Here is a 46012-nt window from a genome sequence, read left to right as displayed (position 1 = left end):
GCAGCGGGCCGGCCCCGCCGCGCCGGTCCCGGCGGGCGGCGCGGCGGGACGGGCGCCGGTCGCGGCGGCTCGGCGGGCGGGCGCGCTCGCGCGCGGACGGCTCGGTGAACGCGGCGCTCCTGACGAATTCCTCATCGAACACGGGCTCGTCGAAATCTGCGGCCATGGGGGCTCTCCGGCGCGGGGGCTGTCGGGCACCCAGGCTAGTCGACGCCCCCGACACGTCCGACGGCCGCGCACGCCCCTTTCTAGAACACGTTCTAGCTAAACCTGCCCGGTTGCGTGAGGTAGCCCACTAGACGGCCCCTTGATGTCGACGACCGCATGTGGCAGCGGAGATCAGTGCTCGCATTTTGCCAGATGGGCACGATGATGACTGGCGGGTCATCACTCAACCGATTGATGGAGACGAAAGATTAGACTTGAGTCTCATTTGCTCTTGAAGTTGCCCTGGAACCGGTTCTACGGTGACGGCAAGCGCTGTGACATCGGGAGGTACCGCGCATGACCACCACCGCTTCGGAGACCGCCGCCGTCCCCGCCGGCTTCGACTTCGCCAGCCCGGACCTCATGGCCGAGCGCATCCCGCTCGCCGAGTTCGCGCTGCTGCGCCGGACCGGCGCGCCCTGGTGGAACGAGCAGCCGCGCGGCCGCACCGGGTTCGCCGACGACGGCTTCTGGGTGATCAGCAAGCACGCCGACATCAAGGAGATCTCCCGCGACCACGAGCAGTGGTCGTCCAACGCCAACGGCGCCGTGATCAGGTTCAACGAGACGTTCAGCGCGGAGGAGCTGGATGTCCAGCGGGAGAACCTGCTGCTGCACATGGACCCGCCGCAGCACGCCAAGCTCCGCAAGATCGTCTCCCGCGGCTTCACCCCGCGCGTCATCAACGGCCTGCACGACGCGCTGCAGGACCGCGCCGAGCGGATCGTCGCCGAGGCGCGCCGGCGCGGCGGCGAGGGCGACTTCGTCACCGAGGTCGCGGCCGAGCTGCCGCTGCAGGCGATCGCCGAGCTGATGGGCGTCCCGCAGGAGGACCGGCGCCGGCTGTTCGACTGGTCCAACAAGATGCTCGGCTACGACGACCCCGAGTACAACGACGACCCGGCCTGCGCCGCCGCCGAGATCATCGGCTACTCGATGGGGCTGGCCGAGCAGCGCCGCGGCTGCCCCGCGCACGACATCGTGACCAAGCTCGTCCAGGCGGACGTGGACGGGCGCGGCCTGTCCGACGACGAGTTCGGCTACTTCATGATCCTGCTCGCCGTCGCCGGCAACGAGACGACCCGGAACGCGATCACCCACGGGATGATCGCGTTCATGGACAGCCCGGACCAGTGGGAGCTGTTCAAGGCCGAGCGCCCCGAGACCATGGCGGACGAGGTCGTCCGGTGGTCGACGCCCGTCACCGCGTTCCAGCGGACCGCCGTCCGCGACGCCGAGCTGGGCGGCGTGCGGATCAAGGCGGGCGACCGCGTGGCGATGTACTACAGCTCCGCCAACTTCGACGAGGACGTCTTCACCGACCCGATGGCGTTCGACGTCACGCGCGACCCCAACCCGCACCTCGGGTTCGGCGGCACCGGCGCGCACTACTGCATCGGCGCGAACCTGGCCCGCCTGGAGATCGGGCTGATGTTCAGCGCGATCGCCGACCAGATGCCGCACATCACCCGGCTGGGCGAGCCGCGCCGGCTCCGCTCCGCCTGGCTGAACGGCATCAAGGAGCTGCGCGTCCGGTACTGAGCCCGGGCACCGAGCCGGTGCCGACCCGGCACCGATCCCTCTCAGCGGGACCCGCCCCTCCCCGGCAAAGTTAGAACACGTTACATTCAAAGGTGAATCGTGTTCTAGAAGGAGACCGCATGGGTACCCCGGTGATCGTCGAGGCGGTGCGCACGCCGCTCGGTAAGCGCAACGGATGGCTCGCGGGCATGAAGCCGATGGCCGTCCTCGCGCACGCGCTGAACGCGCTGGTCGAGCGGTCCGGCATCGACGCCGCCGAGGTGGAGCAGGTCTTCGCCGGCTGCGTCACGCAGGCCGGCGAGCAGGGCGGGCACATCGGCCGCTACTCCTGGCTGTACGCGGGGCTGCCCTGGCAGACCGGCGTCACCACGCTCGACGCGCAGTGCGGGTCCTCGCAGCAGGGCGTCCACCTCGCCGCGTCCCAGATCGCGGCCGGCGTGGTGGACGTCGCGATCGGCTGCGGCGTCGAGGTGATGAGCCGCGCGCCGCTCGGCACCAACGTGATGCCCGCGAACCCGCGCCCGGACGACTGGTCGCTCGACATGCCGAACCAGTTCGAGGCCGCCGAGCGGATCGCCGCCCGGCGCGGCATCACCCGCGCCGACCTGGACGCGTTCGGCGCCCGCTCGCAGCAGCTCGCCGCCAAGGCGTGGGCGGACGGCCGCTTCGAGCGCGAGGTCGCGCCCGTCACCGCGCCCGTCCTGGACGCCGACGGCAACCCGACCGGCGACACCCGCGAGGTGACCCGCGACCAGGGCCTGCGGGAGACGACCACGGACGGCCTCGCGAACCTCCGGCCCGTCATGCCGGACGCGCTGCACACCGCGGGCACCTCGTCCCAGATCTCCGACGGCGCCGCCGCCGTCCTGCTGATGTCGGAGGAGAAGGCCAAGGCCCTCGGCCTGCGCCCGCGCGCGCGCATCCGCACCCAGGCCCTCGTCGGCGGCGAGCCGTACTACCACCTGGACGGCCCCGTGCAGGCGACCGAGCGCGTCCTCCAGCGGTCCGGGCTGACGATGAACGACATCGACATCACCGAGATCAACGAGGCGTTCGCGTCGGTCGTGCTCTCCTGGGCGTCGGTCCACAAGCCGGACATGGACACCGTCAACGTCAACGGCGGCGCCATCGCGATCGGCCACCCGGTCGGCGCCACCGGCGCCCGCCTGATCACGACCGCCCTGCACGAGCTGGAGCGCCGCGACGCCGGCACCGCCCTCATCACGATGTGCGCGGGCGGCGCCCTGTCCACGGCGTCCATCCTCGAGCGGATCTGACCCCGACCACCCGCCCCGGCTGCCGTGGCCGGGGCATTCCCATGCTTGACCAGGCGCGAAAGGCGGTCTCGGTGCAGCCGGAACCTGAGGACCTCGGCGGCGGGCTGTGGAGCGTTCCCGTCCCCATCCCGGACAACCCGCTCGCGTACACGCTCGTGTACGCCGTGGAGAGCCCGAAGGGGCCCGTCCTGATCGACGCGGGCTGGCAGCACGAGGACGCCTGGGCGGCCCTGCGCGACGGCCTCGGCACGTTCGGGATCCAGATGTCGGACGTCCGCGGCGTGGTCGTCACGCACTTCCACCCCGACCACTCGGGGCTCGCGGGCCGCGTCCGCGAGACGTCCGGCGCCTGGATCGCCATGCACCATGCGGACGCCGACATCGTCCGCATGTTCCACGCCGCCGGCATGGGCGGTCGCCGTGAGTTCGAACTGACCGCCCTGCGCCGCGCCGGCGCCGCCGAGTCGGACCTGGCCGGCCCGTCCCAGCGGATCCAGGTGTCCCCGCCCGCCGTCCCCGACCGGGAGCTGTCGGACGGCGACCTGGTCGACGTCCCGGGCCGCCGCCTGCGCGCCGTCTGGACGCCCGGCCACTCCCCCGGCCACATCTGCCTCCACCTGGAGGACGGCGACCGCATCTTCACCGGCGACCACGTCCTGCCGCGCATCACCCCGCACATCGGCCTCTACCCGTACGACACCCCCGGCATCGACCCGCTGAGCAACTTCCTCGGCTCGCTCGACAAGGTCTCGGCCATGACCGTGGGCGAGGTCCTCCCGGCGCACCAGTACCGCTTCAACGGCCTCTCCGAACGCGCCCAGGAGATCATCGCCCACCACGAGGAGCGCCTGGCCGAGGTGACCGCGCTGCTCTCCGCGACCGCGATCACCCTGTGGGACCTCACGGCGGGCCTCAAATGGCGCCACCCCTGGGCCGGCATGTCCCAGCAGGCCCGCCGCATGGCCGCAGCCGAGGCCGCCGCCCACCTCCGCACCCTCGAAACCCGCGGAGTGGCCCGCCGCGAGGGGACCGACGACCCCCTCCGCTACGTCCTCCGCTAGCGCGCGTAGGCATCCGGCGCGATCCGGCCCATCCACTCGGCGGCCTCGGCGGCGCCGAGCGGGCGGTCCACTCTGGCCAAGGGCGCCATGAGCGGATAGACCCGCCCCGCGTTCCAGCCGCGCGGGTACGGGGGCGGGTCGACGACGATCACGCGGCGCCCGCCGAGCAGCGGGATGTCGGCCGGCGCGCCCTCGTTCCAGATCCACTCGCCGAACGCGTCCACGAGGTTGAACTGCCCCTGGATCCCGCCGCGCGGCTCGGGGTCGCCGTCGGTCGCCGCGGCCACCCACCGCGGCTCCGGCGGGGTCCCGGGCAGCAGGCCGCCGCCGATGAGGGCGTGGGCCAGCAGCGTGTGCAACTGGAAGTTGTCGCCGATGCCGCCGATGGTCACCTCGAAGGCGCGGCCGTCCGCGCGGTGGAGCACGACCACGGTCTCGTCGTCCAGCACCCGCAGGAGACCGGGGAGGAACGACGCCCCCTCCACCACCTCGGCCGCGGCCTGGGCGGCGGCCAGCAGCCGCTCCCGGTGCGGCAGGGCGGCGCGCACCTCGCGGCGCTGCAGCGGGACGAGCAGCGCGCGGACCCACTCGTCCGCCGCGAACCACGCCTCGACGACGTGCCGGTTCTCGGGCCCGCAGCGCTCCAGCACCTCCGGAAGCCGCTGCGGGTCCGGCCGCCCCACGCCGCCCCGGCCCTTCCACAGGGGCGGGAGCAGCACCGCCGCCTCCAGAGCCTCGGCGCCGTGGAGGGCGAGGACGCCGATGACGGCGCCGGGGTCGGCGCCGACCTCCAGGAGGCCGCCGGCCAGCCGCGCCAGCTCGCCTCCGGAGCCGACGCCGAACTCCTCGATCGCCGGCCGCAGGACGGCGACGGCCCGCGTCATCTCCGCGCCGTCCGCCCGCCGCACGGCGCGCGGCAGCGCCGCCTCCGCGGCGTCGAACGCCGCCCCGTCGCGGCGGCCGACCGCCGCGACGAGGTCCGCGCAGATATCCGGCAAGGCTCGCCTTTTCGCTCCGAACACCGCGGCATCGTAGCGCCGGGTGATCACGTCGACCTGCGGTCCGCCCGGATTGAGGCGTTCACCGACCGGGGCCGACGAGGGGGAGGGTGGGCCAGGTCGCGGTGTCGCGGAGGAGCCGGCGGTCGTGGGTCGCCAGGACCACGGCCGCCTTCGTGGCCTGGAGCGCATCGGTCAGTTCGTCCACGAGGGCGATCGACAGGTGGTTCGTCGGCTCGTCCAGGAGGAGGACGTGCGGGCGCGCCGCCAGGGCCATCGCCAGGTCGAGCCTGCGCTGCTGCCCCATCGACAGTTCGCTCACCGGCCTGCCCGCGTCCGCGGACGACAGCAGGCCGAGGGCGGACAGGGGCACCGCCTCGGCCTCGGCGAGCGCGCCCGTGGTGGTCAAGCGTCCGATGTGGGCGGCGAAGACCTCGTGTGCACGCCGACCGTCCGCCTGCGGTGACTCCTGGGCGAGCAGGCGCACGCGCGTGTCCGGGGCTCGGCGCACCGTTCCCCGGGTGGGCGGCAGCAGTCCGGCCAGCACGGCCAGGAGGGTCGATTTCCCCGAGCCGTTGGGACCGGTGACGACGAGGCGCGCACCTGATTCGAGGGCGACCGACACCTCGTGCGGCAGCCGGGACGCCACCTGCACGCGGTCGGCCGCCAGCAGTGTCGCGCCGGGGCGGGACGGCAGGTCCGGCATGCTGAAACGCCGCGGCGGCTCCGGCGCGGTCACGGCGTGCCGCTCCAGGTCGTCCCGGCGCCGGTGGACGGCCCGGACGAGCGCCGGCGCGCGGGTGGCGCGCTGGTGCTTGCCCGTGCCCTTGTCCGGGCGCCACCCGGTGACCAGGCGGTTCCGCGCCTCCGACAGGTCGCGGGTGAGGCGGGCGTGCTCGCCGCGCCGGCGCTCGTACTCCTCCTCCCACCTGCGCAGCTCCGCCTCGCGGCCTTGGCGGTAGCCGGCGAACCCGTCCCCGTACACGGCGGGACGGCCATCGCGGCTCGGGTCGAGGTCGAGGATCGTCGTCGCCACGGCCGACAGCAGCGCGCGGTCGTGGCTGACGACCACGACCCCGCCCGGGTGGGCGCGCAGCCGTGCGGTGAGGAAGTCGAGACCGGCCGCGTCCAGGTGGTTGGTCGGCTCGTCCAGGAGCAGGAAGTCGTGCTCGGCGCCCAGGAGGCACGCGAGCCGCACCCGGTAGCGCTGCCCGACGGACAGCTCGGACAGCCGCCTTCCGCGGTCGGTGACCGCGCCGAGGGCCTCCAAGGCGAGGTCGACGCGCCGGTCGGCGTCCCAGGCATCGAGCGCCTCCGCCGCGTCCAGCGCGGAGGTGTAGGCGTCGTCGGCGCCGGGACGGCCCTCGGTCATCGCCTGCACGGCCTCGTCGAACGCCTGCAGCGCGGCACGGGCGTCCGCGAGTTCCAGGTCGACGGCCTCGCCGACCGTGGCGTCACCGCCGGCGGACATGGCCTGCTCGGCGATCCCGAACGTGCCGACGCACTTGACGGTGCCTTCATCGGGGACCAGTGCGCCGCTGAGCACGTGCAGCAGTGTCGTCTTGCCTCGCCCGTTCTCGCCGACGACGCCCCAGCGGGCCCCCGGTGAGACGGACATGTTCACGTCCCGCAGGACGGTCCGCCCGCCGCGCACGACGCGGATCCCCTCGGCGGCGAGCTGGGCGCGGGCGCGCGCGGGCAGGGTGATGGTGGTGTTCATGCTTCCTCCGGACGGAGGCACACGTGTCCCGAGAAAGGGAGAAGCGGGTGCGCCTTCGAACTGACGGCCCCGCGGAAGGGGGGCCGATGACGAACGTCAGACCGCCCGCGGCGCGCTCAACGCGAGCGGCGGGCCGTCCGGAGACCTGTCAGAGGTACAGGAGCTGCTGAAGCACGCCCTCACGCTATCAGCCGGGACGGGCCGGGAGCGGTGGGTGCGACCCAGGTCACCTTTGCCCCTCGGCCTCTTGATGAGACTCCAGTCTCATGTTAGAACCTGTTCTAGATCTGTTCCCAAGCAAGCGCTCAGTTCAGGGACCGGCCGCGTCCCGGCACGAAGGGTGTTCCATGGCTCTTGCGACGTCCACCATCGCCTCCGCCGAGCGGGCGTTCCGCGCACCCGAGATCGACGTCATCGATCCGGGCGTGTACGAGCGCGGGGGCATCCCGCACCGGCAGTTCCAGTGGCTGCGCGACAACGACCCGGTGCACTGGCACCAGGACCCCAACGAGGGCGTCCCGGGGTTCTGGGCGGTGACGCGGCACGAGGACGTGGTGTCGGTGTCGCGGCGCGCGAACCCCTACTCCTCGCACGAGCGGACGGCGATGTTCGAGGAGTTCTCCGCCGACGACATCGCCATGTACGGCCAGATGATGCTGTTCCAGGACCCGCCGGACCACACGCGGCTGCGCGCCATCGTGAACAAGGGGTTCACGCCGCGGATGATCGGCCGGCTGGAGGACCACATCCGCAAGATCTGCAACGAGCTGATCGACGAGGCGGCGCCGCTCGGCGAGTGCGACTTCGTGGAGAAGTTCGCCGCGCCGCTGCCGCTCTACACGATCTGCGAGCTGCTCGGCGCGCCGCTGGAGGACCGGGAGAAGATCTTCCACTGGTCGAACAAGCTGGTCGCCTTCAACGACCCCGAGTTCATCGGCGGGCGCGAGGAGTCGACGCTGTGCGCCGCCGAGTTCGCCGAGTGGGGCGGGCAGCTCGCGGCGGCGCGGGAGTCGACGCCGCGCGACGACATCGTGACCAAGCTGCTCACACCGGACGCCGACGGCTCGCGGATCAGCCTGGAGGAGTTCCAGCTGTTCGTGATCATGCTGTCGATCGCCGGGAACGAGACCACCCGGACGGCGACCGCGGGCGGCATGCTGGCCTTCTTCGAGCGGCCCGACCAGTGGGAGCGGCTGCGCGCCGACCGGAGCCTGCTGCCGAAGGCGGTCGAGGAGATCGTCCGCTGGGTGAGCCCGATCAACCAGTTCCGCCGGACGGCCCTCGTCGACACCGAGCTGGGCGGCGCGCAGATCAAGGCCGGCGACAAGGTCGTGCTGTTCTACGGCTCGGCCAACCGGGACGAGCGCGTGTTCGAGGACCCCTACACCTTCGACGTGGGGCGGGACCCGAACCCGCACATCGGCTTCGGCGGCGGCGGCCCGCACTACTGCCTCGGAACCCACCTCGCGCGGATGAACCTGCGGATCATCTTTGAGACGATCCTCGAGCGGATGCCCGACATCCGGCTCGCCGGCGAGCCCCGCCGGCTCCGGTCCAACTTCGTCAACGGCTACAAGGAGATCCCGGTGAGCTTCACACCGTCGGCCCCGCTGGGGGGCTGACGGCGTCTGCGGACGAGGAGGTTCGAGGCGATGACCACCACCCCCGCTCCCGACATCGAACTGGTCGACCCCGGCGCGTACGAGCGCGGCGGCATCCCGCACGAGCAGCTGACGTGGCTGCGCGAGCACGATCCGGTCCACCGGCACCACGGCGACCCCGAACGGGACTACCCGCCGTTCTGGGCGATCACCCGGCACGAGGACGTCGTGCACGTGTCGCGGCATCCGGAGGTGTTCTCGTCGTGGCAGCGGCTCGCGCTGTTCGACGAGCCGCCGGAGGAGCATCTCGTCCTGCAGCGGATGATGATGCTCAACCAGGATCCGCCGGAGCACTCGCACAAGCGCGGCATCGTCAACCGGGGGTTCACCCCGCGGGCGATCGGCGCGCTGGCGGAGCACATCCGCGACATCTGCCGCAGGCTCGTCGCGGAGACCGTGGAGCGGGGGGAGGACGCCGACTTCGTCCGCGACCTGGCGGCACCGCTGCCGCTGTACGTGATCTGCGAGCTGCTGGGCGCCCCGCCGGAGGACCGGGAGAAGATCTTCACCTGGTCCAACACGCTGATCGGCGGGGACGACCCGGAGTTCCAGCGGACGCCGGAGGAGGGCCAGGCGGCGGCGACGGAGCTGTACGCCTACGCCAACGTCCTGGCCGCCGACCGGCGGGAGAACCCGCGCGAGGACATCGTCACCAGGCTGCTCCAGCCCGACGCCGGCGGCGAGGTGCTGTCCGGGGACGAGTTCGAGCTGTTCGTCATGCTGCTGTCGGTCGCCGGGAACGAGACGACCCGGAACGCGGCGACCGGCGGCATGCTCGCGCTGCTGGAGCACCCGGACCAGTGGGCGCGGCTGCGCGCGGACCGGGCGCTGGTGCGGACGGCGGCGGACGAGATCGTCCGCTGGGTCACCCCGGTCAACCTGTTCCGGCGGACCGCCGTCCGGGACACCGAGCTCCGCGGCAAGAAGATCAGGGAGGGCGACAAGGTCGTCGTCTTCTACTCGTCCGCCAACCGCGACGAGGCCGTGTTCGCCGACCCGTGGACGTTCGACGTCGGCCGGGACCCGAACCCCCACCTGGGCTTCGGCGGCGGCGGCCCGCACTTCTGCCTGGGCTCCCATCTGGCCCGACTCGAGCTGAGTGTGCTTTTCGAAACACTTTTGGACACGGTGCCCAATATTGAACTCAGCGGTAACGTTCGCAGGCTAAGGTCTAGTTTCATCAACGGCATTAAGGAGATGCCGGTGCGCGTGCGTCCGGCGTCCCTCGACTGACGGGAGTGGTCCGTGGGCAGGGTCTGGCGTGGCTGAGGCAGGCGAGGCGGGCGGCTCATCGCCCTCGGGTCCGCTGCGGGTGGCCCTGCTCTCGTACCGGAGCAAGCCGCACTGCGGCGGCCAGGGGGTCTACCTCCGGCACCTGAGCCGGGAGCTGGTCGACCTCGGCCACCGGGTCGAGGTGATCTCCGGCCAGCCGTATCCCGAGCTGGACCGGGACGAGATCACCCTCACCAAGCTGCCGAGCCTGGACCTGTACCGGGACGAGGACCCGTTCCGCACCCCGGCCCTCGGCGAGTTCCGCGACTGGGTCGACGTCCTGGAGTTCGCGCACATGAAGACGGGCGGCTTCCCCGAGCCGCTGACGTTCTCGATGCGGGCGCTGCGGCTGCTCAGGCGGCGCCGCCGCGACTTCGACGTCGTGCACGACAACCAGGTCCTCGGGCTCGGCAACCTCGGCATCGGCCGGCTCGGGCTGCCGCTGGTCACGAGCATCCACCACCCGATCAGCGTCGACCGGCGCATCGAGATCGAGGCGGCGCGCGGCATCAAGCAGAAGCTCGGCAAGCGCCGCTGGTACGGGTTCGTCGCCATGCAGGCGCAGGTGTCGCGGCGCATCGGCCCGGTGCTGACGGTGTCGGAGTCGTCCAAGGTCGACATCGTCAAGGACTTCAAGGTCGACCCGCGCGACATCGAGATCCTGCCGCTCGGCGTCGACACCCGCATCTTCCACCCGCGCGGCGAGCGCGTCCCCGGCCGCATCGTGGCGATGGCCAGCGCGGACGCGCCGATCAAGGGCGTGGACGTGCTGCTGCGCGCGGTCGCCAAGGTCGCCACCGAGCGGGACGTCCACGTCATCGTCGTCAGCAAGCCGCAGAAGGACGGCCCGACCGAGAAGCTCGTGCGCGAACTGGCGCTCGGCGACCGGGTGAGGTTCGTCAGCGGCATCAGCGACGGCGAGCTGGGCGAGCTGCTGGCGTCGGCGGAGATCGCCGTCGTCCCGTCCCGCTACGAGGGGTTCTCGCTGCCCGCCGTGGAGCACATGGCGTCCGGGACGCCGCTGGTCGCGAGCCGCGCCGGCGCGCTGCCCGAGGTCGTCGGCGACGCCGGCGTGCTCGTGCAGCCCGGCGACGTGGAGGAGCTGGCCGCGACCCTGCACCGCCTGCACGACTCCCCCGAGGAGCGGGCGAAGGCCGGTGCGGCGGGGCTCGCGCGCGTCCAGGAGCGCTTCGCCTGGCCTGCCGTGGCGCAGGCCACCGTCGAGCACTACCGGGCCGCGATCACCCAGCAGAACTACCGGCGGCTGGCCGCCGGGGGCAACTGAGGGACCGTCCGCCGGACGTCCTCTGCATGGAAGGAGCACGACCCTGCTGACCGTGGATTTCCAGCGGTTCCGCGTCACCCCCGGAGACCGCGTCCTCGACATGGGATGCGGTGCCGGACGGCACGCCTTCGAGCTGTACCGCCGGGGTGCGCACGTCGTGGCCTTCGACATGGACGCCGACGAACTGGCCGGCGTCGAGAAGATGTTCGGGGCCATGCGCCTCGCCGACGAGGTGCCCGCGGACGCGACCGCCGAGACCGTGCAGGGTGACGCGCTCGACCTGCCGTTCCCCGACGACCACTTCGACGCGATCATCGCGTCGGAGGTGCTGGAGCACATCCCCGACGACATGCGGGCGATGCGGGAGCTGCTGCGCGTCCTGAAGCCGGGCGGGAGGCTCGCGGTGACGGTGCCGAGCTGGCTGCCCGAGCGGGTGTGCTGGGCGCTGTCGGAGGACTACCACACCGCCCCCGGCGGGCACGTGCGCATCTACACGCGCGCCGAGCTGGAGGCCAAGCTGAAGTCGGTCGGCTTCAAGGTCGGCGGCCACCACCACGCGCACGGGCTGCACGCCCCGTACTGGTGGATCAAGTGCGCGGTCGGCGTGAACAACGACGGCAACCCGCTCGCCAAGGCCTACCACCAGATCCTCGTCTGGGACATCATGAAGCGGCCGCTCGCGACCCGCGTCGCCGAGCGGGTGATGAACCCGCTGATCGGCAAGAGCGTCGTCGTGTACTTCGCCAAGCCCGCCGTGCCGGGCACGCCCGCGACCCCGGCCAAGGAGACGGCGGATGCGGTCTGAGACCGTTCCGCCCTCGGTCCCCGGGGTCCTGACGCCGGACGACGTCGTCGCGACGGCGCGGAGCATCGCGGCGCAGCAGGAGGCGTCCGGGGCCATCCCGTGGTTCTCGCCCGTCGGCGGCGTCCCCGGCCACGTGGACGCCTGGAACCACGTCGAGGCGGCGATGGCGCTGACCGTCGCCGGCTTCGGCGCGGAGGCGCGGCGCGCCTACGAGTGGCTGCGGGGCGTCCAGCGGCCGGACGGGTCCTGGCCCGCCAAGTGGGTGCTCGGCGAGGTGACCGAGCCGGGCGGCGAGTCCAACCACGCCGCCTACGTCGCGGTCGGCGTCTGGCACGAGCTGCTGGCGACCGGGGACGAGGGCTTCGCGCGGCACATGTGGCCGGCGGTGCGGCGGGCGATCGACTTCACGCTCGGGCTGCAGACCCGGCGCGGGGAGATCATCTGGATCCGGCTGGAGGACGGCGAGCCGTCCGACCACGCGCTGCTGACCGGCTGCTCGTCGATCTACCAGTCGCTGCGCTGCGCGGTCGCGCTGGCCGAGCACCTCGGCGAGCCGCAGCCGGAGTGGGAGCTCGCCGCCGACCAGCTCGGGCACGTGGTGGCCGCGCATCCGGAGGCGTTCGCCGACAAGTCCCGCTGGTCGATGGACTGGTACTACCCGGTGCTCGGCGGCCCGGTCCGCGGCGCGGCCGCGGCGCGCCGGTTCGACGCGCAGTGGGACACGTTCGTGGTGCCGGGCCTCGGCTGCCGCTGCGTGTCGGACCAGCCGTGGGTGACCGCGGCGGAGAGCTGCGAGCTGGTGCTGGCGCTGGACGCGTCCGGCGACCGCGAGCGGGCGCTGGAGCTGTTCACGACCATCCAGCACCTGCGGCACGAGGACGGCTCGTACTGGACGGGCTGGCAGTTCGAGAACGAGCGGCACTTCCCCGGGGACCGCTCCACCTACACGGCGGCCGCGGTGATCCTCGCGGCCGACGCGCTGGCGGACGCCTCCCCCGCGTCCCGGATCTTCAAGGAGATCGCGGGCCGGCCGCTCGGGCCGTCGGAGGCGTCCGATCCGCTGGCGTGCGGCTGCGCGCTGGTGGCGGCCGGCCGGAGCTAGCTAGCGGGCGGCGAGCGGGTCGGTGTCGCTGACGCGTTCCAGGACGCGCAGCGACCCCTCCACCCGCCGCTCCTCGAACGCGCCGCTCTCCAGGGCGCGCAGGTAGAGGTGGTAGGGCGCCTGCCCGCCGTCCTCCGGGTCGGGGAAGACGTCGTGGATGACGAGCGCCCCGCCCACGGCGACGTGCGGGGCCCAGCCCTCGTAGTCGCCCTGCGCGTGCTCCTCGGCGTGCCCGCCGTCGATGAACAGCAGCGCCAGGGGCGTCCGCCAGAAGGCCGACACGGTGCGCGACTGCCCGACGATGGCGACGACCTCGTCCTCCAATCCGGCGGCGCCGATCGTCTTGCGGAACGTGGGCAGCGTGTCCATCCGGCCGGTGCTCGGGTCGACCAGGGACGGGTCGTGGTACTCCCAGCCCGCCTGGTTCTCCTCCGAGCCGTGGTGGTGGTCGACGGTGACCAGGACCGTCCCCGCCGCCCTGGCCGCCGTGCCCAGGTAGACGGCGGACTTCCCGCAGTACGTGCCGACTTCGAGCATGGGCCCCGCCGCCGCGAGGCGGGCCCCGTACTCCACGGCCGTCTCGTACAGGGCGCGGCCCTCGCCCTCCGGCATGAAGCCCTTGGCCATGCGCGCGGCGCGCAGCAGGTCGGCGGGCATCCCGGGGGCGTTTCGGGCGGTCGTCCCCGGCTCGGTGGACGCCTTGGTGTGGGTCATCGATCTCCTCCGTCCGGGCACCCTACTATCCGGGCTCCGCGCGGTGAGACCCGAGTCTTGCCCAGCCAGACTGGAACGTGTTCTACTTTCGGGGGCGAGCGGCCCGTTCCGAACTCGGTTCGGTAAGTTGGCGGTGACGGTTGATCCTCGAAGGAGCAGACGATGAGAGTACGAGTCGACCCGCTGGTGTGCGAGGCGAACGCCGTGTGCGTCGGACTCGCGCCGGAGGTCTTCGACCTCAACGATGACGACGAGCTCCAGATCCTCCAGCCGGACGTCCCGCCGGAGGAGCAGGACCGCGTCCGGCACGCGGTGCGGTCGTGCCCGAAGGCCGCGCTGACCATCGAGGAGTAGGACTCCGCTTTTCCTCTCGTCCATGGCGCGGCCGGGTCCTCCCCGCCCGTATCATCCTTGGGTGATCAACGGTCTGGGGACGGTCCTGGCCGCCGCGGCGCTCGCCGCACCACTGCTCCCGGTGCCGGCCCAGGCGGCGGCGCGGCCCGTCCGCATCCACGACGTCCAGGGCGCCGCGCACGTCTCGCCGCTGAACGGACGCGCGGTCGCCCAGGTCCCCGGCGTCGTCACGGCGCTGACCGTCAACGGGTTCTGGATGCAGGACCCGGTCCCCGACCGGAAGGCCGCGACCTCCGAGGGCGTGTTCGTCTACACCGGGAAGCGGCCGGGCACCGCCGTCGGCGACGCGGTCCGGGTCAACGGCAGGGTCGCCGAGTTCCGGCCGGGCGGCGCGAAGTCCGGCGGGCTGAGCCGCACCGAGATCGACGCGACGGCCGTGTCCGTCACCGCGCACGGGCGGCCGCTGCCCCCGCCCGCCGTCATCGGCGGCCGGGGCGGGCTCCGGGCGCCCGGCAGCGTGGTCGACCGCGGCCACGGCGACGTCGAGCGGGGCGGCGCGTTCGATCCCCGCCGCGACGCCATCGACTTCTACGAGGCCCTCGAAGGGATGCGGGTCGAGATCCGCGACGCCGTCGCGGTCGGGCCGACCCGGTACGGCGAGCTGCCGGTGCTGCCCGCGAACGGCGCCGGTGCCGCGGTGCGGACCAAGCGCGGCGGCATCCTGCTCCGCGACCGCGACCCCAACCCCGAGCGCGTCATCCTCGACGACGCGCTCGCGCCGCTGCCCGGCCTGTCCGTCGGCGACCGGCTGCCCGGCGCGAACCAGGGCGTCCTCGACTACTCCTACGACGACTACAAGCTGCTGCTGACCGCGTCCCCGCGCCATGCCCCCGGCGGGCTGCGCCCGGAGGCGACGCGCGCGCAGCGGGCCGGGGAGATGGCCGTCGCCACCGCCGGGCTGAACGGGCTGAACCCCGACGCGCCGCCCGCCCGCTTCACCGCGCTCGCCGACGACATCGTGCACGGCCTGCGCTCCCCCGACCTCATCGCGGTCACCGGCATCGGCGACAACAGCGGCCCGGACGACGACGGCACCGTCGCCACCGACCAGACCGTCGCGCAGCTCGTCACCGCGATCAGCGCGGCGGGCGGCCCCGCCTACGACTGGCGCTCGGTCGACCCGCGCGACAACGCCGACGGCGGCGCGGACGGCGCCAACGAGCGGGCCGGGTTCCTCTTCCGCACCGACCGGGGCCTGGCGTTCGTCGACCGCCCCGCGCCGGGCGAGCCGGTCCCGGACGAGCCGCCCGACCGGCCCGACCCGGCCGTCACCGCGGTGAAGGCCGTCCGGCGCGGCGGCACCGCGGTGCTGACCCTGAGCCCCGGCCGGATCGCGCCCCGCGACGCCGCCTGGGCGAGCGCGCACAAGCCGCTCGCCGGGGAGCTGACCTGGAAGGGCCGCCGCATCATCGTCATCGCGAACCGGTGGTACCCGAGCACCGCCGACGACCAGCCGCTGTTCGGCCGGCGGCAGCCGCCGTCCCGGCCCACCGAGTGGCGCCGCGACGCGCAGTCCCGCGCGGTGGCGGGCTTCGTGAACTCGGTCCGGAAGGCGGACGCGAACGCGAACGTCATCGTCGCGGGCGAGCTCAACACGGGCGGGACGTCCATCCCCGTCCAGAACCTCACCGCGAGCACCGGGCTCACCGACCTCTCCGCCAGGCTTCCGGCGGGCGACCGCTACACGGCGGTGACCGCGGGCAACTCCGAGGACCTCGACCACATCCTGCTCAGCCGGCCGCTGAGCAGGCGCAAGCACGAGTTCGACATCGTGCACCGCAACGCGGAGTTCGCCGCGCGGGCCGGTGAGCGCGACCCGGCCGTGGTCCGCATCGACATGTCCGGGCGGTAGGCGGCTCCCCCATTTTGGGAGATGCCGAAAAGATCGTCACGGCATGTCCCGGATTGCCACCGGTGTTTTTCCCGCGTGCGGCGGGGCAGCGACGGATCGTCATACCCCCCATTCGGAGGAGACGCCTTCCATGGCGACCCGATATCGGCCGCACATCAGCCTGCTCGGCCTCATCTACATCATCATCGGCGTGTTCATCGCCTGGGACCGCGGCTACATCGACGAGGGCCTCGTCGAGCGCATCGTCAGCGCGCTGCTGGCCATATTCCTGTGGGTCCTCGTCCTGCTGGGCGTCGACTTCCACATCCACTTCTGACCGTCCCGGCCAGGCACGGGCCGTCCCGCGTCCCCGCCGCGGGACGGCCCGTGTCCTCCACGACAGATGCACATCGCGTTCCGGTCATAGACCGCACAGTGCCCCAGAGGTTACGTTCCGCTCATGACGAAAAAAGACTGCAGTTGCGGACATGGCGGCGGATGCTCGTGCCCGAAGGGCTGCTCCTGCGGCTGCAACGGCTGACGTCCGTCCGGCTCGCTAGGCCGCGCGGAGCCCGGCCCACAGGGCCCCGAGGTCGACGCCCAGCCGCTGGAGAACGCTCACCGCCTCGCTGGAACCGTCCGCGAGGAGCCCCCACAGCAGATCGTCGCGGTCGGCCCGCGCCCGGCGTGCGCGGCGGGCGCCCAGAGCGCGACCTCGACCGCCTTCAGGCCGCTCTCGTCCAGCACGACCGCGACGCCCGGCCCGGACAGCGTGACCCACAGCGGACGCAGCGGTGCGCGCCGCAGCGTCCACAGCCGCGGGTCGTCCGGCGCCATGGCCGCGGACTCCCGGACGCGGCGGCGCACCTCGTCGAGGTCGATGCCGAGGGCCGCGAGCAGCTCGCGGTCCCGGCCGGGCGCCGCGCCGATCTCCCTGCGGACGTCGGCGGGCCCGGCGCCGACCGGCCGGTGCTCGGCGAGCGCCAGGAGCAGGAACGCGTCGGTCAGCGCGCCATGGTCGGAGTCGGCCGCGAGGGCGCCCGCGCGGACGACCGTGCGGCGCGCCTCCGGGGTGAACCTGCCGAGCATCGTCATCGTTTGTCAGCCTAGGCTGACGTGTTCGTGGGGAGCCAGTAGCGGAGGCGCGGGCCGCGTTGGTCTTCCAGGACGCCGCCGTGCTTCTCGATGACCTTGCGGGAGGCCGTGTTGTCCTCCTCGCAGGTGAGCAGGGCCGGGTCGATGCCCAGGCCGTTCGCGACGGGAAGCGCGGCGCGCAGCATCGCCGAGGCGTGGCCCCTGCGGCGCGCCGACCTCCGGACGTCGTAGCCGATGTGGCCGCCGAATTCGCGCAGCGCCGGCGTGAGCCTGTGCCGGATCGCGATCCGGCCGAAGTACTCGGCGCCGTCCACGAGCCACAGGGTCGTGTGCGGGACGAAGCCGTCCGGGAGGGGCCCGTCCTCGTGGGCCTGCGCGCGGAGCAGCGCCGCGTACCCGGCGAAGACGTCCGGGTCGTCCCAGCGGCCGCCGTACTCGCGGAGTTCCCGTCCGATCATCGAGTGGTCGTCCGGGCCGCCGCGTCCTTCGGCGCGGAACTCCTCCATGGCCGCGACGAAGGAGCGGTGGACGGCCGTGGTCGGCGCGACGAGTTCCGGCATGGTCTCCCTACCTCGGGACGGGGGCGCGCCACAGGGTCGGTGCCTCGTCGTCGGTGCCCGTCCCGAGGACGTGCCCGCCCATCGCGGCCAGCGCGGTGAGCCGCTGGTCGCCGGGGCCGGTGAGGCCGCCGACGTCGAGGCGGCGCCAGGTCGTCCCGTCGGCGGACGCCAGGACGGCCGCGTCGCCCTTCGCGCCCGCGGTGAGGACGAAGCCCTGCGGGGTCGGTGTGACGGCTGCGGCGGAGAGGCCGGGGCCGATGTTGCGCTGCGTCCAGGTCGCTCCGCCGTCGGTGGACACCAGGGCGACGGCGCTCTCCGAGATCGCGACGAGGGTGCCCCCGCGTGCGGCGACCCGGGTGAGCGGCGCGGTGAAACCGGGCGGCAGCGTGACGGCCGTCCACTTGGCGGCGTCCGGTGACGTCCAGATGGCGGGCGCGTTGCCGCGGGCGCCGACCGCCACGTACGTCTTGTCCGCCGCGGTCACATCGGACGGGGTGCCGTCGAGGGCGGTGCGCGTCCAGGTGCGGAGGTCGGTGGAGCGCCAGGCCGAGCGGTCCCCGACCGCGACGTAGCCGGACGGTCCCGTGGCGGCGGCGACCGGCGGCGGCCCGGCGGGGAACGCCACCTTCTGCCAGGCGAGGCCGTCCTGCGAGGTCAGCGCCAGCGGTGCGGGCGAGGTGCCGGACGTCCGGCCCACGGCCAGCCAGCCGGCGGTGCCGTGCACGGCGTCCGACAGCCGTCCGGGCGCGGCGGGGATCTGGGCCCGCGTCCACTGGACGCCGTCGGGGGCCGTCCAGAGCGCGGCGCCGCCGTTGGTGCTGCCGGCCGCGACGGCGAGCCCCGGGCCGGCGGTGAGCGACCGGATCGAGCGTTCCGCGCGGACGGCGCCCGGCACGGTGCGCAGGTCGACGCCGTACAGGTAGGCGTCGTCGCCCTGCCGCCCGGCGACGGCGACCCCGCCGAGGCCGGCGGCCGCCAGGCCGCTGGTCCGCACGCCCGCCGGAATGCTCCCGCCGGACTGCCAGGTGCGTCCGTCGGCGCTGCGCAGGATGGCGCGGGCGCCCTTCGCGCCGCGCACGACGACGGCGACACCGGCGTCCATGGCGCCGAGGCGCTCGATCCCGGACCCGCCGAAGCGGCTCGCCGCCTGCCACTTCAGGCCGTCCGCCGAGGTGAACAGGACCCCGAACCGCTTGGTCCTGCGGTGCTTCTTCCGCCCGGTCGTCTGCTCGCCCTCGCGGACGGTCGCGAAGAAGCCGCCGCCGGCGAGCGTCAGGCCCTTCATGGGCCCGTAGGACCCCTGCGCCTGGGGCACGTGGACGGCGGTCCACGTCCGGCCGTCGTCCACGGAACGCCACAGGGCGTCGGCGCGGACCGTCCGGGTGACCTTCTTGCGGCCCTTCTTCCGCGTGACCTTCCTGGCGTACGTGCCGTGGGCCATGATGACGTCGCCGGCACTCGCCACCTGGTCGAGGCCGGTGATCCCCTTGAGGCCGTCGACGCGCTGCCACGTCCGGCCGTCCGCGGAACTCCAGGCGACGGCGCCGCCCTTCGAGGCGCCCACGGCGATGAAGCCGCGGTCGGTGAAGACCAGGTCGTTCACCTGGTCGGACGGGGTGAAGCCGGCGCCGACGGGACGCCGTGTCCAGGTCTTGGCGTTCTGGCTCGTCCACTCCACCGTGGCGCCGGCGGGGGTGCGGCCGAGGGCCACCCAGTGACCGGACCAGCCGGAGACGAGGTGCGGGGTCTCGCCGAGCGGGGGCGTCGAGCCGTCCTCGGTGCGGACGTCCGCGAGCTTCCAGGTGCGTCCCCGGTCGGTGGAGACGAGGAAGCGCGCCTGCTGCCGCCCCGGTGTGCCGTCGCCCTCGGTCCCCGCCGCGACGACCGTCGAGCCCGTGGAGGTGATGGCGGTGAGGTCCTGGACGAGGCCGTCGGTGGTGGCGGCCGGGTCGAGGGCGAACATCTCGTCCGCCGCGACGGGGCCCTGGATGTCCGGTTCGGCCGGTGCCTCGTCGCGCTGGGAGACCGCGACGATCGTCCCGGCGGCGACCAGGACGAGCCCGGCCCCGACCGCCGCCCGGGCGCGCAGCCGCCGCCACAACACAGGCTTCGCGGCCGGCCGGGGCGGCTTCGGGGGGCCCGCGACCCGCACGTCGCCGGGTTCGCCCTTCGCGGCCTTCTTCCCGGGAGCGGGCTTCTCGGACGCCGGCTCGGGCCCGGCCGGCTTCGCCTGCTCCGGCGGGCTCTCGACCCGGACCCGGCCGCGGCTCGCGCCGCGCGCCGCCGCCTGCTCGGCCGCGTCGCGGGGCGGGGCGCCGTGCCCCCAGCTCAGCCCGGCCGCCCGCCACGCCTCGTAGGCGCGCTGCCAGGGCGACAGGGTCGCGCGCAGGCCGGCGACGTCGCCCGCGACGCCGAAGGTCAGCCGCCGCCGGACCTCGCGGGAGCCCGCCGGTCCGTTCTCGGCCGTCCGCGGGGCCTCGTCCTGCTCCGGGGTCCTCGCCGTCACACGCGCTCCTTCACGGTCCTGTCGGACCACCATCAAATCGCGCCACGGGACATCGTGTACCGACATCCGCATGAACGGCGGCCAATGGGGCCGCTGGAGCGTTCTATCACTTCAGGGGCGACGTATCAGACCTTTCGCCCGGATGCCCCCCTTGTACGCATAACCCCGGACATGGACGACCGGCGCGCCCGCCGGCGGGTCCCCGTACACCTCGGCCGAGACCCCGACACCGTCCGCTTCCACCCGGATACCGGACGGCACGATGATCTCCACCGAGGACTTGTACGCGAGCACCCTCAGGACCGTAACGGGGCCGTCCAATTCCGCGGCGCGCAGATCGATCGTCCCGGACCCTTTGTAGACGATCGTCGTGAAGCGTTCGGGCAGGCGCCACCGTCCGGCGCGCGTCACCGAACTCTTGTAGGCGACCTGGAAGCGTCCCACGGGCCCGCCGCCCGGACGCACCGGCACGGCCCCGCCGACCGGAAGATCGGCCGCGACGGCGCCCAGCTCGTCATGAGTGCGCGCGGCCAGCACGAGGTCGATGCGCTCGTCCAGCTCGGGCTCGTCCAGCCGCCCCTCGGCGAACGCGGTGTGCAGCCGGACGAGCATCTCGTCCCGATCGCGGTCCGAGGCGCGCAGTGCGGGCGCGGGATGCTGCTCGACGCTCATCACTTCTCCCCTTTGCGGCCGGCCGGCCTCCGCAGCCTGCCCCCTCCACCCCGTGGAGGGTCAAGACGCGATACATCGTAACTCTCCCCCGCTCGGCTTTCGAGACATTCGGCCGCATCCCGACGCGCGATCATGCTTACCGGCCTTTCGGACGTCCGTCCGCTAGGTTCGAAGCAGCCCGTAGATCGAGGGTGAGGGGGGACGATCCATGGGCGGGACGGTCGGCCGCGCCCACGGCCCGTACACGCTGTACGACCTGGACGCGCTTCCGGAGGAGGGCCGCCGCTACGAACTCGCGGACGGCTGGCTGAACGAGCTGCCGGGCGACCTGTGGCACGACCACGCCGCCGAGCAGCTGAAGACGATCCTGAAGGACGCGGCCCGCCAGGCCGACGCCGACGTCCACATCGCCGGCGCCCCGCAGGACGTGACGACGCCGTCCGGCATCCGCAAGCCCGACGTCTTCGCCGTAGCCCGCGACGTGGCCCGCGCCGCCCTGGAACGCCAGACCCGCACCTACTACGGCCCCGACCTCATCCTGGTGGCCGAGGTGGTCACCCCGCGCACGGTCAACGAGCAGATAGACCGCGTCCGCAAGGTGGACGAGTACGCCGCAACGGGCATCCCCCACTACTGGCTGGTCGACCTGGAGCCCCGCCCCACCATCACCCTGCTCGAACTGAGAAACGACCACTACGAGCTAACCGGCAAGGCCCGCTCCGGCGAAACCCTCACCCTGGACCGCCCCTACCCCATCACCTTCGACCCAGCCCGCCTCTCCGAAATGGACTAACCCCGGCCCGTCCCCAGCCGGACGACCGGCTGGGGACGGGCCGGGGACGGCGCCTCCATCAGAGGTCGAGGTCTCCCGCCTTCACCTGGGCGAGCAAGTCCCCGAACGCGGCCTGCCCCATGGCGAGGTGGCCGCCTTCGGGGTTCTTGCTGTCCCGCACACCCACCCGGGTCTCCAGGTGCGCGACCTCCACGCACGCGTTCTGTTCGGTTCCGCTGCGGCTGGACTTCCGCCACACGGGGCTGGTCACTGTACTGCCTCCATCAGTGATCGAATGAGGTCCCTGGACGGTCCCTCCATCAGGGCCTTGGCGCTGATCTGGTCGAACCTTGCGGCAAAGCCCAGGACGTCAGAGGGCGTGGAGACGAGACGGCCTCCACCCGAAGACTCGGTGTAGCAGACCTCGCCGAAGTCTTCGCCCGCCATGAGCTGAAAGCTCCCGTTCAGCCCAGGATATGCCCCTACCTCGTACGTCCGGGGCACCACGCGAACGATGACATGCGGCAGCTCCGACAGATCCACGAGGTGCTGGAGTTGCCCGCGCATGATCTCGGGACTCCCGATGGGCCACTCGATCGCGTTCTGAGAGATGAGGCACGTCACCTGCGGTGGCGGCAGGCGCTCGAACACTTGTTGGCGCATGACTCGTTCACGAAGGATCTTCTCCGGTTCGGCAGAGCTGCCCGCCATGATCAGCGCACGAGCATAATCCTCGGTCTGGAGCAAGCCGTGGACGAGCTGCGACTCGAAGATCCGGATGATGCCGGCCCGGCCTTCCTTCTCGATGTACTGGGCGAACCACTGCGGATCGTGCCCCATCGAGGCATACCACACCAATAGCTCGAACATTCGCCCGGTATTCCATACCTTGTCCAGCTTTCTCGCCTCGTCACCTTGCAGCCGTCGTCTGCCTGACTCGATGCGTGAAAGTGTGGACTGGCTGATCTTGAGGATGTCGGTCACCAGCGGGCTGCCGTTACCCGCTCGCCGCCTCCAAACCCGCACCATAACCGCTATGAAGTCCCACATGCTGTTCTGGGGGTTGGGTGACACCTCGGTCGCCATGCGCGATGGCCTCCATATTCAGCCTTATTCAGATCACCTCTGAATACGTGCAACCTACCAGTCGACTCATCAGTCTGTGTCTCAGTTCACAGCGTCGACTCGAAGGATGTGGTCCGTCATGAGCATTCACACCATCGACCTCAACGGCATGCCCGGAGCGTGACGGGATGGGTGTGCACGAGCGGCGGCCCGGAGGGCGGGTTCTTCCATTGCCTCCTTCTGAGCCGAAGGCCGCGCGGCGGCCTGGGGCGCCGATGCCGCAGCGGGAGCGGATCACCTTCCTGGTCCGGCTCAACGAGAGGTTCGTCCGGGTCGCGGGGCTGTTGACGGCCTTCACCTCTATCGACGGCTACCCCGTCCTCAACGTCATTCCGCACAAGATCCCCGGTCGTGCGGCCACAATCGGATGCCGCTACCGCGATGGGGAGTGGTGGTTCTACGACGTCCGAACCGGCGCACCGATCCGTCCCGCGAACGAACTGGACGCGGCGGCCTCCCAGATCAGGGTGGCCATGTCGCAGGTGACACGGTGAGCGAGCCGACGGCCGCGCGGAAACCGCGCAAGATCTTCGTCTGGGACGTCCGAAGCCGCGACGCCGGGTGGTCCGGGGTGACCGACGACCGGGACGACGCGATGCAGCACGTCCACCGCGTTCTTCGTGAGAGTGGACCCGATGGTTGGGGGTCGGTTCGACGGGTCGCGCTCGACCCGCTCGGCCGCGTCCGCTACGTCCACCTCGAAACGGTCACTGAGGCGTGGCGGGACGAGGGGACCGGCGCCATCGTCTGGCGGGACGGGTGAACGCCGCGCAGTACCTCGACGCCCTCGCCGCCGAACTCGACGCGGCAGGCTGGTCGACACGGCCCCGGTACGAGCGCATCCCCGTCCTGCTGCACGTCTTCTCCCCCGACCTTCCGCAGATCGGCGAGAGCGTCCACGTCAAGGCGGGGGTGGGCGGCGTGCCCTGGTTCGTTTCCTCCACCGGCGACCCGCTGAGGCCCTGCCACGACCTGGCCGGTACCACCAAGGAGATCGCGGCACGGCTGGCACCGTTCTCACCCGCACCTCACATCGTCCGCCTGACGCGACGCCGTCGGCCGTCCAGACGCCGGATGGCGCGATTCTTGCGGATGTTGGCGATCTTGCCGCTCGTACGGGCCGCGCGCCCGGGGAAGGGTGGTCAGTGTTGGCGTTCATGATGAGGAGGTCGCCGTGGCGGAGATGATGCGGGCGGTCCGGCAGGACGTGCTGGGCGGGCCCGAGGTGCTCAAACTGGTCGAGGTCGAGCGGCCGGAGCCGGGGCCCACGGAGGTGCTCGTGCGGGTGCGGGCGGCCGGGCTCAACCCGACCGACTCGAAGCACCGGGCGGGCGGCGGGTTCCTGGGCCAGCCCCCGTTCACCCTCGGATGGGACGTGTCCGGTGTAGTGGAGAAGGTCGGGATCGGGGTGACGCTCCACAAGCCCGGCGACGAGGTCTTCGGGATGCTGCCGTACCCCTTCGGGGTCGGGTCGCATGCCGAGTACGTGACGGCGGCGTCCCGGACGTTCGCGGCGAAGCCGTCCGCGATCGACCACGTGCAGGCGGGTGCGCTGCCGCTGGCGGCGCTGACCGCGTGGCAGGCGCTCATCGACACGGCCGGCCTGAGCGAGGGGCAGCGGGTGCTGATCCACGCGGCGGCGGGCGGCGTCGGGCACCTGGCCGTGCAGATCGCCAAGGCGGGCGGCGCCTACGTGCTCGGGACGGCCAGCGCGGGCAAGCACGAGTTCCTGCGCGACATCGGCGTGGACGAGCCGATCGACTACCGCAGCGTCGACTTCGCCGAGGCCGTGAAGGACGTCGACATCGTGATCGACACGATCGGCGGCGACTACGGTCCGCGTTCCCTGCGCGTGCTGCGGCCCGGCGGCGTGCTCGTGTCGCTCGTGCTGAGCAAGCTCACCGACACTAACGCCGACGGCGTCCGGACGGAGACCATGCTGGTCGAGCCCGACCACCACGCGATGACCCAGATCGCCGCGCTCGCCGAGGCCGGGATACTGCGGGCCGAGATCGACTCCGTCTTCCCGCTGGAGGACGCCGCGAAGGCCCACGAGCGCGGCGACACCGGCCGGGTCACGGGCAAGATCGTCCTGACCGTTTAGGCTCGACGCATGCTGCTGCTGACGACGCTCGACGCCTGGCGGACCGCGGCCGGGCCGCGGTTCGTCCTCTCGGACGCCGGGGCGGTGTGGGCGCCGGAGGAGGGCGCGCTCGCCGTCGCCGACGACGTGTTCGAGGAGGGGCAGGTCATCGCAGTCACGCTGGATCCCGAGCCGGGCGCGGTGCCGGCCCGCGGGGTGATCGACAAAACGGCGGCGTCCCACGTCCGCTACCTGCGGCGCGGGCCGGACGGCCGGCACACCGCGCTCCTCGACCGGCCAGCAACAGCGGCGGCGCTCGACCTGCTGCCGCACCCCGAGGGCGGCTGGTACCGGGAGACGTGGCGGTCGGACGTGGCCTTCACACCGGACGGCTATCCGGGCGAGCGGGCGAGCGCGACCGGCATCTACTTCCTGCTGCCGCCGGGCGAGGAGTCGATGTGGCACGCCGTCCGGTCCGCCGAGGTGTGGCTGTGGCACAAGGGCGGACCGCTGGCGCTGCTGCTCGACGGCGACGGCGAACGTCCGTCCGGCGACCCGGAGACGGTCATGCTCGGCAACGACCTGGCGGACGGGCAGGTCCCCCAGGCCGTCGTCCCGCCCGGCGTCTGGCAGGCGGCGCGTCCCGCCGGAGACGAAGAGGTCCTGGTCAGCTGCGTCGTCTCCCCCGGCTTCGACTTCAGAGACTTCCGCACCCTCCCCTAGCGCTCACCGCGCGGCCGGACGATCCGCGCGGCCCAGAGCGGCATGCGGGACGCTGGCCGGGCCCGGCCGGGCGGTGGCGAGTCCTGGCGCGAGCCGACATCGTGATCTCGCGAAGCGGCGCGGTCACCGCTGCTCGCCGGCGCGGCCAGAGAGATCAGCGCCCGGCCGATGCCACAGAATGCCGGTCGGTCCCGGAGGCATCGGCCGGCCGTACGGCTTCTGGGGTCGGTGCGGCGGGACATTCTCCTGGCTCGGGCTGACACGACGGGCAACGGCGAGCTACACTGAATCACGTAGATCGATCGTGATTCAGGCTTGTGGGAGGCGGTTTCAGTGACGACGAAGGTCGGCATACTGGTCGAGCGTGCCCGCGCCAACGCAGGCTTGAGCCAGCGTGCCCTCGCGGATGCGACTGGTATCTCGCAATCCACCCTGTCGCGGATCATCTCGGGAGATCGGGTTGCGAAGATGCCGGAGGTGGTGGCGATCGCGTGGGCGACCGGGCACACGGTCGCCCAGCTGACCGGGGCGCGGACGGTGGCCGACCGGGTGCAATGTGCGGCGCGAGCCACCAACGATTCCGGCATGGACCGGATGCGGGAGGCCCTGCTGCACTTCCTCGAACTGGACGACTACCTGGACGACCAGGCCGTCCCCGCGACGATCTGACACACGGGCAGAAGACCTTGAACGCTGAAGCCGAGGGACGCAGCGCCGCCGAGCGGTTTCGTCGGGACCATCACCTGGGCGTACTTCCGCTGGGCGATCTTGTGGCGATCATCGAGCAGGCGTCCGGAATCGACGTGGCGGTACTCGACGTCGGCCCGGACGAGCATGGCCTGACGATGCGGGATCCGGCGCGCGGCGCGGTGTTCATCGGCGTCGCGCGCACTCGGCGCCCGATGCGGCAGCGCAGCACGCTCGCCCACGAGCTCGGTCACGTGCTGTTCGCGGACTGGGCGGACAACGGTGCCTGCGATTGGAGCAAGCGAACCCCCGCGGAGATTCGGGCCGATGCCTTCGCACGTCACTTGCTGGTACCGGTCGAGGGCCTGCGCGCGTTCCTCGGCGACCAAGAATCCGTGCCCCAATCCGTCCTCTCCAGAGTCGTTCAGCGGTTCCTCGCATCACCCCAGATAGCCGCGATCGCGCTGCACCAAGCCGGTTACATCGACGACGGCAAAAAGCGCGAGTGGATGATGTTGAGTACACCAACCCTGGCCGTCCGGTACGGATGGATAGACCAGTACCACGCGCTGCAGGCCGACTCTGACCGGCGGAGAGCACCGCAACGACTTCTGGCACGCGCGATCAGGGGCTATGCGGAGGGGGTGCTGCCCGTACAGGCCATCGCCACCCTGCGCGGCATCACGACCGAAGCCGCTGAAGCAGACCTCCTCGATGCTGGTATCGCGCCCACCGAACGGCCGGTCGCCTGGGCCGACCCGAACGAATTGCCGGACGTGGATGTGGACCTGGCCGGCTTGGACGAGGACCTCAACGCATCAGATGACGGCCCACCCACGTCCAACGGGGAGAGAGCGGGATGAGTCACCGGCCGATCATTGACGCCGGTCCCGGCCTCAACTTCCTCTCCATCAACAAGGAACGACTGCTCATCGGCGTGCTCGGACCGCTCAGCACCCCGGAAACCGTGCAGAACGAGGTACTTCGCAAGGCCGAGCAGGATGAACGCTTCCGCGCTGCCGCGACGGTCTGGCGCAAGCTGGGGCCCCGCTGGATGGAAGTGCTCTCCGATGATCAGACGCCCGAGCTCGCAGCCGCCGTCCATCGGATCACCCGCCAGCCCATGGAACAACGGATGACCCGGCCGAAGGACCTCGGCGAGACCATGGTCATAGCGCACGCGGTCGTCGCCGCGGAATCGGGCGAGACGGTAACGGTCCTGATCGATGACGGGGACGGTGCTCGGGCCGCCACATCGGAAATCGCGCGGCTCCGCCGCCTCCAGTCCAACGGATGCGATGTGGGGTCGATCAGGTTAGTGGGCACGCTGACGGTCCTAGAACGTGCTGCGGACAAGCGCATGGTCAAGGACAAGGCCGCTATGTGCGACCTCTACGCCCGGCTGCGCGGCCTCGATGACGGCCTGCCGCCGATCCAGAGAACGAACCTTCTGTCTCCTGCGCACTGGTCCTGAGGCAACTCGGCATTTCGCCAAGCAGCTCGCCTGCGTCGACGTTCTCAGCGAGGGGCAGCTCATCTTCGGTACGGCGGCCGGGTACCTGGAGCCGGAACCGCGCGCCGTCGGCGTCCCGTGGAGGGACGCGGCGCGGACGGACGAGCACCTCGCGGCCACGCGGTCGCCCTGGCACGACGACAAGCTCGTCAAGGACCACGGCCCGGCCAAGCTGGGTGCCCGCCCCGCCCCCCAACGACGTTGAGTTGCGGCGTGTTGTTGTTATGCGTGGCCTCATAACAACAACACGCCGCAGGTCAACGGGTCAGTCGGAGGAGAAGGCGGCGTCGAAGGCGCCCTCGGGGGGCTTCATCGCGTTCAGGGCTCTGACGAACTCCAGGGCCTCGGGGGCGCCCTGGAGGCGGTCCATGCCGGCGTCCTCCCACTCGACGGAGATCGGGCCGTCGTAGCCGATCGCGTTCAGCGCGCGGAACACGTCCTCCCAGGGGACGTCGCCGCGGCCGGTGGAGATGAAGTCCCAGCCGCGCCGCATGTCCGCCCACGGCAGGTGGGACGACAGGCGCCCGCGCCGGCCGTCGCCCGTCCGGACCTTGGTGTCCTTGCAGTCGACGTGGTAGATCCGGTCGCGGAAGTCGAACAGGAAGCCGACCGGGTCGAGCTCCTGCCACACGAAGTGGGACGGGTCGAAGTTCAGCCCGAACGCGGGACGGTGCCCGATCGCCTCCAGGGTCCGGACGGTCGTCCAGTAGTCGTAGGCGATCTCGCTCGGGTGGACCTCGTGCGCGAACCGGACGCCGACCTCGTCGAACACGTCCAGGATCGGGTTCCAGCGCTCGGCGAAGTCGGCGTAGCCGCGCTCCACCATCGCGTCGGGGGTGGGCGGGAACATCGCGACCGTGTGCCAGATCGAGGAGCCGGTGAAGCCGACGACCGTGTCGACGCCCAGCTTGGCGGCGGCGCGGGCGGTGTCCTTGATCTCGGCGGCGGCGCGCTGCCGGACGCCCTCGGCCTCCCCGTCGCCCCAGATCCGCTCCGGCAGGATCGCCTTGTGGCGTTCGTCCGGGTTGTCGCAGACGGCCTGGCCGACGAGGTGGTTGGAGATCGCCCAGACCTTCAGGTCGTGCTTGGCGAGCGTCTCCAGCTTGCGCGGGATGTAGGAGTCGTCGGCGAGGGCCTTGTCGACCTCGAAGTGGTCGCCCCAGCAGGCGATCTCCAGGCCCTCGTAGCCCCAGCCGGACGCGAGGCGGCAGACCTCCTCGAACGGCAGGTCCGCCCACTGGCCGGTGAACAGGGTGATCGGTCGTGCCATGGCTAGTTGCTCCCTTCGACGTCGACCCAACTGCGGGACGCCGCGCTGTCGGCCACCGCGGCGAGGACGCGCTGGACCTGCAGGCCGTCGGCGAACGACGGCCGCGGGTCGGTGCCGTCCGCGATGGCGGTGAGCAGGTCGGCGATCTGGTGGGTGAAGGTGTGCTCGTATCCGAGGATGTGGCCGGGCGGCCACCAGTGCCCGGCGTACGGGTGGACGGGCTCGGTGACGACGATGCGGCGGAACCCGGCGGTCTCCCCTCCCTCCGTGCCGTCGTAGAACCAGAGTTCGTTGAGCGATTCGAGGTCGAACGCCAGGGCGCCGGACGAGCCGCTGACCTCGATGCGCAGCGAGTTCTTGCGGCCGGTGGCGAAGCGGGTGGCCTCGAAGGTGGCGAGCGCGCCGGCGTCGGTGCGTCCGATGAACAGGGCCGCGTCGTCGACGGTGACCGGCGCGGTGCCGCCGCCCGGCACGGGACGTTCCGGGACGAACGTGTCCATCAGCGCCGACACCCCGACGAGCGACTGCCCGGTGATGAACTGGGCGGTGTCGATGATGTGCGCGCCGATGTCGCCGAGCGCGCCCGACCCGGCCCGGTCGCGGTCCATCCGCCAGGTGAACGGGGCCTCCGGATCGGCCAGCCAGTCCTGGAGGTACTGCACGCGGATGTGCCGGACGGTCCCGATGCGCCCCTCGTCCACCAGCCGCCGCGCGAGGGTGACCGCCGGGACGCGCCGGTAGTTGAACCCGACCATCGACCGGACGCCGCGCTCGCGGGCACGGTCGGCGGCGGCGGTCATCGCCTCGGCCTCCGCGACGGAGTTGGCGAGCGGCTTCTCGCACAGGACGTGCTTGCCGGCGTCCAGCGCGGCGACCGCGATCTCGGCGTGGCTGTCGCCCGGCGTGCAGATGTCGACGAGCTGGACGTCGTCGCGGCGGAGCAGCTCCTTCCAGTCGGTCTCCACCGACGCCCAGCCGAGCGCGTCCGCGGCGGCGCGGGCGCGGTCGGCGGAACGTCCGGCGAGGGCCGCCATGACGGGCGTCAGCGGCGGCCCGAAGAACGGCCCCACGCTGCGCCACGCCTGGGAGTGGGCGCGCCCCATGAACGCGTACCCGACCATCCCGACTCCGACGGTCGTCATATTCAGCTCACCTCTCTGTGTGACCGGCGCGCCCGCCGCGGGAGCGGGGCGGGCGCGCCGGTGCCCCCGTCGCTCAGGACTCGAAGCCGAGCGGCATGTACGTGTCGACGTTGTCCTTGGTGACGGTCTCGGACGCCAGTGTGATCGACTGCGGGACCTGCAGCTCGACCAGGTCGGTCATGCCCTTGCCCTGCGCGATCAGCCGGCCCAGCTTGATCGCGGACGCGGCCATCGTCGGCGGGTAGGTGACGGTCGCCTCCAGCACGCCGCCGCCCGACTTGATCTCCCGCATCGCGTTGGCGGACCCGGCGCCGCCGACCATGAAGAACTCCTTGCGGCCGGACTGCTTGATCGCGGCGAGCACGCCGACGCCCTGGTCGTCGTCGTGGTTCCACATCGCGTCGATCTTCTTGTGCGCCTGGAGGAGGTTCGTGGCGACCTGGTTGCCGGACTCGACGGTGAACTTCGCGTCCTGCTTCGCGGTGACGGAGAAGCCGTAGGACTTCAGCGCGTCCGCGAAGCCCTTGCTGCGGTCCTGGGTGAGCGGCAGCGTCGCGATGCCCTGGATCTCCACGATCACCGGGTTGGAGACGCCCTTGTCCTTCAGCTTCTTGCCGATGTAGTGGCCGGCGGAGACGCCCATGCCGTAGTTGTCGCCGCCGATCCACGTCCGGTACGACAGCTTGTCGGGGAAGACGCGGTCGAGGTTGACGACCGGGATGCCGGCGTCCATCGCCTTGCGGGCCACCTGGTTCAACTGCTCGCCGTCGTTCGGCAGGATCACCAGGACGTCCACCTTCGCCCGGATCAGGGTCTCGACGGCGGAGATCTGCTGGTTGATGTCGTTGGTCGGCTCGACCGGCTTGAACGTGACGTCCTTGTACTTCTTGGCCTGCGCCTCGGCGTTCTTCGCGATCGCCGCGATCCAGCCGTGGTCGGCGGCCGGCGCGGAGAACCCGACGGTGACCTGCTTGCCCGGCTTGTCGTTGTCGCCGGCGAGCGCGCCGGTCTGGGCCGCGGGCGCGGGGTCGTCCTTCTCGCTGTTGCTGGTGCAGGCGGCGGCGAGGGTGCCGGCCGCGACGACGGCGCCGCCGAACAGGACGCCTCTGCGGCTGGGACGAGGGCTCTGATCACGCATGACGTGCTCCTGATGAAGGGATGGGGCGTCCCCCGCCGCGCGCGTCCCCGCTGCGCGCGGCGCTGGACATGGGGGTGGTGGACGGGTCAGGTGGGCGAGCGGAGCCCGCGGCGCTGCAGCAGCACGGCGATGCCGATGATCACGCCCTTGGCGATGAGCTGGTCGCTGGTCTGCAGGCCGTTCAGGATGAACAGGTTGGTGATGACGGTGAAGATCAGCACGCCGAGGATCGACCCGACGACGGTGCCGCGCCCGCCGGTGAGCAGCGTCCCGCCGATGATGACGGCGGCGATCGCGTCCAGTTCGTACAGGTCTCCGTGGGTGCTGGAGCCGGTGGTGGTGCGCGCCATGATGATGAGCGCGGCGATGCCGCAGCAGAACCCGGACAGCGCGTACAGCAGCAGGGTGTGCCGGCGGACGTCGATGCCGGCGAGCCGCGCCGCCTCCGGGTTGCCGCCGACCGCGAACGTCCGGCGGCCGAACGTGGTGCGGTTGAGCAGCACCCATCCGGCGACCGCGACCGCCGCGAAGATGTAGACGACGAGCGGGATCCCGAGCACCTTGGTGGTGGACAGCGAGACGATCGCGTCGTTCTCCGGGCGGACGAGCTGGGTCTTGCGGTCCGACATCCGCTGCGCGAGGCCCCGTGCGGCGACGAGCATCGCGAGCGTCGCGATGAACGGGACCATCCGCCCGTAGGAGATCAGCAGCCCGGTCACGACGCCCGTGCCCGTCCCGACGAGGATCGCGCAGAGCGCCATCACGCCCGGCCCGTAGGACTGCGTCGCGACCGTCGTGGCCCACACCGAGGCGAGGGCCATGACCGATCCGACGGACAGGTCGATCCCGCCGCCGATGATCACGAAGGTCTGGCCGACGGTGATCACGCCGATGGTGGCGGCGAGCGCGAGGATGCCGACGATGTTCCCGGACGTGGCGAAGTTGTCCGGCTCGGTCACCAGGCCGACGACCGCGAGCAGGACCAGCGCGGCGACCAGGCCGAGGTGGTGGACCTCGCGCTTGCCCGCGGCGCCGCCCCGCACGAACGGCCGCCAGGGCCCGCCGGTCCCCGCCGCCTTCTTGGTCGGTGGTCCGAGCGTCTCGGTCACAGGGCACTCCCTTCCATGATCATGTTCAGCACGGTGCCCTCGTCGAGGTCGCGGGCGTCGCCGGTGTGCACGACCCGCCCCTCCCGGACGACGAGGACCCGGTCGGCGAGCCCCAGCACCTCGGGGACCTCGCTGGACACCAGCAGCACCCCGATCCCGCGCCCGGCCAGCTCCCGGATCACCGCGTACAGCTCGGCGCGGGCGCCGACGTCCACGCCGCGGGTCGGCTCGTCCAGGATCAGCAGCCGCAGGTTCTCCGCGTCGAGCAGCCAGCGGGCGAGGACGACCTTCTGCTGGTTGCCGCCCGACAGCGTCACGACGGGGCGCGCGGGGTCGGGCGGCCGGATGTCGAGCGCCTGGATCTGGCGGCGGACGTCCGCCACCTCGCGGCGCCGGTCGAGCCAGCCGAGCCGGGCGTAGCGGGGCAGGCCCGCGACGGTGACGTTCCCGGCGACGGTCTCGTTCAGCAGCAGCGCCTGGCTCTTGCGCTCCTCCGGCGCCATGCCCATGCCGCGCCGCACCGCCGCGCCGGTGTCGCCGGGACGGACGGGGCGGCCGTCGACGAGCACCCGGCCCCGCGCGGCGCGCCGGGCGCCGTAGATCGTCTCCAGGATCTCCGAGCGGCCCGACCCGACGAGCCCGGCCAGCCCGACGATCTCGCCGGCGCCGACGGTGAGCGACACGTCCTCGAACGCGCCCGGCAGCGTCAGGCCCTCGACCCGCAGCACCTCGGCGCGGTCGCCGGACGCCTCCGGCCGCTCGGGGAACACGTACTCGACGTCCCGGCCGGTCATCAGCGACACGATCTGGTCGGTGGAGGTGGTCTTGGCCGGGAGCCCGACCGCGACGGTCCGGCCGTCCTTGAGGACGGTCACCCGGTCGCCGATCTCGCGGATCTCCTCCAGCCGGTGCGAGATGTAGACGACCGCGACGCCGGCGGCGGTCAGCTCCCGGATGATGCGGAAGAGGTTGCCGACCTCGTCGTGCGCGAGCGCGGCGGACGGCTCGTCCATCACGATCAGCCGGGCGTCGTGCGAGAGGGCGCGGGCCATGCTGACGACCTGCTTGCCCGCCGCGGGCAGCCGCCCGACCTCGCGGCGCGGCGGGATCTCGCCGTGCCCGAGCCGGCCGAGCAGCTCGCGCGCGGCGCGCTCGGCGTCCCCGCGCCGGGTGAACCCGAGGCGCGCCCTCTCGTGCCCGAGGAAGACGTTCTCGGCGACCGACAGGCCGTCGACCAGGTCGAGCTCCTGGTAGATGGTCGCGATGCCGGCGCGCATCGCGGCGGTCGGCCCGGCGAGCCGGACCGGCTCCCCGGCGAAGACGATCTCGCCCTCGTCGGGCTGGTGCGCGCCGGCGAGCACCTTGATGAGCGTGGACTTCCCGGCGCCGTTCTGCCCGAGCAGGCAGTGCACCTCGCCCGGAAGGACGTCGAGGTCGACGCCGTCCAGCGCGCGGACGCCGGGGAACTGCTTGACGATGCCGCGCATCCGCAGCAGCGGTTCCATCGGTGCGGCCTCCTCAGGACGCGGAGAAGGAGAAGACGTGGTCGCTGATGAGCCGGGCGCCGCCGACCACGCCGGCCGCGCCGGCGAGCTCGGACAGCACGATCGGGAGGTTGCCGGTCGCGAGCGGCGCGGACCGGCGGTAGACGACGCTGCGGATCTCGGCGAGCAGGGTGTGCCCGAGGCCCGCGACGCCGCCCGCGATGATGACGAGCCCGGGGTTGAAGAAGCTGACCAGCCCGGCGAGGACCTGCCCGACGTGCCGGCCGCCCTCCCGGATGATCCGCACCGCGGCCGCGTCGCCCGCGGCGGCCGCCTCGCCGACGTGCTCGGCGGACAGCTCCCCATGGGTCTCCAGCAGCGCGGCGAGCACCGGCGACTCCCCCGAGCGGGCCGCCGCCTCGGCGTCCCGCGCGAGGGCGGCGCCGCCGAAGAACGCCTCCAGGCACCCGGCGTTGCCGCAGGCGCAGATGGGGCCGTCGTCGTCGACCCGGATGTGGCCGATGTCGCCGGCGCTGCCGGACACGCCGCGGTAGATGGCGCCGCCGACGACGATCCCGCAGCCGATGCCGGTGCCGATCTTCACGAGCAGGTAGTCGTCGACCGACCGGGCGAGCCCCGCGTGCAGCTCGCCGAGCGCCATGAGGTTCACGTCGTTGTCGACCAGCACCGGGCAGCCGAGCTCCTGGCCGATCGCGTCCCGCACCGGGAAGCGGTCCCAGCCGGGCATGATCGGCGGGACGACCGGCATGCCGTCCCGGAAGCTGACCGGCCCCGGCACCCCGATGCCGGTGCCGTGCACCTGCGGGATGAGGCCCTCGTCGCGCAGCTTGCCGAGCAGGTCGAGCGCCCGCTCCAGCACCACGGTCGCGCCCTGCCGGACGTCGCACGGCTCGCTGACGTGGCCGAGCACCTCCAGCGTCCCGTCGGTCACCGCGACGTCGATCGAGGTGGCGCCGATGTCGAACGCGACGAACCGCAGGCTCGGTGACAGCCGGACGATCCCGGACCGCCGCCCGCCCCGCGACGCGGCGAGCCCCGCGCCCTCGACGAGCCCCAGCTCGACGAGCCGGTCCAGCTCCACGGCGAGCTTCGAGCGGGACAGCCGGACGACGTCCCCGAGCTCGGCGCGCGACCGCGGCCCCTCGTCCCGCAGCAGCCGCAGCAGCCGTGCCTGATGCACGTTCTGCGGACGAGCCGACATGCGCATCACGCCGTCCTCTCGGGATCGGTCCGGGCCCCGGAGCCGCTGTGACTCCGGTCTCATGGCCGAGACCGTAACCCGCTTTCGCCGCTTTGAGAAGACCTTTTCTCTAGATCATCCGAACTTTCTCCACTCAGAGGACAAAGTTGCGGATGCGCAACGGCCCGCACCCACCGCGCGCGACGCGGCGGGTACGGGCCGTTGGCGGCTCCGGTCCTAGTAGCTGACCGTCTGGCGGCCGCTCATGGTGCGCATGATGTGCTCCACCAGCGTGATCAGGACGCGCTTGGCGTCCTCGCGGTCGCGCACGTCGCAGTTGATGACGGGCACGTCCGCGGGGAGGTCGAGGGCGTCGCGGACCTGGTCGGCGGAGTGCTGGCCGGCGCCGTCGAACTGGTTGACGCCGATGATGAACGGGACGCCGCGCCGTTCGAAGTAGTCGACCGAGGCGAAGCAGTCGGCGAGGCGCCGGGTGTCGACCAGGACCACGGCGCCGAGGGCGCCCTTGGCCAGTTCGTCCCACATGAACCAGAAGCGGTCCTGGCCGGGGGTGCCGAAGACGAACAGGACGAGGCCGTTGGGCAGCGTGATGCGGCCGAAGTCCATCGCCACGGTCGTCGTCGTCTTGTTCGCGACGGCGGTGGTGTCGTCGATCCCGATGCTCTTCTCGGTCAGCGCCTCCTCGGTGCGCAGCGGACGGATCTCGCTGACCGCGCTCACCAGGGTGGTCTTGCCGACGCCGAAACCACCGGCCACGAGGATCTTCACCGTCAGCGCGGACTCGCCCTGCTGGGCGGCCGCGTCAGAGCGCACGGATTCCATCGATCACTTCCTTGAGTACGCGCTCGCTGGGGAACTGCGCCACCGGCGCGGGACGCCGGACCTGAATCAGCGAGTGGTCGAGCAGATCACCGAGCAGGACACGGACCACCCCGAGGGGGAGTTCCAGATCCGACGCTATCTCGGCGACCGACAACGGGGTGCGGCAAAGCTCCAGGATCATGTCATGTTCCGGCTCCGGTGCCCACGGGGTCGCGGGAAGCGCGTCCTCCGCGGGCTCCGGCGGGTCCGCGACGGCGATCAGCGCGACCAGGTCGAACTCGTCGCCGTCGTAGTGCGTCCGGCCTCCGGTCAGCGCGTACGGGCGGACCACGGGCCCCGCAGCGTCGTCGTACCAGGCCGTGCCGCCCATCTCACGCGCCGCCCGGTTCGGCCGCGGCCACCCGCGGGTCGGCGGACAGGTGCTGCCCGACCCGGGTGACCAGCATCGCCATCTCGTAGGCGATGATCCCGAGGTCGGCGTCGGCGGCGGCCAGCACCGCCAGGCACGCGCCGCGCCCGGCGGCGGTGACGAACAGGAACGAGGACTCCATCTCCACGATGGTCTGCCGGACGGGGCCGCCGCCGAACGACTCCCCGGCCCCGCGCGCGAGGCTCTGGAAGCTGGCGGCGACCGCGGCGAGGTGGTCGGACTCCTCCCCGGCGAGGCCCCGGGACGCGGCGATCTTCAGCCCGTCGCTGGACAGCACCACCGCGTTCTGCACCGGGGCGACCCGCTGGACCAGGCTGTCGAGCAGCCAGTTCAGGTCGCCACCGGCTCCGCCCGGGACCTCCGCGCCGGAGTGCTGGGCATGTGTCATGGGGTGTCGTCCTCCTGGTCGCCTGGGTTTCGCGCGGCCTCCTCCGAGCCTGGTGCCCGTCCTTCGGCCGCCTCCTGCCTGCCGCGCTGCCAGCCGGCCTGCATGGCGGACAGCATCGATCGCATCGTCTCGGCCGTGCGCGTCGGGTCGCCGTCCGCGCCCGTTCCCGCGCCCGCTCCCGTGTCCGTGGGAACGGTCCCGGGCGGCGGGGGCTCGTCCATGGGGACGGGCGCCGCGAGCGGCATCGCCGGTTCCGGTGCCGGCGCGGGCGGTTCCGGCGGTGCGGGCGGCGCGGGCGGTTCCGGCGGCGCCTGGCCGCGGGCGGCGAGGTGCGCGTCCACCCGCTCCTTCAGCTGCGGCGCCAGGTGCGTCTGCCGCCTGCGCTTGGGCAGCTCGCCCTCCTTCGGCGGTGCCGCCGGCGGGGCGTCCGCGGGCCGGGCGGGAGGCGCGGGCCGCGCCTCCGGCGGCGCGGCGGGACGCGGCGGCTCCGGTCCGACCGGCTCGGCGACCAGCCGGACGACGCCGCCCGACTCGGCCCGCCCGGACTCCACCGCCGGGCGCGCCGCCGCCGACAGCGCCGCGGCCTGGTCCGGCAGCGCCTGCATCGGCCCGGTCGGGCGGCGCACCGCCGGCTCCGGGTCGGCGCCCTCCACGATGAGCGAGCCGGGGATCAGCGCGATCGCGGTCGTCCCGCCGTACGGGGACGGGCGCAGCGTCACCGTGATGCCGTGCCGCTCCGCCAGCCGCGCCACGACGAACAGGCCGAGCTGCGCGCTGTCGGACGGGTCGAACTCGGGCGGGTGGGCGAGCCGCTCGTTCGCGGCGCGCAGCGCCTCCTCGGTCATGCCGAGGCCGCGGTCCTCCACCTCGATGGCGAACCCGCTGGCGACGGCCTGCCCGCTGACCCGCACCGGCGACTGCGGCGGCGAGAACGTGGTGGCGTTCTCCACCACCTCGGCGAGCAGGTGGATGACGTCGGCGACGGCGGAGCCGAGCAGCGCGACGCGCGGCAGCGGCTGGACCCGCACGCGCGGGTAGTCCTCGACCTCGGCGACCGCGCCGCGCACCACGTCCACCAGCGGGACGGGACGGCGCCAGCCGCGCCCGGCGCTCTTGCCGGCCAGGATGACCAGGCCCTCGGCGTGCCGGCGCATGCGGGTCGCGAGGTGGTCGAGGCGGAACAGGTCCGACAGCTCCGACGGGTCCTCGGTGCGGCGCTCCATGGTGTCGAGCAGGCTGAGCTGCCGGTGCAGCAGCGCCTGGTTGCGGCGCGCGAGGTTGACGAACACCTCGCTGATGCCGCGCCGCGCCGCGACCTCGCCCTCGGCGGCGACCAGCACGGCCTCGCGGGCGCGGTCGAACGACTCGGCGATCTGCCGGATCTCGGTGATGCGGTAGTCGAGCCCCGGCGGCTCCGGCTCGGCCGGGCGCCCGGCGATGATCTGCTCGGCGAGCTTCGGCAGCCGCTTCTGGGTGAAGTCGACGACGCCGCCCGCGAGCGTCCGGCACTCGCGCACCAGCCGCCGCGAGACGCGGACCGCGATGACCGACGACAGCACGATCGCGACGAGCCCGAGGCCGCCGGCGAGCGCGAGCCGCGTGAACGCGCCGATCGCGATGTGCTGGCCGCGCTCGACGAGCCCGTCCAGGATCCGGTTCTCCAGCTCGTACAGCCGCCCGTTGGCGGTGTCGGCCGTGGAGCGCCACACGGTGGGCTCGATGACGGTGACGCCGCGGGCGGTGCGCGCCGCCGGCTGCCGGCCGTTCTGCTGCGTGCCGTTCTGCTGCGTGCCGTGCTGCGCGCCCTGGCCGTGCGCCGGCGTGGACGGGGTCGTCGGCGTCGTCGCGGCCGTCCCGCCGGCGCGGGTCCGGCGCGCCGCGGCCTGCGGCGGCTCGGCCCCGGCGATGACCTGGTCCTCCAGCTTCATCATCCGCATGAAGTCGGGCGAGGACATCAGCCGGTCGTAGCGGGCGCGGTCGGCGGCGGGCAGGTCGCGGGCGTTGACCTCGTGCATCGTGTGGTGCGCGCCGACGAGCTTGGCGAACTGGGCGCGCTCGGCGCCGGTGATGCGGCCCGCGGCGAGCGCCCCGGTCAGCAGGGCGTCCTCGCGGGCCATGAACTCGCGGGCCAGCCCGAACGAGGTGAGCGTGCGGGCGCTCGCGGTGATGGACCCGTCCGCCGGCGTGGTCGAGCTGTAGACCGCGAACGCGGCGTCGATGACCTCGCCGTACTCGCCCAGCACCTCGGCGCGCGAACCGGTCCGCTCGTCCACCTCGCGGCGGATCGACTTCACCGCGCCGAGCCGGTCGACGAGGTCGTCCAGCTTCCGGACGACCTCGGGCTGGATCGCGCCGCGCAGCCCGCCGTCGCGGGCCCCCGCGCGGACCTCCGCGCTCGCCGCGTCGGTCGCCTCCCGCTGGGTGCGCATCCCGCCGGGGTCGCTGCGGGCGCCGCCGAGCTCGGCCATCGACAGGCGCCGCTCCTTCTGCAGCGCGTCGACGAGCCGCTGCGTGGGCAGCACCGTCTTCTTCTGGAACTGGCGGCTCTGCAGCAGCTGGTGCGCCTCGCCGTAGGTGATGCCGGTGAGGAACACCCACAGCGAGGCGAGCGCCAGCAGGGGCACGAGGACCAGCAGGGTGATCCTCGCGCGGATGGAGGAGAAACCGCGGGCCGTCACGGCTGGCGGACCCTGCTCACTCGCTCGTCCTCCTGCGCTGGGCCGACCGGCATTGGGGGGTGGAACATGCGGGGGAAACCTCCCGATGCGTGGAGTACGGGGGTGTGCGGGAGCCTACTACGTCGCGGCTTCACGATGATCGGGCATCCGCGCGCCGCCGGCCGCCCCCCGCTCGTCCGGGCCGCCCTCCGGTCCGGCGTCCGGCCAGCTCAGCACGTGCTCCATCAGCGCGACGAGCACCTCCTTGGACGACTCGCGGCGGCGGACGTCGCACAGCACCACCGGGACGCCCGGGTCGAGGTCGAGCGCGATCGCGATGTCCTCGGGCCGGTGCGTCCGCACCCCGTCGAAGCAGTTCACCGCGACCACGAACGGGACGCCGCGGCGCTCGAAGTAGTCGATCGCGGGGAAGCTGCCGGTCAGCCGGCGCGTGTCGGCGATCACGACGGCGCCGATCGCGCCGGCGGCCAGCTCGTCCCACATGAACCAGAACCGCTCCTGGCCGGGCGTGCCGAACAGGTAGAGCAGCAGCTGGTCCGACAGCGTGATGCGGCCGAAGTCCATCGCGACCGTCGTGGTCGACTTCGCGCCGACGCCGGACACGTCGTCCACCCCGGCGCCGCGGTCGGTCAGCGGCTCCTCGGTGTGCAGCGGCCTGATCTCGCTGATCGAGCCGACCATGGTGGTCTTGCCGGCCCCGAACCCGCCCGCGATCAGGATCTTCGTGGTGACCGGCGGGCGCGACGCGAGGCCCGTCCCCTCGTAGGGCGCCCGGTCATAGTGCTCGGAGACCATTCAGCACCTCCCTCAGCACGCCGTTGGGAGGACGGCGGCCCGCGGCGGCGGGCTGCGCCTCGGCGACCACCGCGACGAGGCCCTCGTCCCGCAGGTCGCCGAGCAGCACCCGGACGACGCCGATGGGCAGCCCGAGGTCGGACGCCAGGTCGACGACCGGGACGGGCGCCGCGCAGCGGCGCAGCACCCGCGCGTGGTCGGGGCTGTAGCGCAGCCGGTCACCGGCCGGGACGCCGGTGGCGGCCACCACCGCGATCAGCTCGAAGCCGGCCCCGTCGGGACGGGTCCGGCCCCGGGTCATCGCGTACGGACGCACGACCGGACCGGCGTCCCGGTCCAGCCACCGCTCTGCCGAGGGGGTCATCGGTCACAGGCCCCGCGGCGCGGTCCCCCCGGCGCCCCCGAACTCCTCGCCGGCCGCCTCCCCGCCGAACCTCGGGCTCGCCTGCAGGTGCTGCCCGACCCGCTTGACCAGCACCGCCATCTCGTAGGCGACGAGCCCGGCGTCGGCCTCGGCCTCGGCCAGGACGGCGAGGCAGGTGCCGTCGCCCGCCGCCGTCACGAACAGCAGCAGCGCGTCCATCTCGATGATCGTCTGCCGGACGTTCCCGCCGGCGAAGTGCCGGCCGGCGCCGCGGGCGAGGCTCTGCACGCCCGAGGCCAGCGCGGACAGGTGCTCGGCGTCCTCGCGGGCCAGCTCGTTGGAGGCGGCCACGGCCAGGCCGTCCCGGGAGAGGATCACCGCCTGCCGGACCGCCGTCACGCGCTCGGCGAAGTCGTTGAGCAGCCAGTTCAGCTCACCGGTCACGGTGTTGTGCATCATCGGGTTCCCTCATCCCCCACATCCGTCGCGCGGCCGCGACGCCATCCCTGCTGTATCGATGCCATCAGCGAGCGTGCCTCCTCGGGCGAGCGTGCGACGCCCCCGGCGGCGCCGGCCGGGGCCGGCGGCGGCGCGGGCCGCTTGCGCAGCTGCGGCGCCAGGTTCTTCTGCCTGACCCGGCGGGGCAGCCCCGCGTGGGTGCCCGCCGTTCCCGCCGGTTCCCAGTCGTCGTCCTCCTCGTCGTCGTGCGCCCCGGCGCCGTTCGCGCCCTCGGCGGCCTGGACGGTCACCGCGGGCCGCGGGAGGGCCTCGTCCGACCACGGGTTCGGCGCGGGCCGCGGCGGCGGGGTCTCGCGGAGCGGCACCACCGCCTCCGCCCGGATGACGGGCTCCGGCCGCGCGGCCGTCTCGGTGCGCGGCGCGGCCACCAGCACGGCGCCCGGCCGGCCCTCGGCCTCGCCGTCGGCGCGCGTGTCGAGCGGGGAGGCGCCGTCGCCGTCCGGTTCGGGCGCCGGGGGCAGCGCGCCCGCCGCCATCTGCTCCGCCGGGACGACCAGGTCGTGCGGCAGCAGCACGATCGCGGTCACGCCGCCGTACGGCGAGCGCTGCAGCGTCACGGAGACGGCGTGCCGGGCGGCCAGCCGGGCGACGACGAACAGGCCGAGCTGGTCGGTGTCGACGATGTCGAACTCCGGCGGCTCGGCGAGCCGCCGGTTGGCCTCGGCGAGCAGCTCCGGCTTGACGCCGAGCCCGCGGTCCTCGATCTCGACGGCGAAGCCGGTGCCGACCCGCTCGGCCTTGACCCGCACCTCGGTGTTCGGCGGGGAGAACGTCGCCGCGTTCTCGATCAGCTCGGCGAGCAGGTGGACGACGTCGGTGACGGCGGCGCCGACCAGGCCGTCCTCGGAGTCGGTGAGCACGGTCGCGCGGGTGTAGTCCTCGATCTCCGAGACGGCGGCGCGCAGCACGTCGGCGAACCGCACCGGCTGCCGCCAGCCGCGGCCGGGGGTGGCGCCGGACAGGATGATCAGGCTCTCCGCGTGCCGCCGCATGCGGGTGGTGAGGTGGTCGATACGGAACAGGTCCTCGAGGTCGTCGGCCTCGGCGCGGCTCTCCAGCCCGTCCAGCATGGTGAGCTGGCGGTGCAGCAGCGACTGGTTGCGGCGGGCGATGTTGAGGAAGATCCTGCCGACGCCGGCGCGCAGCTCGGCCTGGCCGACGGCGGCGTCGACGGCGGTCCGCTGCACCTTGGCGAACGAGTCGGCGAGCCGGGCGATCTCGGTGGTGCTGCCCGCGTGCAGCGGCGGCGCCTCGGCGGCGACGTCGACGGTCTCGTTGCGGCTCAGCCGCTCGACGACGCCGGGCAGCCGCCGCTCGGCCAGCTCCTCGGCGGAGCCGCGCAGCCCGACCAGCTCGCGGACGAACCCGCTCGCGAACCGCAGCGACAGCAGCACCGAGGCGAGGATCACCAGCAGCCCGAGGCCGCCGACGACGCCGAGCCGGATGTAGGCGTCGCGGCCGAGCCGGTCGGCGTGCTCGCCGGCCCGCTTGGAGTTGGCCAGCACCATCGTGTTGATCGACTGCACCAGCGGCTCGGCGGTCCGGCGCCACTCCTGGGCGCTGACGGGCAGCGGCCGGCGCGGGTCGGCGTCGGCGATCCGGTCCTCGATGCCCTTGAAGTCCTGGTAGGTCGGGGAGGCGAAGACCTGCGCGGTGCCGGTGCGGTAGACGACGGGGTCGAGCAGCGAGCGCTGCTTGATCCACTGCCAGCGCTGCTCGCCGACCATCTCGACGAACATCCGGTGCTCGGCGGCCGTCATCCGGCCCTTGGTGACGAGCGCGGAGGAGACCAGCGCGTTCTCCCGCTGGAGCAGCTCCATGGCGCGGCCTGCGTGCCGGGTGGACAGCGTCCAGTTGTAGAGGGCGGAGTCGTCGATGACCACCAGGGCGTCGTACAGCCGGTGCATGTCGTCGACCATCGTGCCGTAGTTGTTGATCGCGGTCAGCCGGTCGACGAGCCGCCCGTCGACCGCCGAGCGGAGCCCGCCGAGACCGCCGAGCGCCCGCAGGACGTCGGTGACGCGGCTCCTCATCTCCTCCGTCGTGGCGCCGCGCGCGTCCGCGGAGGTCGCCTCGCGGCGGAAGTGCTCGACGGCCCGGTCGACGCGGTCGCGCTGGGCGAGCAGGGCGGCGGGCGTCCCGCCGGGGGTGGAGCGCGGGGTGCTGAGGAACATCGCGGACGCCTGCCGCTCGCGTCCGAGCTCCACGAGGACGCCCTGGCCGCTCGGCGCGAACGTGCGGTCGAGCGTGTGGTAGTTGCGCTGGGCGATGGCCTCGCGTCCGGTGACGCTCGCCGCGTACCCCCAGAGGGCGACCAGGGAGAGCAGCGGCACGAGCAGCAGCGCGGTCACCTTCGAGCGGATCGATCGCGTACGGGGGGTTTTCATGTGACCTCGAACGTTCCGGCCAGGAGGGTCCATGGATCATAAAGGCGGTCCGTGACGAGACCGCAACCCCTTTGGCGCCTTTCGGACGCATTGGCATCATTCCGTGTCACCTGCGGCGATGCGGATGAGCCGGGTGATCTTGTCGCACGCATCCCGTCCGGATAGCGGCAAATCAGGACAATTTGCTTCATTTCCCCCTGTTGCTCCGCCGCATTGCGCCATACTCTGCTTCTTCACCACCGCTCGCGTCGCGCCGGCACGGGAAGGAGCCCCGCGATCCATACAGGCAACGACGGAGGCCGCAACGAGGTCGCCCCCGCCGGGCCGAGGGACACGGCCCACCGGGACGGAAGGACGGCTCCCGGGCCGGAGGGCGTTACGATGCCCGCCGTGAGTCCCGATAGCCAGGCATCCGAGGCACTGCCGTCGCGACGGCGCCGCGCCCCCCGCGGCGGCCGGCACCGCGGCGACGAGTCCTTCCTGCTGCCCCCCGGATCCCCCACGCTGGTCCTGGCCGTCCCCGGGCACGCCCGGCAGGCCGGCACCGAGATCGCCGCCGAACTGGCCCGGCTCGTCGAGATCGAGCACACCGGCCAACCCGCCTACGTCGGCCACCTGGACGGCGACGAGGCGAGCCTGCACGGCCTCCTCGGCGCGCTCCGCCAGGAGCAGGACGAGGTGGCGGCCATCGTGGTGCCGCTGTCCACCGGCCCCGACCCCGCGCTCGACCGCGCCGTGCACGCCGCCGTGGCGAACTCGCCGGTGCGCGCCGTCGCCGCCGAGCCGCTCGGCCCGCACCCGCTCATCGCCGAGGCGCTGCACGACCGGCTCGCCGACGCCGGCCTCGCCCGCGCCGACCGGATCCGGCTGATGACGATGGTGACGGCCGCGTCCGGCGTCATCGTCGCGACGCCGGGGGACGCGACCGCCGTCCGGCAGGCCGAGGTCACCGGCGTGCTGCTCGCCTCCCGGCTGGCCGCGCCGGTCTTCACCGCCTCGCTGAACGACGAGGCGTCCGTCAAGGCCGCGGCGGAGCAGCTGCGCGCGGCCGGCGCCGCGTCCATCGCGATCGCGCCGCACCTGATCGGCTCCGAGCCGGAGGCCGCCCTGATCGCGCCGGCCGCCGCCACCGTGGGCGCCGCCTACTCGGCCCCCCTGGGCCCCCACCCGGCCCTCGCCAGGGTCGCCGCCCTCCGCTACGTCGAGGCCCTCTCCACGGCCCTCGCCGACTAGCCCAGGGGGATTCCCCCCTGGGCTGGTCTCAGCGGTTCTTGAAATTCGGTGTGCGCTTTTGGAGCGTTGCCGTCATGCCTTCCGTGAGGTCTTCGCTGAAGAAGGCGAGCGTCTGGACGGCGGTCTCCGCGGCCAGCTGGCGGCGGAGGCCGGGGGCGTCCAGGGACGCGTTGAGCAGTTCCTTCGTGCGGCGCAGGCCGTACGGGGACTTGGTGAGCAGTTCGTCGGCGAGCGCCTGCGCGCCCGCCAGGTCCGCGCCCTCGGCGGTGATCTCGGTGATCAGGCCGAGCTCGTCGGCGCGGTGCACGTCCAGCCGCTGCGCCCGGTAGGAGACCTCCGCGGCCTTCGCCGGGCCGATCAGGCGCGGCAGCAGCCAGGAGAGCCCGCAGTCGCCGGCCGACAGGCCGAGGTTCGTGAACGGGACGACGAACCGGGTGGTCGGGTCGGCGACGCGCAGGTCGCAGGCCAGCGCCCAGGACACCCCCATGCCCGCGACCGGGCCGTGCAGCGCCGCGATCACCGGCTGCGGGATCTCCCGCAGCCGGGCGGTGACCTCGGCGCCGCGCGCGATGCCCCGGTAGAGCCGCTGGACGCGGCCCTCGGCGGTCTCGCCGCCCGGGTCGCCGCCCTGGATGTCCATGCCCGAGCAGAACCCGCGGCCCTCGCCGGTGAGCACGACCACGTGCGTGGCGGGGTCGCGCGCCAGCTCACCGAGGGCGTCGATCATCTCCTCGGTCAGGGCGCCGTCGACCGCGTTCAGGCGCTCCGGCCGGGACAGGGTGATCGTGACCACCCCGTCCCGCCGGTCGAGCTTGATCCCGCCCAACGGCTCAGGAGGTGAGCTGCTGGATCAGGGGGCCCATCTGCTCGCCCACGTTCTTGAACACGGTGAGCGGCTCGTTGGCGCTGATGGCCGCCCAGTTGTCCCGGACGTCCTCGACCGACAGGGTCGTGTTCTGCCCGTAGCCGGGGCCCTCCGCGACGAAGATCTTCGCGATCCGGCCGCCGCCGACCGTGTAGACCTCGCCGGAGTCCTCGTTGGACTCGTGCACGAGCCAGGCGACGAGCGGCGTCACCTGGTCGACGCCGAGCTTGTCGGCGAAGTCGGCGGGCAGCAGGTCCTCGGTCATCCGGGTCCAGGCGACCGGGGCGATCGCGTTGGCCTTGATGTTGTACTTGGCGCCCTCCTGCGCGAGCGTCTTGGTGAACCCGACCAGGCCCATCTTCGCGGTGGAGTAGTTCGCCTGGCCGAAGTTGCCGAACAGGCCCGCCGGGGACGAGGTGTTCACGATCCGGCCGTAGCCCTGCTCGCGCAGGTGCGACCAGGCGGCGCTGGACACCAGGAACGAGCCGCGCAGGTGGACGGCGATGACGGCGTCGAACTCCTCGACGCTCATGTTCTTGAA

At 72.7% G+C, this 46012-nt stretch carries 47 protein-coding genes (1 of these 47 cut by a window edge); 21 read left to right on the top strand and 26 right to left on the bottom strand.

Annotated features, from left to right (window positions below; translation table 11 throughout):
- On the bottom strand, positions 1–166 hold a 166-nt coding region (locus ABFX46_RS43775; protein ID WP_487046972.1), incomplete at its 3' end, for an SCO2583/SCO2584 N-terminal domain-containing protein.
- Between the two features lie 338 nt (positions 167–504).
- Between ABFX46_RS43775 and ABFX46_RS32815 the strand changes: the two genes are divergently transcribed.
- The 3 genes from ABFX46_RS32815 (at position 505) to ABFX46_RS32805 (ending at position 4087) form a co-directional block, all read left to right on the top strand.
- On the top strand, positions 505–1749 hold the full coding sequence (locus ABFX46_RS32815; RefSeq protein WP_346047797.1) for a cytochrome P450: 1245 nt from the start codon (positions 505–507) through the stop codon (positions 1747–1749).
- A gap of 119 nt (positions 1750–1868) precedes the next feature.
- Entirely contained in the window at positions 1869–3026 is a 1158-nt protein-coding gene (locus ABFX46_RS32810) for a steroid 3-ketoacyl-CoA thiolase (protein WP_346047796.1), read from the top strand.
- Between the two features lie 41 nt (positions 3027–3067).
- Positions 3068–4087 carry an MBL fold metallo-hydrolase gene (locus ABFX46_RS32805; RefSeq protein WP_346047795.1) on the top strand — a complete coding sequence of 340 codons (1020 nt, stop codon included), beginning with the start codon at positions 3068–3070 and terminating at the stop codon, positions 4085–4087.
- Here the strand turns inward: ABFX46_RS32805 and ABFX46_RS32800 are convergent.
- Together ABFX46_RS32800 and ABFX46_RS32795 are read right to left on the bottom strand one after the other, a co-directional pair.
- Positions 4084–5085, bottom strand: coding sequence for a hypothetical protein (locus ABFX46_RS32800; protein ID WP_346047794.1), 1002 nt, complete (start codon positions 5083–5085; stop codon positions 4084–4086). The genes ABFX46_RS32805 and ABFX46_RS32800 overlap by 4 nt on opposite strands.
- Positions 5086–5167: 82 nt before the next feature.
- Complete coding sequence (locus tag ABFX46_RS32795; RefSeq protein WP_346047793.1) at positions 5168–6805, bottom strand: ABC-F family ATP-binding cassette domain-containing protein; 1638 nt, start codon at positions 6803–6805, stop codon at positions 5168–5170.
- Between the two features lie 347 nt (positions 6806–7152).
- Between ABFX46_RS32795 and ABFX46_RS32790 the strand changes: the two genes are divergently transcribed.
- From ABFX46_RS32790 to ABFX46_RS32770, 5 genes are read left to right on the top strand one after another with little or no spacing between them, the layout of a single operon-like run.
- The gene (locus ABFX46_RS32790) at positions 7153–8427 is read left to right on the top strand and encodes a cytochrome P450 (RefSeq protein WP_346047792.1); all 1275 of its coding nucleotides are present in this window, start codon (positions 7153–7155) and stop codon (positions 8425–8427) included.
- Between the two features lie 30 nt (positions 8428–8457).
- Entirely contained in the window at positions 8458–9699 is a 1242-nt protein-coding gene (locus ABFX46_RS32785) for a cytochrome P450 (RefSeq protein ID WP_346047791.1), read from the top strand.
- 28 nt (positions 9700–9727) lie between these two features.
- Entirely contained in the window at positions 9728–11023 is a 1296-nt protein-coding gene (locus tag ABFX46_RS32780) for a glycosyltransferase family 4 protein (RefSeq protein WP_346047790.1), read from the top strand.
- 43 nt (positions 11024–11066) lie between these two features.
- The gene (locus ABFX46_RS32775) at positions 11067–11828 is read left to right on the top strand and encodes a class I SAM-dependent methyltransferase (protein WP_346047799.1); all 762 of its coding nucleotides are present in this window, start codon (positions 11067–11069) and stop codon (positions 11826–11828) included.
- Complete coding sequence (locus tag ABFX46_RS32770) at positions 11818–12930, top strand: prenyltransferase (protein ID WP_346047789.1); 1113 nt, start codon at positions 11818–11820, stop codon at positions 12928–12930. The genes ABFX46_RS32775 and ABFX46_RS32770 overlap by 11 nt, the downstream gene beginning before the upstream one ends.
- On the opposite strand, the gene ABFX46_RS32765 is transcribed toward ABFX46_RS32770, so the two are convergent.
- Positions 12931–13644: a class I SAM-dependent methyltransferase gene (locus ABFX46_RS32765; protein WP_346047788.1), complete on the bottom strand. Its 714-nt coding sequence runs from the start codon at positions 13642–13644 to the stop codon at positions 12931–12933.
- Between the two features lie 162 nt (positions 13645–13806).
- On the opposite strand from ABFX46_RS32765, the gene ABFX46_RS32760 reads away from it, so the two are divergent.
- The 3 genes from ABFX46_RS32760 (at position 13807) to ABFX46_RS32750 (ending at position 16226) form a co-directional block, all read left to right on the top strand.
- Positions 13807–13998 (top strand): ferredoxin, encoded by a 192-nt coding sequence (locus ABFX46_RS32760; protein ID WP_131939961.1) that lies wholly within the window; start codon positions 13807–13809, stop codon positions 13996–13998.
- A gap of 61 nt (positions 13999–14059) precedes the next feature.
- Complete coding sequence (locus tag ABFX46_RS32755) at positions 14060–15910, top strand: endonuclease/exonuclease/phosphatase (protein ID WP_346047787.1); 1851 nt, start codon at positions 14060–14062, stop codon at positions 15908–15910.
- 130 nt (positions 15911–16040) lie between these two features.
- Positions 16041–16226, top strand: a complete 186-nt coding sequence (locus ABFX46_RS32750; protein ID WP_131939962.1) for a hypothetical protein — start codon at positions 16041–16043, stop codon at positions 16224–16226.
- Positions 16227–16507: 281 nt separating this feature from the next.
- Here the strand turns inward: ABFX46_RS32750 and ABFX46_RS32745 are convergent, their stop codons facing one another.
- From ABFX46_RS32745 to ABFX46_RS32730, 4 genes are all read right to left on the bottom strand, one after another.
- Entirely contained in the window at positions 16508–16984 is a 477-nt protein-coding gene (locus tag ABFX46_RS32745) for a hypothetical protein (RefSeq protein WP_346047786.1), read from the bottom strand.
- An 11-nt stretch (positions 16985–16995) separates the two neighbouring features.
- Positions 16996–17544 (bottom strand): GNAT family N-acetyltransferase, encoded by a 549-nt coding sequence (locus ABFX46_RS32740; RefSeq protein WP_346047785.1) that lies wholly within the window; start codon positions 17542–17544, stop codon positions 16996–16998.
- A gap of 7 nt (positions 17545–17551) precedes the next feature.
- Positions 17552–20050 carry a hypothetical protein gene (locus ABFX46_RS32735; protein ID WP_346047784.1) on the bottom strand — a complete coding sequence of 833 codons (2499 nt, stop codon included), beginning with the start codon at positions 20048–20050 and terminating at the stop codon, positions 17552–17554.
- 111 nt (positions 20051–20161) lie between these two features.
- A complete protein-coding gene (locus ABFX46_RS32730; protein ID WP_346047783.1) occupies positions 20162–20722 on the bottom strand; it encodes a DUF1707 SHOCT-like domain-containing protein in 561 nt (186 codons plus the stop codon).
- A gap of 208 nt (positions 20723–20930) precedes the next feature.
- Between ABFX46_RS32730 and ABFX46_RS32725 the strand changes: the two genes are divergently transcribed.
- Positions 20931–21515, top strand: coding sequence for a Uma2 family endonuclease (locus ABFX46_RS32725; RefSeq protein ID WP_131939968.1), 585 nt, complete (start codon positions 20931–20933; stop codon positions 21513–21515).
- Between the two features lie 58 nt (positions 21516–21573).
- On the opposite strand, the gene ABFX46_RS32720 is transcribed toward ABFX46_RS32725, so the two are convergent.
- Positions 21574–21765, bottom strand: a complete 192-nt coding sequence (locus ABFX46_RS32720; protein WP_346047782.1) for a DUF397 domain-containing protein — start codon at positions 21763–21765, stop codon at positions 21574–21576.
- Positions 21762–22580 (bottom strand): helix-turn-helix domain-containing protein, encoded by an 819-nt coding sequence (locus tag ABFX46_RS32715; protein ID WP_346047781.1) that lies wholly within the window; start codon positions 22578–22580, stop codon positions 21762–21764. The genes ABFX46_RS32720 and ABFX46_RS32715 overlap by 4 nt, the downstream gene beginning before the upstream one ends.
- Before the next feature lie 254 nt (positions 22581–22834).
- Between ABFX46_RS32715 and ABFX46_RS32710 the strand changes: the two genes are divergently transcribed.
- From ABFX46_RS32710 to ABFX46_RS32675, 8 genes are all read left to right on the top strand, one after another.
- Positions 22835–23113, top strand: a complete 279-nt coding sequence (locus tag ABFX46_RS32710; protein WP_346047780.1) for a hypothetical protein — start codon at positions 22835–22837, stop codon at positions 23111–23113.
- Entirely contained in the window at positions 23110–23382 is a 273-nt protein-coding gene (locus ABFX46_RS32705) for a hypothetical protein (RefSeq protein ID WP_346047779.1), read from the top strand. The genes ABFX46_RS32710 and ABFX46_RS32705 overlap by 4 nt, the downstream gene beginning before the upstream one ends.
- Positions 23379–23780 carry a hypothetical protein gene (locus tag ABFX46_RS32700; protein ID WP_346047778.1) on the top strand — a complete coding sequence of 134 codons (402 nt, stop codon included), beginning with the start codon at positions 23379–23381 and terminating at the stop codon, positions 23778–23780. Before ABFX46_RS32705 ends, ABFX46_RS32700 begins: the two co-directional genes overlap by 4 nt.
- 22 nt (positions 23781–23802) lie before the next feature.
- Positions 23803–24723, top strand: a complete 921-nt coding sequence (locus ABFX46_RS32695; protein ID WP_346047798.1) for an NADP-dependent oxidoreductase — start codon at positions 23803–23805, stop codon at positions 24721–24723.
- A 9-nt stretch (positions 24724–24732) separates the two neighbouring features.
- Positions 24733–25425, top strand: a complete 693-nt coding sequence (locus ABFX46_RS32690; protein ID WP_346047777.1) for a cupin domain-containing protein — start codon at positions 24733–24735, stop codon at positions 25423–25425.
- A 333-nt stretch (positions 25426–25758) separates the two neighbouring features.
- On the top strand, positions 25759–26094 hold the full coding sequence (locus ABFX46_RS32685; protein ID WP_346047776.1) for a helix-turn-helix domain-containing protein: 336 nt from the start codon (positions 25759–25761) through the stop codon (positions 26092–26094).
- 17 nt (positions 26095–26111) lie between these two features.
- A complete protein-coding gene (locus tag ABFX46_RS32680) occupies positions 26112–26975 on the top strand; it encodes an ImmA/IrrE family metallo-endopeptidase (RefSeq protein ID WP_346047775.1) in 864 nt (287 codons plus the stop codon).
- A complete protein-coding gene (locus ABFX46_RS32675) occupies positions 26972–27586 on the top strand; it encodes a PIN domain-containing protein (RefSeq protein WP_346047774.1) in 615 nt (204 codons plus the stop codon). Before ABFX46_RS32680 ends, ABFX46_RS32675 begins: the two co-directional genes overlap by 4 nt.
- A gap of 304 nt (positions 27587–27890) precedes the next feature.
- On the opposite strand, the gene ABFX46_RS32670 is transcribed toward ABFX46_RS32675, so the two are convergent.
- From ABFX46_RS32670 to ABFX46_RS32605, 14 genes are all read right to left on the bottom strand, one after another.
- Positions 27891–28895, bottom strand: coding sequence for a sugar phosphate isomerase/epimerase family protein (locus ABFX46_RS32670; RefSeq protein ID WP_346047773.1), 1005 nt, complete (start codon positions 28893–28895; stop codon positions 27891–27893).
- 2 nt (positions 28896–28897) lie between these two features.
- Positions 28898–30037 (bottom strand): Gfo/Idh/MocA family protein, encoded by a 1140-nt coding sequence (locus tag ABFX46_RS32665; protein WP_346047772.1) that lies wholly within the window; start codon positions 30035–30037, stop codon positions 28898–28900.
- 73 nt (positions 30038–30110) lie between these two features.
- Positions 30111–31175: an ABC transporter substrate-binding protein gene (locus ABFX46_RS32660; protein WP_346047771.1), complete on the bottom strand. Its 1065-nt coding sequence runs from the start codon at positions 31173–31175 to the stop codon at positions 30111–30113.
- An 86-nt stretch (positions 31176–31261) separates the two neighbouring features.
- Entirely contained in the window at positions 31262–32284 is a 1023-nt protein-coding gene (locus ABFX46_RS32655) for an ABC transporter permease (protein WP_346047770.1), read from the bottom strand.
- Entirely contained in the window at positions 32281–33789 is a 1509-nt protein-coding gene (locus ABFX46_RS32650; protein ID WP_346047769.1) for a sugar ABC transporter ATP-binding protein, read from the bottom strand. The genes ABFX46_RS32655 and ABFX46_RS32650 overlap by 4 nt, the downstream gene beginning before the upstream one ends.
- Positions 33790–33802: 13 nt before the next feature.
- The gene (locus tag ABFX46_RS32645) at positions 33803–34996 is read right to left on the bottom strand and encodes an ROK family transcriptional regulator (protein WP_346047768.1); all 1194 of its coding nucleotides are present in this window, start codon (positions 34994–34996) and stop codon (positions 33803–33805) included.
- Between the two features lie 210 nt (positions 34997–35206).
- Positions 35207–35812 (bottom strand): GTP-binding protein, encoded by a 606-nt coding sequence (locus ABFX46_RS32640; protein WP_346047767.1) that lies wholly within the window; start codon positions 35810–35812, stop codon positions 35207–35209.
- Positions 35793–36182, bottom strand: coding sequence for a DUF742 domain-containing protein (locus tag ABFX46_RS32635; RefSeq protein ID WP_346047766.1), 390 nt, complete (start codon positions 36180–36182; stop codon positions 35793–35795). Before ABFX46_RS32635 ends, ABFX46_RS32640 begins: the two co-directional genes overlap by 20 nt.
- A 1-nt stretch (position 36183) precedes the next feature.
- Positions 36184–36630, bottom strand: coding sequence for a roadblock/LC7 domain-containing protein (locus tag ABFX46_RS32630; RefSeq protein WP_163064284.1), 447 nt, complete (start codon positions 36628–36630; stop codon positions 36184–36186).
- Entirely contained in the window at positions 36627–39308 is a 2682-nt protein-coding gene (locus ABFX46_RS32625; RefSeq protein ID WP_346047765.1) for a sensor histidine kinase, read from the bottom strand. The genes ABFX46_RS32630 and ABFX46_RS32625 overlap by 4 nt, the downstream gene beginning before the upstream one ends.
- Positions 39309–39425: 117 nt before the next feature.
- Positions 39426–40103, bottom strand: coding sequence for a GTP-binding protein (locus ABFX46_RS32620; RefSeq protein ID WP_346047764.1), 678 nt, complete (start codon positions 40101–40103; stop codon positions 39426–39428).
- Complete coding sequence (locus ABFX46_RS32615) at positions 40084–40467, bottom strand: DUF742 domain-containing protein (RefSeq protein WP_346047763.1); 384 nt, start codon at positions 40465–40467, stop codon at positions 40084–40086. Before ABFX46_RS32615 ends, ABFX46_RS32620 begins: the two co-directional genes overlap by 20 nt.
- Before the next feature lie 3 nt (positions 40468–40470).
- Complete coding sequence (locus ABFX46_RS32610) at positions 40471–40923, bottom strand: roadblock/LC7 domain-containing protein (protein WP_131941883.1); 453 nt, start codon at positions 40921–40923, stop codon at positions 40471–40473.
- A complete protein-coding gene (locus ABFX46_RS32605; RefSeq protein ID WP_346047762.1) occupies positions 40923–43373 on the bottom strand; it encodes a sensor histidine kinase in 2451 nt (816 codons plus the stop codon). The genes ABFX46_RS32610 and ABFX46_RS32605 overlap by 1 nt, the downstream gene beginning before the upstream one ends.
- A 390-nt stretch (positions 43374–43763) precedes the next feature.
- Here ABFX46_RS32605 and ABFX46_RS32600 point away from each other — a divergent pair, with 390 nt between their 5' ends.
- On the top strand, positions 43764–44606 hold the full coding sequence (locus ABFX46_RS32600; protein WP_346047761.1) for a sirohydrochlorin chelatase: 843 nt from the start codon (positions 43764–43766) through the stop codon (positions 44604–44606).
- A 28-nt stretch (positions 44607–44634) separates the two neighbouring features.
- Here the strand turns inward: ABFX46_RS32600 and ABFX46_RS32595 are convergent, their stop codons facing one another.
- Complete coding sequence (locus ABFX46_RS32595) at positions 44635–45432, bottom strand: enoyl-CoA hydratase/isomerase family protein (RefSeq protein WP_346047760.1); 798 nt, start codon at positions 45430–45432, stop codon at positions 44635–44637.
- A gap of 4 nt (positions 45433–45436) precedes the next feature.
- On the bottom strand, positions 45437–46012 hold the 3' portion of the coding sequence (locus ABFX46_RS32590) for an SDR family oxidoreductase (protein ID WP_346047759.1). 327 nt of this gene lie beyond the right edge of the window; the window shows 576 of its 903 coding nt (coding positions 328–903); the start codon falls outside the window, past its right edge — the gene reads right to left on this strand; its stop codon occupies positions 45437–45439.

It is taken from the genome of Actinomadura chokoriensis, assembly GCF_039529475.1.
Lineage (GTDB): Bacteria > Actinomycetota > Actinomycetes > Streptosporangiales > Streptosporangiaceae > Spirillospora > Spirillospora bangladeshensis.
Note: the sequence above shows the minus strand (reverse complement) of the source record. Positions and strands in the feature narration are given on the sequence as shown.

Excerpts from the sequence above, each read along its gene's own strand:
- ABFX46_RS32815 (WP_346047797.1), top strand. The coding sequence starts at position 505 with ATGACCACCACCGCTTCGGAGACCGCCGCCGTCCCCGCCGGCTTCGAC.
- ABFX46_RS32810 (WP_346047796.1), top strand. The coding sequence starts at position 1,869 with ATGGGTACCCCGGTGATCGTCGAGGCGGTGCGCACGCCGCTCGGTAAG.
- ABFX46_RS32805 (WP_346047795.1), top strand. The coding sequence starts at position 3,068 with ATGCTTGACCAGGCGCGAAAGGCGGTCTCGGTGCAGCCGGAACCTGAG.
- ABFX46_RS32795 (WP_346047793.1), bottom strand. The coding sequence starts at position 6,805 with ATGAACACCACCATCACCCTGCCCGCGCGCGCCCGCGCCCAGCTCGCC.
- ABFX46_RS32790 (WP_346047792.1), top strand. The coding sequence starts at position 7,153 with ATGGCTCTTGCGACGTCCACCATCGCCTCCGCCGAGCGGGCGTTCCGC.
- ABFX46_RS32785 (WP_346047791.1), top strand. The coding sequence starts at position 8,458 with ATGACCACCACCCCCGCTCCCGACATCGAACTGGTCGACCCCGGCGCG.
- ABFX46_RS32770 (WP_346047789.1), top strand. The coding sequence starts at position 11,818 with ATGCGGTCTGAGACCGTTCCGCCCTCGGTCCCCGGGGTCCTGACGCCG.
- ABFX46_RS32765 (WP_346047788.1), bottom strand. The coding sequence starts at position 13,644 with ATGACCCACACCAAGGCGTCCACCGAGCCGGGGACGACCGCCCGAAAC.
- ABFX46_RS32760 (WP_131939961.1), top strand. The coding sequence starts at position 13,807 with ATGAGAGTACGAGTCGACCCGCTGGTGTGCGAGGCGAACGCCGTGTGC.
- ABFX46_RS32750 (WP_131939962.1), top strand. The coding sequence starts at position 16,041 with ATGGCGACCCGATATCGGCCGCACATCAGCCTGCTCGGCCTCATCTAC.
- ABFX46_RS32745 (WP_346047786.1), bottom strand. The coding sequence starts at position 16,984 with ATGACGATGCTCGGCAGGTTCACCCCGGAGGCGCGCCGCACGGTCGTC.
- ABFX46_RS32740 (WP_346047785.1), bottom strand. The coding sequence starts at position 17,544 with ATGCCGGAACTCGTCGCGCCGACCACGGCCGTCCACCGCTCCTTCGTC.
- ABFX46_RS32730 (WP_346047783.1), bottom strand. The coding sequence starts at position 20,722 with ATGAGCGTCGAGCAGCATCCCGCGCCCGCACTGCGCGCCTCGGACCGC.
- ABFX46_RS32725 (WP_131939968.1), top strand. The coding sequence starts at position 20,931 with ATGGGCGGGACGGTCGGCCGCGCCCACGGCCCGTACACGCTGTACGAC.
- ABFX46_RS32715 (WP_346047781.1), bottom strand. The coding sequence starts at position 22,580 with ATGGCGACCGAGGTGTCACCCAACCCCCAGAACAGCATGTGGGACTTC.
- ABFX46_RS32710 (WP_346047780.1), top strand. The coding sequence starts at position 22,835 with ATGCCGCAGCGGGAGCGGATCACCTTCCTGGTCCGGCTCAACGAGAGG.
- ABFX46_RS32695 (WP_346047798.1), top strand. The coding sequence starts at position 23,803 with ATGATGCGGGCGGTCCGGCAGGACGTGCTGGGCGGGCCCGAGGTGCTC.
- ABFX46_RS32690 (WP_346047777.1), top strand. The coding sequence starts at position 24,733 with ATGCTGCTGCTGACGACGCTCGACGCCTGGCGGACCGCGGCCGGGCCG.
- ABFX46_RS32675 (WP_346047774.1), top strand. The coding sequence starts at position 26,972 with ATGAGTCACCGGCCGATCATTGACGCCGGTCCCGGCCTCAACTTCCTC.
- ABFX46_RS32670 (WP_346047773.1), bottom strand. The coding sequence starts at position 28,895 with ATGGCACGACCGATCACCCTGTTCACCGGCCAGTGGGCGGACCTGCCG.
- ABFX46_RS32665 (WP_346047772.1), bottom strand. The coding sequence starts at position 30,037 with ATGACGACCGTCGGAGTCGGGATGGTCGGGTACGCGTTCATGGGGCGC.
- ABFX46_RS32660 (WP_346047771.1), bottom strand. The coding sequence starts at position 31,175 with ATGCGTGATCAGAGCCCTCGTCCCAGCCGCAGAGGCGTCCTGTTCGGC.
- ABFX46_RS32650 (WP_346047769.1), bottom strand. The coding sequence starts at position 33,789 with ATGGAACCGCTGCTGCGGATGCGCGGCATCGTCAAGCAGTTCCCCGGC.
- ABFX46_RS32645 (WP_346047768.1), bottom strand. The coding sequence starts at position 34,996 with ATGCGCATGTCGGCTCGTCCGCAGAACGTGCATCAGGCACGGCTGCTG.
- ABFX46_RS32640 (WP_346047767.1), bottom strand. The coding sequence starts at position 35,812 with ATGGAATCCGTGCGCTCTGACGCGGCCGCCCAGCAGGGCGAGTCCGCG.
- ABFX46_RS32635 (WP_346047766.1), bottom strand. The coding sequence starts at position 36,182 with ATGGGCGGCACGGCCTGGTACGACGACGCTGCGGGGCCCGTGGTCCGC.
- ABFX46_RS32630 (WP_163064284.1), bottom strand. The coding sequence starts at position 36,630 with ATGACACATGCCCAGCACTCCGGCGCGGAGGTCCCGGGCGGAGCCGGT.
- ABFX46_RS32620 (WP_346047764.1), bottom strand. The coding sequence starts at position 40,103 with ATGGTCTCCGAGCACTATGACCGGGCGCCCTACGAGGGGACGGGCCTC.
- ABFX46_RS32615 (WP_346047763.1), bottom strand. The coding sequence starts at position 40,467 with ATGACCCCCTCGGCAGAGCGGTGGCTGGACCGGGACGCCGGTCCGGTC.
- ABFX46_RS32610 (WP_131941883.1), bottom strand. The coding sequence starts at position 40,923 with ATGCACAACACCGTGACCGGTGAGCTGAACTGGCTGCTCAACGACTTC.
- ABFX46_RS32605 (WP_346047762.1), bottom strand. The coding sequence starts at position 43,373 with ATGAAAACCCCCCGTACGCGATCGATCCGCTCGAAGGTGACCGCGCTG.